The sequence below is a fragment of the Paenibacillus sp. RC21 genome, assembly GCF_044907935.1.
GTDB classification, from domain to species: Bacteria; Bacillota; Bacilli; order Paenibacillales; family Paenibacillaceae; genus Paenibacillus; species Paenibacillus terrae_A.
This window is the reverse complement of record NZ_JBIYCS010000010.1, coordinates 57,672-115,342: the sequence shown is the minus strand read 5'-3', so window position 1 is coordinate 115,342 and position 57,671 is coordinate 57,672. Positions and strand designations below refer to the sequence as shown.

Sequence of the window (57,671 nt, the reverse complement as noted above, 5' to 3'; positions counted from 1 at the left end):
ATAGCGGTAGAAGTCGTGGACATCTCATCATCTCCTATCTTGTGGGGTTCTCATGTGATCCGACCTAAGAACCTGCACCTCTGTAACGCCGAATGCCAAAATTCCATGCCAGTAAGCCCAAGGTTAGAAATACAGCTCCCATGACCGGAGTCAAAAGCGCCATATGCTGCATATCCTCCCGATGAAGGAACAGGGATGCCGGATATACGCCAACAAAAGCAAACGGCAGAATCCAGGTCAGCACGACTTGAATCGCACGGTTATAAATCGTCACCGGATAGCGTCCATAGCTCTGCATATTGTACATGAGTGGAATAATTCCTGTTGGCGCGTCCGAAAAGAACGAAATAGAAGTCAATATGGTATAGATTCCCGTATAAATCGCTACGGCACTTAGGCTCATGATGATTAGAGCCGGGATGAACCACCACGCCATATACAAGTCCATTTGCGCCCCGCTGATTCCCATAATAACCAGACCAATCGCCGATCCGACCAACGCGGGCGGGTCCACGTTTTCAAGGAAAATCTGGAACAGATTATGCGCAGGACGGGTCATAACCCGATCCAGCTCTCCTTTTACAATATAGCGCTCGCTAAAGTTCCACAAATTGACGAAGCAGCTGAATAGTCCATAAGGCACCATGAAAAAGCCATAGACGAATACGACTTCACTTTCGCTCCAGCCGCCCAAACTGTCGGTGTGCATAAAAATGACCAAAATAAAAATAAGATTGGAGGCCTGAAATAGCAGGTCCGAAACGACCTCCACCCAAAAATCAGCGCGGTAGGTTAGCCGCGATTTCATGTAATTCTTCAAATATTCGCTAATGAGTCCCAAATAGTACATCATCGGCCTACCCTCCTTGCACGAACAGACGTCTGCGCGCCAGTCGCCAAATGATGATCATCGGCACGAGCAGAACGACCAGCCAAATGATTTGGATCCCCAGCACATTCCAAATACCAACGCCTTTTACTCGTCCGGTAAATACGGAGCCGGGCAAATACGTAATCGCCTGAAATGGCAGCCACTGGGCGAAGGTCGCCAGCCAGCCCGGAAACAGGCTGATGGGCAGAATCAGGCCCGAGAACAGGTCCACTACCACCCGCTTCATTCGCATCATACCCTCGTTATTTTCAACAAAAAAGGCCGTCAGCCCCGTAATAATATTGATTTGGGTATTGATTAGAAAGCTGAAAAACAGCATCACAAGGAAACTGATCCATGCTACAGGGTCCGTCGGCAACGTCACTGGAAACAGCAGCATCGCAATCGCCATGCCCGGGATCATAAACAGCAGGAAACGGAACATCCCCTCGCCAAGCCCCTGCATGACTTTGACTAGCACATAGTTATACGGCCGGATCATCTGGATGGCAATGCTGCCATCACGAATCTCCGTCGAAATTTCACGGTCCAGATTGTTGAAATAAAAGGCCCTCGCCATCCACGATACCGCTACATAGGTCGTCATTTGGGCTGCGGTAAAGCCACCGATGCTGCCCGCATCTCCATAAATCGCTTTATACGTGAAATAATATACACCAATATTCATGGAATAAATTAATATGCCCGTATAATAGTTCACACGATAAGCGAGCATGGTGAGAAACCGGATACGAATAAAATCGGTATATACGCTAAGCATGGACTTTGGCCTCCACTGCCGGAAGCACGGGATTGCCCTTGCGTTCCGCCGAGCCGGATTGATAGATGCTACGCACAATATCATCGGTGTTCGTTTCAATGATTTTGATATCCGTAATGTCCGTACGCCCGACTACGCTGGCCAAGACATCCGATACGTTAATATGAAGCGGAATCCACACCTTGGCAGCCAAATCATTATCCGCCGTCCAAGCCAGCGGCATGTCCGCTGTCCACGCTTGTAATTGCTCAAGCCGGGTGGGCACGCCGAACTGAAACTGTACTTCCCGTCCTGTACCCCAACGTGCTTTCAAATCCTCCAGACCACCGTCATAGATGATGTTCCCGTCATCCAGCATTATGACGCGCGAGCACAGCGCTTCAATATCCTGCAAATCATGGGTCGTCAGCAAAATCGTCGTCCCGTAATCCCGGTTCATGTCCTTCAGGAACTCACGGATTTCAGACTTCACCATAATATCGAGTCCAATGGTCGGTTCATCCAGAAAAACGATGGACGGATTGTGCAGCAACGCGGCCACCAATTCACAGCGCATCCGCTGACCAAGACTAAGTTTGCGCACCGGACGGCTTAGCAGGTCCTGTAATTGGAGCCGCTCTACCAGCTCATCCAGCCTGCGTTTGAAGTCTATAGCCGGAACCTGATATACTTTGCGCAGCAGCTGAAAGGACTCAATCACGCCGATATCCCACCATAGCTGGCTGCGCTGTCCAAAAACAACGCCGATATTACTTACGAATTTCTCGCGTTCCTCGTAAGGAACATAGCCGCCCACTTTGAGATGTCCCGAGGTCGGCACGAGAATGCCAGTCAGCATCTTGATCGTGGTAGACTTTCCAGCTCCGTTTTCACCAATATAGCCACATATTTCTCCCTGAGGAATACCAAAGGAAATATCTTTGACCGCGGCCACCTCGTTGTATTCGCGGGCGAATAAATCAAGGAAGGCTCCTTTCAGGCCTTCGCGGTTTTTTTGCACTTTAAATGTTTTGCGCAGATCCTGCACATCAATTGCCAGCATGTCATACCTCACATTCAGGATTTTGAAAAATCCATAGTTAAATTGATTGTGCTCCAAAAAGAAATTATAATGTAATGAATTGAAAAGCGAAAGGGAGAGCATTCATGACAAGCAGAACCAAAAGGACGATATGGTCGGTTCTAGCCGTGATTATCGTCGCGATTGTCGGCTTTGCCGTGTATTATTTTTCATCCATTTATAATCAACTGGACAATCTGCATAAAGAGGGTGCAAACTCCCCATTCAAAAATGTAAAGCAGGTCGATCAGGTGCGCACACCAGACCCGCCCAAGTGGGAAGGTACGGATCCGGTCAACATTTTGCTGATGGGTGTCGATGGTCGTGGTATCCAAAAAGGGGAAGTCCCCCGTTCGGACAGCATGATGGTCGTATCGCTGGACCCCGTCAAGAAAAAGATTCACCTCTTCTCTATTTTGCGTGATACGTACGTGGATATTCCCGGCTACAATAAAAATCGGATTAACACCGCCATTACTCACGGCCCCAACACGGCCATGAAGGCGGCTGGTGACCTGCTGGGCATTCCGGTGCAATACTATGTGTATACCGATTTTCAAGGATTTATAAAGCTGGTGGACGCCGTGGGCGGCATTGATCTTGAAGTGGAGAAGGATATGCACTATACAAGCAATGCGGATAAGCATGAATACGATATTGACTTGAAAAAGGGCATGCAGCATCTGGGCGGCAAAGAGGCGCTTCAATACGTGCGGTTTCGCCACGACGCCATGTCGGACTTCTCCCGGTCGGGACGTCAGCGTGCATTTTTGGAGGCTATAGCACAGAAAATGCAGAGCACGACCTCCATTGCCAATTTGCCGAGCATTTTGCAGCAGGTAAACCCGTTTATTGATACGAATCTTAGTGTCAACGATATGTGGAGGCTGGCAAACGTCGGCTACCAAAGCAACTTTGCTGGCAGCGAGCAGGTTCCGCCGATGAAGCTGCTCGGGGAAGAAAATGTAGGCGGCGCGCAGGTTCTTACCGTCCGCGATCCGGAAGAATTGAAAAAGTACGTGCAGGATATATTCAACAATCCTCCTGTACAGACACAGGAACAAAATAAGGATAAAAACAAAACAAAGCAACCGGACAGTGCATCATCGTCCAAGACAGATAAGGCTTCTTTCACGGGTGGCAGCAAAACCAGCAGTGATGCTGCTGCCACACAATCGTCAACAAAGACAGGACAAAAAGAGCTATAATGATGTATGCAGGGGGCAGCCATGAACGCTGCCCTTTGGCGTGTGTATATCCTATTTTAATGAACGGAAAGGAAGTTTTGGATGATGAAACGGGAAACCTCCGAAGCATTATATAAAGAAGCACTGGAGCATATTGTTGGGGGAGTAAACAGTCCTTCACGCTCTTTCAAGGCTGTGGGCGGCGGTGCTCCGGTATTTATGAAACGCGCCAAAGGTGCTCATTTCTGGGACGAGGATGATAATCGGTACATTGATTATTTAGCGGCTTACGGCCCTATTATTACTGGACATGCCCACCCTCATATTACCAAGGCCATTAGTGAGGCGGCGGCGAACGGGGTATTGTACGGAACCTCAACGGTATTGGAAATCAAGCTCGCCAAGATGCTAAAGGAAGCCATTCCTTCCATGGACAAGGTCCGGTTTGTGAATTCCGGCACAGAAGCGGTCATGACGACGATCCGTGTTGCACGGGCCTATACGAAGCGAAACAAGATCATCAAATTTGCAGGCTGCTACCACGGTCACTCGGATCTGGTACTCGTAGCCGCAGGCTCTGGCCCGTCCACGCTGGGCATACCGGACAGCGCAGGAATTACGACCAACATTGCGAGCGAGGTGATTACCGTGCCTTTCAATGATCTGGACGCGTTGCGCCAAGCCTTGGAGCGTTGGAGCGACGATGTGGCAGCAGTCATGGTCGAGCCGATTGTCGGCAATTTCGGCATGGTAATGCCGCAGCCCGGTTTTCTGGAAGGGCTATGCTCAATGGCACGGGCGAACGGTTCACTCGTTATCTATGACGAGGTCATTACTGCGTTCCGCTTCCACTACGGCTCCACCCAAACGTACGCCGGGTTGGACAATCATGATGCGATTCAGCCGGATTTGACCGCGCTGGGTAAAATCATGGGCGGGGGCCTGCCGATCGGTGCCTACGGTGGCAGCAAGCATGTGATGGAGCAGGTTGCTCCACTCGGCCCGGCTTATCAGGCGGGCACCATGGCGGGCAACCCGGCTTCCATCTCGTCAGGCATTGCATGCCTTGAAGTCCTTCAAGGCGAAGGCGTGTATGAAGAGATGGAACGTCTCGCTGTGAGACTGACGGATGGTATCGCTTCCTCAGCCGCACGCCATGACGTGCCGTTGACGATTAACCGCATCCGTGGAGCATTCTCGACGCATTTCTGTGATCATCCGATCACGAACTACGATGAGGCGCAGGATACAGACGGCGAAGCGTTCGCTTCCTTCTTCCGTCATATGCTGGATCGCGGTATTCATCTGGCCCCATCGAAGTATGAAGCATGGTTCCTCACAACGGCACACACAGATGAAGACGTGGATGCTACGCTGGAAGCGGCGGACGATTCTTTCCGTGCGATGGCGCAGGGCAAGTAAGCAGATCGGTACGACATGATGGAATCTTGATAGGATAAGGGCCGGAAGCAGCTTTAAGGACTGGGATATCCCACCTTTGAGACTGCCTTCCGGCTTTTTTAATTTGCCAACTGTACCCGTACAGTTGTACGTTTTATGGATTGTATTAAATGACACCATCCGGGTATATTGGGAGGAGCAACATGTTGAAATCATTCAGCGCAGGCTAATTAAAAAAAATGCCTGAGCCATTCATTACGGAGGTTTATCATGCACAGTCGTTCCAAAACTGGAGCCGCCTATTTGGCTGCTCTCAGCTATGCCGCTATACTCGGTTTTTCATTTTTGTTTGTGAAGCTGACGGTCACGGAAGCCAGCCCGCTGGATGTAATCGCCCACCGCTTTGCTTTGTCTTTTATCGCTTTGACGGTTCCGGTAGTGTTGGGCTGGATCAAGATTAATATCACGCGGCGCGATATCCTGCGTATTTTACCGCTGGCGCTGCTCTCGCCTTTAGTGTATTTTCCACTGCAAGCCTTCGGACTGATGAGCACCTCTTCATCGGAAGGCGGCATTATTCAGGCAACCGTTCCCATCTTCACGCTGCTGCTGGCGTCCTATTTTATTAAAGAGCGGACTACGGTTGTCCAAAAGCTTTCCTTGCTGCTCTCTGTAGCAGGCGTTATTTTTATATTCGTGATGAAAAGCGGAGCGCCCATGGCCTCCAATAGCTTTGGTGGCATTCTTTTGCTCGTGCTCTCTGCTGTTTGCCTATCCGGCTATAACGTGCTGGCTCGTCCATTAACACAAAAATACAGTCCGATGGAGTTGACCTATGTTACTTCCATTTTGGGATGTTTCGTTTTTAACTTGGTGGCCCTGGGATATCATGCCATAGACGGCTCTATGAGCACTTATATCGCTCCCCTAGTAAAGCCTGATTACTGGCTGGCACTGGCTTATCTGAGCATTCTGTCTACCCTCGTCACCTCGCTGTTATCAAGCTTTGCCTTGAAGTGGATCGAAGCCTCGAAAATGAGTGTTATCGGTAATTTATCTACTCTCATTTCCATGATAGCAGGTGCTTATATTTTGAAGGAGCAGCTCGCATACTATCATATTGTCGGGGCAGTTATTATCATTATCGGGGTATTGGGCACCAATTTTGGAGGTCGGAGAAGCTTCGAGCCGCGAAAAGCGTCTGCTACAAAACCACTAAAAGTGGACTGAAAATGGATGTATATTTCACTTGTGGAATCTGTATAATTTTGATCGTTGACGCTTCTCTTGAACGATTTTGTCCTCGCAAAAAAGATATCCCCAGGCTGTCGTTTACTCCGGCTCGGGGATATCTTTTTTAGTTTATCTATTTCATTAGAATGATTCAAACCCATATTTCAGCCTTCAACCGGGTACGCCATGACACTCATTAGCGCCAGTTCCGGCTGTGTCGTGTCTAGTCTGCTATATTGTACAATCACCGGTACGTCGCTGGTGACCGTAATCGCATAGGGAATGCCTGCCGGAATCCGTTCGCCATCCCTCTCCAGCGAGGCCGTGCGGATATGGCGGGTTCGTCTGCCTTCTATCACCTCGACCAATCCTTCCAGCGGCTCACGGTCTTCAAAATAGATATCTATACTCAGCTTGGCCGCTAGAGTTCCACAGTTCAGCACACATATACTCTCATGACTAAGCAGCTCTCCCCGGCTTTTGGGTGGAATATATCCATCGGGAATCACCCAGAATAAGCTGCCCCGCGGCTGGTTTACTTTTTCCTGAGGAAGCTCAGTATTTCCCATGCTATCCGACTCCTTTCACATAAAATACTTGCGCATCCCTATGCTGTCCTCAAAAATAAATCGCTGGCAGTGAATCTGTCACAGTGTTTGATCCTGACGAGTCAGCCGCAAGCAACCTATCTTTCTACGCGAATGGATTCTCCTTGGTACGCAGCAGTTGAGCCAGAAAGGCGAGCGCCAGTCCCTGTCCCCAGCCCTGAATACGTTTGTATGGTACGTTGCGGTAGCCATCAATATCGTTCATTACGGCGGTTCCAGCGGATACACCCGTCACAGTGCCATCCTCCTTGATTCGGGAAAGGATACCGTCGATTGCCTTTTGCGTGTATTTGTTGAACAGTCGCCCCTGCATAAGCAAAGCCGTCGCAATGCCTGCAGAGCCTGAGGTTTCCAGATAGGAGGTTTCATCATTCAACACCGTATGCCACAGCCCTTCCGAGGATTGCAGCCGCACCAGCGCACTGAGCTGGTCACGCAGCGAACCGTCGATGATCATGTAGGATGGATGCTGCACCTCCACGAATTTCAGCGCTTTTGCCATTGTGAGTGCAGCCCACGAATTTCCCCGCGCCCAGTAAATACCTGACATCCGGCTTTGGTTCGCATGATCCCAGCCGTGATAATACAAATTCGTATCCGGGTCCTGCAAAAATTCCTCATGCCCGTGATATTGCCGGATACCATCCTCCCAATATTCTTTGTTACCCAGCAGATGACCGATGCGCAGCAAATAATAGCCTGCCATAAACATCGTATCCACCCACGCTTGCTGCGGAAATACGTCATGAAGTGAATTCACCGTATGCTGGAAAATGCCGTCGGCGAACCGCTCGGCTTTCTTCGCCAGAAATTCCGCCATTTCGGTGGCGATATCAAGGTACTTTTGCTCTCCTGTAGCCTGATACAGCGTCAGCAAGCAGTGTCCCACAGACACACCGTTCACCGAGAGCGGTGGAAGTCCATCTGCAATATTTTCATCGACCCATTCCTTTAATTTGGTCAAATACTCCTCGTTCCCTGTTGCTTCATAGGCTTCACACACACCGTAAAAAGCCACACCACCCGGCCAATCCCAGCTATAGTCCATTTGAAATGTGCGTTCTACCACCCGGTCGATCACCTGTTTAATTTGTTCCTCATCAAAAATCAATGCAGGCATTTCCTCGTCTCCCCCTTTGGTAATTTTCACGTTAACTTCCTCCTTGACACCTGTTCGAGAAAAACCCGTCCGTCTAACGTAAATACATGCGTAAGGGCTGTAAATCCAGCCCCTTCACAGCATCCGCCACCATATCTGCAATACAGACCGCGCCGTTCTCATGAAAATGTGTATTATCCTCCAAGCCACTGGAAAAGTTCATGTATTCACCAGGCAGCAGCCACATAAAAAGCTCTTTGCTTTCCTCAGGACCCAACCGCTCATATAACTCCTGCGTGCAGGCAGCCAAGTCAATCAGCGACACATCTGCTTCTTCCGCCAGCTCGCGAACCGCTGTCACATAGTCTCCATGCGTGTCGGATAACGTACCATCCCCGTTAAAATAGCAACGATGCACAGGCGTAACCAGCACTGGAGTAGCCCCACGGCTTCTGGCTCCGTCGATATAGAGGCGCAGGTGCTCCTTGTAGGTCGTAAAAGGATCAGTAGCCCGTTCCGGGTCCGACTTCTGATCATTATGGCCGAACTGGATGAACAGGAAGTCTCCTGCTTTCATTTCAGTCAAAATAACGTCCAGCCGTCCTTCGTCCACGAAGCTTTTGGAGCTTCTTCCCGATACGGCGTGATTATCCACGCAGACATCATGCTTGAACAGGGCTGGCAAAGCCTGGCCCCAGCCTGTATACGGATAGCCGGACGCGTCCTGATCCGTAACCGTGGAATCTCCGGCAAGGAACAGCCGGAGGGTCTGTGGCGCTGGCGCAATCTCCAGCGCATTGAGCCGCGGCGCGGTGCCAGATACGGCGAGGCGCAGCTTGCCGCCCCTGACGAGCACCGCAAACCGGGCCTCTGTGAACTGGCCCGGCAGCGTGTGTAATGGGGGCAGCACATGCTTGCCCTCGCCGGCTTTGAGCCGCGTGAGCGTCTCCGCGAGCGGATCGCCGAGCAGCACGGTGACGAGATACATCCCGTCCTCCGATACATCAGCGACAAACGCAGTCCCCAGCGGGATGCAAAAGCGGCTTCGCAGCCGTGCGAGCGTATCCTTGGGTGCGGTTACGCCGGATAATCGCCTTTCCCGACCATACACATGATCCACGTCCTCAAACCCGTAGCCCTGCTCAGCAGTATACGAGCAATCCGGGGGTACTCCTGTGTAGCCATCCGCAGGCTCGCCCGGACCAAAATCAAACTTCCACATTCCACTCACCTCTCCGCTATAACCCTTAACCCCACTTTATCCCTTCAAGCCGCTTGAGCTCATTCCTTGGACAATTTGCTTCTGGAAGGCGAAGAATACAGCGATAACCGGAACCAGGCTCAAAATGGACATCGCGAACATCCCACCCCAGTTGGAAGCCGATTCGCTATCAAGGAACATTTTAAGTGCCATAGATACGGTATATTTCTCCGGCGAATTCAGATACAGTACCGGACCCAGAAGATCCTCCCACTTCCAGTAGAAAGAGAAGATGGCCGCCGTAGCCAGCGAGGATTTGAGCAATGGCAAAATAATTCGGAAATACAGCCGGAATTTACCGCATCCGTCAATCGTCGCTGCTTCATCCAGCTCTATCGGAATCGTTCGGATAAACTGGACCATCAGGAAGATGAAGAACGGCATCCCGAAAAACGATGGCACGACCAGTGGCAAAATCGTATTGACCCAGCCGAGCTTGGTGAAAATAATGTATTGCGGTACCAGTACCACATCCCCTGGCAGCATAAGCGTCATCATCATCAGGGCAAACCAAAAGTTACGCCCCTTGAATTTCATACGTGCGAAGCCAAATGCGATTAATGAGGAGGAGAGCACCGCTCCTATCGTTGCAATCAAGACAATCGTGAACGAATTCAAGATGTACGTACCGAAGTTGTATCCACTTGTGCCCTTCCAGCCTGTCACATAGTTTTGCCAAATCCATTCTGTAGGGAACAAGGAACCTGCCGTGACGAATATCGTCCGACTCTCCTTGAACGAGCTGAACAGCATCCAGAATACGGGATACAGCATCAAGAGCGCCAGCGCAGCGACCAGAATGTGATAGATTGGCCATTTGAACGTTTTCCATGCCATCGGTATCAGCGCCCCTTTTCCGTTTCATAGAATACCCAGTATTTGGAGGTTATAAATAAAATTGCTGTCAGTATCGCGATCATAATGAGCATGACCCAAGCCATAGCCGCCGCATATCCCATGTTGCTAAACATAAACGCCTGTCGGAACAAATACAGCGAATGCAACATCGTTCCATCCATCGGACCGCCCTCGCCCTTGGAAATAACGTAGGCCGGAACAAAGGTCATAAAGGCGCTGATCGTCTGCATAATCAGGTTAAATAAAATAATCGGACTGAGCAGAGGCAGCGTAATACTGAAGAATTTTCGCACTGGCGAAGCGCCGTCCACGCTGGACGCCTCGTACATTTCAACCGAGATATTCTTCAAGCCGGCCAGAAAAATAAGCATGGAGGAGCCGAATTGCCATACGGACAAGGTGATCAGCATCGCAAGCGAAGCATTCGGATCACCAAACCATTTCACCGGAGTTGCCCCCAAGGCCAAAAGCAAGCTGTTTACAATGCCTTCATTGCTGAAAATGTTGCGCCACATGATGGACACCGCAACGCTGCCCCCGATAATGGACGGCAGATAGTACATTGTCCGATAGGTCCCGACCATACGCGATTTGGTATTCAAAATCATAGCCACAAACAGTGCGAAAATCAGTCGTAGCGGAACACCGACCAATACATACGTAAACGTAACCCTAATCGAATTCCAATATTTCGGGTCGGCTGTGAACATTTTTTCAAAGTTCCCCAGACCAATCCATTTGGGCGGGGTGAACAGGTTGTAGGATGTAAAGGACAGATACAACGAAATAAACATCGGAATTAATGTAAATGCCAGAAAGCCCACAATAAACGGGCTGATAAACGCATATCCGGTCATATTGGCTCTCAAGCTCTGATGATTTCGCAAGCTCATCAAGCCTCCCTTCTGTTGCATTTTGTTGATTAGCCAAACTTTTTATATTCATAATTCGTTGTTACATGTATTTCATCATGATATATAGAAGCAGCTTCTGCGGTTTGTTCGTCGTATTAACCGTGCGCAATCATGCTATCACTACGCACGGTTAACTTAACGAAACCGACCTTCGCCCCTATGTCAAAACGGTGTCAGACGCCTAAGGAATCCATTACGCTAATTACTGCTTGTTATTCGCAAGGATGGTATTCGCATCAGCCCGGAATTTAACCGCTGCATCCTCTGCCGTCATCTGCCCGAAATTGACCTGCTCAATATAATCGGTCAGGGTCGCAATCACTTCCGGTGATCCAACGGGCGGCGGTGGACTCATTGGAGAAGCCTTCGGCTCCATGGAAGCCACAAAATCAAACACCTGCTTCGTTGGCTCGCTCAGCTCTGCCGCTACAGCTTCCTTGATTTTGGCGGAAATCGGTACGCCCCGCTCACCTTTAATCAATTTATTCGCTTCTACATCATTCATCCAGAAATCAATAAACTTAGCGGCTTCATCCTTCACCTGTGAATGGGAAGCGACCGCCCAGTACATCGTAGGCTGCATGTATATACCTTTTTCCATATTCGGTCCAAACATTGGAGCCAACGCCATCGGGCGGTTAACAACCTGCTGTAAGCCTACATACTGATTGGACCATTGCCAAACGCCGATGCCCTTTTCTTTTACAATATCGGATTCTTCAATAATCCCCTTGGTCTGGTTCATGACTTCAGGAGACGGGGTTGCCTCCTTCTTAATCAGATCAGCCATACTGCTGAAGAAATCGACAAACAGCTTATCGTCGTCATACCCCAATCCTGTTCCTTCCGCATTGTAGAGAGACTTTCCATGTGTACGCAAATAGTAGTGGAAGAAAATATCGGCAACCATGGAGCTGTCAAAGTGTACTTTATTGGATGCTGCCTTCAAAGCCAGTTCTTTGTATTGATCCCATGTCCAGTTGTCAGGAATTTTGTCTATACCCGCCTTTTTGAGCAACGCCGGATCATACTGGAAGCCCAGCACATTGACACCTGTTGGAATACCATATTGCTTTCCGGCAATTACGCCGGTTTTGAGTACATTTTCGGTCACATCAGCAACCTGAATTTTTTGATTCAAGTAAGGCGCTAGATCCTCCAGTTGACCGTTTTTCGCATATTGGCTAATGTACGAAATGTCCATTTGTACGATATCCGGCAGCTGGTTTGCCGCAGCCTGCGGGGCGAGCTTTTTCCAATAGTCATCAAAAGAGGCATATTCCACATCAATCGTCACATTCGGATTTTTCTGCTTATACAGGTCAACGACCTTCTGCGTATATTCATGACGCGTATCCGATCCCCACCAAGCGATCCGCAACTTTACCTTCCCGTCTGTACTTGTGCCCGAATTGCCACCGCTGTTCGCTCCGCTGCATGCCGTCGTCAGCACGAGCAGCATAGCCATGACCAGAAACCATCCCTTTTTGCCCACTTATCTCTCCCCTTTTCGCTGTTCTAGAAAGGAGCCGTGTTACAAGTGACAACGTATTTACGCAAAATTGATAGCGTTTACATTTGCTCCTGTTGTTATTTTCCCAAAAGCAGAGAAGCATTGGAATACACAAATCAGATTTCCTGGGTTTAAAAAACAGAGGGGCTCCAGCGCTCATCCCCGTTCGTGTGACTTGATGTACTCTGATGGCGTCATACCCGCCCATTTTTTGAACACCTGGCTAAAATATTGGGCGTTCCCTCCGAAGCCGAACCATTCCGCCAGCTCAAACACCTTTACATCTCCCGTCTCCCGAATATGCTCAGCCGCACGTTCGATCCGATAGCGATTAACGTAATGTGAAAAGTTTTCACCCGTTACCTTTTTGAAAATTTTCCCCAGGTAGTCGGAATTCATGTACAGCATTTGCCCGGCCACTGCGTTCAGGGACAAATCGGATTTTCGATAGTTTTGCTCAATAATGGTGATCATTTTATCAACCGTAGAGGATTGACGGCTCACATTGCTCTTATAGTAGATTGCCGTCATTCGTCCGGCGGCCTCCTGCACAAAGGATTTGAGACAAGCAAGCGTTTTTTGCTCTGCCAGCACGGCCATTCGGCTCGTAAACTCGGAGCGCTCCTCTTCAGGGCATATACGGATCATGGCGGCATACAGCTGAAGCACATAGGAACGGGTCACCGAAATTTCCAGCTTCATACGGGACAGAATGCCAAACAGTCGATCCACTTCCTGTACAACCTCCTCCGTATTTCCAGCCTTGATCAGCAGACCAAACTTTTCCTCGTCCAGCTCCAAATCGGCCATCTCCCGTGGGTCCTCGGTCGCCAAATCTTCCTTCGTAATCAGACTGCCCTCCCCGGTATAGAAACGGTGATTCATACAATGCAGTGTCTCCCGGTACATCCCCCTCGAGTGCTCCATACTGTCAGACTCGCTAACCGCAACCGTTACCTCCAGCTTGTAAAAACGGCGAAACGTTGCACGTACCGCGTCAAGCTGCTCCATCAGCCTGGACGTATCGCCCCCGCTTTCCAGCACGATGAGCAGTTGGCCTTGCATGGTCGTTCCAAGCAGGACATCATCCATTAAATCCGCTGCAATATTTTGCAGCGCAAACAGATGCTCCGGCTCATGGGATTCCTCGACTCGCAGCAGTAGCATTCGAACCTGCTTATCTTGCAGCTCCAGACCGAATAACCGCTCATAAAAAGCGATATCCCGACTGCCGTAAGTTTTATAGGAAATAAACTCCTTCAAAAAATGCTCCTTCACATGCGGCAGCATACGCTGAAAATCAAGCTTCATCCGGTTCACAAACTGCTTGCGTTCCTCCTGTTCCTCCCGCTCCTGCCCCAACTCGGTCAACGCCTCATGGATTTGTCGCTCATTGCAGGGCTTTAATAAATAGTGCTTCACCCCGTATTGCATGGCCCGACAAGCATAGTCGAAATCTTTATAGCCGGACAACAGAATGAAACGAACATCCGGAAAATGCTCCGTCGTTTTGGCAACCAGGCCGATGCCATCCAATCCAGGCATAGAGATGTCGCTGATCACAAAATCAGGCGGACTGGCCTGAATCTGATCGTAGGCCTCAATCCCATTGCGTGCTGTACCCACCAGCTTTGTCCCTGCTTTGCTCCAATCTACCACCTGTGATATTCCTTCCAAAATCATACGCTCATCATCAACCAGCAGCACCTTGTACATGACCCTGTTCCCCTTTCACATATGGAATACAGACATGAATCGACGTTCCTGTTCCTGACTCACTGTGCAGTTCTATCCCCCATGGAGTACCAAATGTCAGGCTAATCCGTTCCTGAATATTGGTAAGGCCGATGCCCTGTCCACGGGTCGTGACCTGCGCGCTTCGCAGTTTTTCCAGAAAATCCTGCGTCATGCCCGGCCCGTCATCCTCCACCCGCAGGAAAAGCGCACCTTCCCTCACCCTGACAACAATAGAAATCCGACATGGCTCAATTTGCGGCTCCAGCGCATAATGAATTGCATTCTCCACCAAGGGCTGAAGCGTCAGCTTCGGAATCTGCGCATCCATCAGCTCCTCTGGCACATCCAGATGGAAAATAAGACGTTCATCGAAGCGTGTTTTTTGGATCGTTACATAACTTCGCACAATGTCCAACTCTTTCCGAAGTGGAATGAGCTGTTCCTCAAAACTGACCGCACTGCGCAACAGAAATGCAAGCGCCTCTACCATTTCTGAGATACGGTCCTGCTTATTCGCCTTGGCGAGCCAGTTCACAGACTCCAGCGTGTTATACAAAAAATGTGGATTAATTTGAGCCTGAAGCGCCTTTAATTCCGTCTCCCGTAGCAATAGCTGCTTCGCAACATTCTCATTAATCAGCTCACGGATACGGCGGATCATCTTCTTATAAGTCCGGTGCAGCAAGCCCACCTCATCCTGTGTGGAAAGCGGAACTGCGCCGAGTGCTTCCTCCTCCAGACGGTCGAGATCTCCTTTTTCAATTTTACGCATGTTCTGGATTAGTTGAACGATCGGCTTTGTAATACTGCCAGATAATCGGGCTCCCAGTGCCAATGCGATCAGAAGCATAATGACAAAAATAGCGCTTACAATTTCCTTGATTATAGTAATACTGCGAAACATATCATCAAAGGGGGTCATATGCAAATATGTCCAGCCCGTATAAGAGGATTTGATCTGGGCTGCGAAAAAGGTCCCGCCTGTGTAGGTCGCAATTCCGTAAGGCTGCTTCCGCGCAAGCTCGGCCTGCATATCACTCTCACTCAAAGGCGGTGTTTCGGGATAAATCATCTGCTTGCCATCTGTAATCATCAGTTGTCCGTCACGACCGGAGGTCTGCACACGATCCGCTACAATTCGGTCAATCCGCACACGAATCGCGAGCGTTCCGAGCCCATTTAACGTAAAATTGGTATCTGTAAAGGATTTGAATTGCCGCGCTGCCAGTAAGGAGGAGTGACCTGCCGCGTACCATGCGTTGGAACCGTCATATTCGGCTGCCAGCTCCGACAGGGTGGATCGAAGCTCTGAGGGAATACCCTCACGGTTGCCCGCACTCATGACCTGCCCCTCTTTGTCGATCACCATCATAGAATAGATATAGGTTTCAGAGCCTGCGAAGGCGACAAGCCTATTCGTTATTTTTTTACGCAGCACCATTTTGGTATACGGCGAGGTTTCTCTTTCCAATTGTAGCAAATAACGCTGAAGCTGTTCGTCTGTTGTCACCTTGAAAGTAACTTTTTCAACATCCTTCAGCTCATTTTCAATGCCGATTGAAGAAATGTTGAGTACTTCGGATGTCTTTTTATACATTTGATTATCATAAATATGAAATACGTATTTAAGTATGACTGCAACAACCGCAAAATTAACCAGCATGAGCACCGTAATCAGCAGTACCATTTTATGATGGATTCCGGCATTTTTGAAAGCGCTTTTAAAATAAGTGATCAGTGGATGTCGCCTCCTTCGCTCGTCCTGCGCGTTCCAGCATGGAATGGAGATTGCACGATAAAGCTGTACATCATACAAAATACCCCATGCCTTGGTCATTCGGCAAGAGGTATTTGTGTTCGCTCAGCGTTTGTCGGTTGGTTCCGATTTGTCCGCCTTGCTCATATATTCATCGTAACGGTCATCCAGTTCCCGTGCCATGCTGCGGTATTTACGCGTCTCTTCGACAATAGGGTCGATATGGGTTTGAATCCGCACCTCATATTTAGGAGTGAGCCGTTCGCGTTTTTTGGCCTCATTCTCACGAATTTCGCCTTCCGTCAGCAATTCACTGAGCTCGCGCTCCAAATCCTCGGATTGGCCCATCATCCTTCCTCCTTCAGGTATAAGCGATATAGGTGTATTATAACCCGGTTGCGTCTGCTTCTTTCAGTACTTGAATGAGTTGAGAATGAATAGCCGTATTAGTCGCTGCAATATGTCGCACACTAAGGTCATAAGGCCTGCCCAGCGTATCTGTGATCGTTCCTCCCGATTCCTGTACCAGCAAAGCGCCCGCTGCTACATCCCAGGCATTCAAACCGATTTCACAATAGGCTGACAGCCGTCCCGATGCCACATAAGCCAGATGCAGGGCTGCCGAGCCGAGTGCCCGAATGCCTCGTACCTGCGGTGTAAGTGCCTGTGCAATCTTCATATTCAGCGGCTGTGCAAAAGTGCGGTCCGGCGGGAAGCCGATGCACACCAGACTGTCTCCCAGTGTTTCTTCTCTGGATGCCCTCATCAGATTGCCATGTACATACGCGCCTTTACCTTTTTCAGCCACAAACATTTCGTCGCGGGACGGATCATAAATGACACCAACAATCACCTCTCCACAGTGGGCCAAAGCGATAGATACACTGTAGTACGGCAGGCTGTGTACAAAATTGGTTGTACCGTCTACTGGATCAATAATCCACAAATATTCCTCTTCACGAGCAGCCTCCAATGCACGGGCCGAAGCCTCGGCACCCGGCTCTACCCCCTCTTCGCCCAAAATGGCATGGTCGGGAAAATGCGTGAGAATCAGTCTGCGGATCATCTGCTCCGCACCTTTATCCACTTCGGTCACAAGGTCCGTCGGGGACTGCTTGGTGCTTAACTGCTCGACGGTCCCCAGTCTGCTTTTGATCCATTCCCCTGCTTTGGATGCCGCGTTAATGGCCACGGCGGTATAGCTTTTTCCTGATACAATATAGGGAACCTTTTCGTTTTCATGTTCATTCAACGTGTTCACTCTACTTTCTATATCATTGTTACGTGGTTTACGAAGCTGCATTACAGCACAGTCCTCTTAACCATCTCTGTTAAAGTACAATTTACTAGTTTACACAATCTAGTATACACAATATATTCCATAAAGTTTCTCTATTTGGGAACATTATCCGCAGAACCCTATTCTTTAAGGCGTAATTTCTACCGAAGCCCCATCTAGCACCTTTACTCCGTCACCTTCTCGTACACGCAGTTCCTTCATCAGCCCGAACAACGCTTCATCCTTGCGTTTGGCTTCCAGCATGACGTCAATCCGACCCGTATATCCGGCAATGTTACGCAAAAAAGTAAGCAGCGGCTCCACCTGAACACCGTCCGCATGACCGCGGGGGTCTTTTTCACTTTTGGGACTGGACGCATGGATTTTGGGTGGTAGTGGATTATCGGGAGAAGAACCCGTTTGAGCCAATTCCCCTTTCCATGTATCCAAAATGCCAGGCCACAGCTCCCACGGCTTCTCGCCCTCGTTATTTACCCATTGATGATGAATGTCGAGAACCATCGGCAGCCCCGTCCGCTTGCACGCTTCCAGCGTTTCCATCGCATTAAACGTTTTATCATCATTTTCCAGCGTCATTCGTTCCCTTAACGAAAGCTCCAGCGCACCTACTTGCTCTACAAAACGCTGACTCGACGTCACCTTGTCTCCATACGCGCCGCCGATATGAATGTTGTTCTTGGCATCCGCACCGAGTCCCATCGCCTCCAGCATCGCTTTATGATGCTTGAGATCGTTAATGGAGCTTTGCAGTACTTCCGGGCGGGGAGTGCTCAGCACTGTAAAATGATCCGGGTGAAACGAGACTCTCATCCCGTTCGCTTTGACAACATTCCCGACCTCTGCAAAATCAGCGGCAAGTGCCTGAAAGGGGTCCCAGCCACGCAAATCCTGATGAGTCGCCAGCGGAATCAGCTTGGATGAAAAACGGTAAACCTTGATATCGCTCGCCCGATTATGACGCAGCAACCGCAATGTATTATGCAGGTTTTCGGTTGCAATTCGTTCCAGCTTGCGGATCGCGGCCTCTCGATCTCCAATTTTGTTAAAGCTGGCCATCGTCATCGTTTTGGAGGGCGATGCATTTTGTACGGTGACTGACATGGCTACATAGCCGAACCTTACTATCATAGGGTGTCCTTCCTTTCAACAGATCGCAGTAGATGGCGAGGCCGCTTTCGTTCTGTAACCTCAATCCCTTTTCTACTGAATCATACCCGGAAAAGCCCCCTCTGATTCGGCGTTAATCTGTCCTTCACCTGTCTATTGCGCTCCAAAAAACATTTCATCCGCCAATGCGGTCTGAACTCTTGCTTCCTCTTCATTCAGCTTGCGAATGAGGATCATTTCAACCTCGGTCACTTCGTCGCCCTGAAAATTGATTTCGGCAATACAGCCGACAATCTGCACGATGGCTACTGCCACATTGTCCACGCTGTAAGCGATGACCTTCTGACCTGTGGGGAACACACGCAGGCCGGATTTAACCATTTTGCCGCGTCCGTATTCCAGCAGTTCGTACAATTCCTGTTCGCTCTTGAATTTGCACACAGAGTTAAATTCGGTTTGAAAGCCCATGTTTAGCCGCCACCTTTCGTGATTAAGGATTCTTGCAAATCCTAATTGTATACCATGTATATGAACAAAAAAGGGAGTGATCAGCTCCCCCTGGTTCGTTTTATGAGTTCTCGTAGTGCAGCGCAGACCTGCGTTCATAACGCTCCAGTGCCAGCGCAATCATGCGGTCCAGCAGGCTTTGATAGGATACGCCCGTTTCTCTCCACAGCAATGGATACATACTGAACGGCGTAAAGCCTGGCATCGTGTTTACTTCATTAATAAAAATATGTCCGTCCGAACGTCTGACGAAGAAATCGGCACGGGAAATCCCGCAGCCCTCCAGAGCGCGGAATGCTTGCAATGCGGCTTCACGGATACGATCCGCCACTTCCTCGTCCAACGGTGCCGGAATGAGCATTTCCGATTGGCCGTCCGTGTATTTGGCAGCATAATCGTAATAGTCGCTGGACGATACAATTTCGCCCGGTACCGAAGCAATAGGCTCGTCGTTTCCGAGTACGCTGACCTCGATCTCGCGGGCATCAACATACTCCTCCACAATGACCTTCAGATCAAATTGCAAAGCCAGCTCGACTGCCTTTTCCAGCTCTTCCCGGTTAGTGGCTTTGGAAATGCCGACACTTGATCCCAGATTCGCCGGCTTGACGAAGCACGGGTACCCTAACTCGGTTTCCATCTTGCGCACGAGGTCATGGCTGGTTTGCTCCCATTGTGTACTATTAAAATAACAGTATTTCACTTGGGGCAGTCCCGCATGCTCAAACAGCTTCTTCATGACGCCTTTGTCCATCCCTGCAGCAGAAGCCAGCACTCCCGCACCGACATATGGCATATCCGCCATTTCGAACAAGCCCTGAATCGTTCCGTCCTCACCAAAGGTGCCATGCAGCAGCGGGAACAGCACATCCAGCGTCTGCTCTCCGTACAGCTTGCCGAACAACATATCTAATGCCGCCTTCGTACTGCCCTCTGCACGCTCCAGCTTCAATTGCTCTACGGAAGCCAAAGGTGCGTCAAGCAGCGACCCTCTGCTCCAATCGCCAGCCTTCGTAATATAAAAAGGAATAATCTCATATTTCTCATAATCAAAAGCGTTCAGTACCGCATACGCCGTTTGCAGCGAAACCTCATGTTCGCCTGATTTGCCGCCGTACACCAGCCCTACGGTCAATTTTTGTTTTGCCATGCCTATCCTCCGCTTTCCTGCTTTCGTCATTGTGCCTGATTTGCGTCACTGTACCTGTTATAAACATTTCATTTAAAAATAGTCGGCGATGTGATAAAAGCGATACACCGTGTTGTCTGTCCACGCATACGAATTTTTGTAGTCCCAATAACGATGTCTGGAGCTTACCGTATGCGCATTGACAAGCGGCATGCCACCCGCATCAAAGGCCGTTACCACCGTGCTGTGCTGAAAGATGCCGTCACCATCCCAATCATAAAAAATGACATCTCCCAGCATAAGCTGCTCCGGACGGCTCACCTGCTCGGCGGTCAACCCCCACGAGCTGGAGCCCAAATACCGCTCCAGACTGTTGGAAACTGCCCAACTGTAGCTCCACAACTCACGTCCGGCGACCCGTCCTTTGTACCACCAGCCCGATTCTCTTTTACCAGTATAGTGGATCGGTGCTCCCCCTGCAAAGAGGCATTGCGAGATATAATTGGTGCAATCCACATCAAAACCTTCAAACTCCGGGTTGAAGCTATCCCACCACTGATCCGCATAGGCTGCCGCCTCTTCCCGGCGATATCGGCTGGGGCGTGCTGATGAGCCAAAGCCCAGTACACCTTGATTCAGCAGCGGCAGATTCCCTCCCTGATTAAACGAAGCCTGTTCAAACGGAACCTCTCCCCCCGCTGGCTTCCTTTCTGCCGGATCACGCTCGATTCTTGCTACCTGCCAGGCTTCCCCCTCACGCGTGAACGTCAGACGTTCCCGTTCAATCCGATCCTCCCGGTGAGTCATCCCGCCTTTTTCGTAAAAGAGCCGGACATGCAGTTGTACATCCACCACAGCCTCCTCTGGCGTATCCTGTACAATTCGCAGCGGCTTGGCGCGTGTTTCACTACGTAAGGGAGCGGCGTTCCGCTCGTTATACCACTGTTCCAATCTGGCCGTACGGGCCGCACGCTCCATCCGCTGGCCTACCTCCAGATATTCATCCGGCTGCGGAGCGCCGTTCACCTCACTCCGGTTATATTGGTTCACATAAGCAAAAAGGGCTTGCTTCCATTCCCGCTCCCCCATCCCTGTCCCTCCATTTCCGTCCCGCCATCCCTGTTTGGGAATAGCCGGAATACTGAATAACTTTCTTACTTCCCTCTATAGCCTGATATAGCTCTCTATCTATAAGTATGAATCTCTAAAGCTTGGTATGAACACGGAAACACGAGAAAGAGGAACGTTTTATTTTCCAGGCTTAGGCACATAAATTAGGCCAAAAAAACTTTACGGAATCGATTGAAAACGGTATACTTAATTCAGAAACATTATTTTGAAATTAGGTTTCATCTAATGAAACCATTGGAAATCTTCTTCTCCTCTATTATGAAAATAACGGTTATCCATAGGTTAATCAGTTATTCTTCAAATCAGCCATGCTGCTTTCATGAGAGCGTAACCAAATTAAACCAACTGTGCAAGACGTCGAAAAAACGACATCCCTATTTTCCCCAAGCATCCACTTCAAGGAGGTAATACTTATGTCAGGAAAAGATCAATTCTCCATTGCCCGCAGTCTCGAAGTTAACGGCAAGCCTTACCGTTATTACAGTCTCAAGGCACTGGAGGAACAAGGAAAAAACGGTATCGCCAAGCTGCCTTTCTCCATTAAAGTGTTGCTGGAAGCCGCTGTGCGCCAATTCGATGGACGCGCAATTACTGAGGAGCATGTGCAGCAGCTTACAGGCTGGGCTGAGGATCGTGACACCAACAAGGAAATTCCATTCATCCCTGCACGCATCGTGCTTCAGGATTTTACTGGCGTTCCGGTGGTTGTCGATTTGGCAGCCATGCGCGATACTGTGAAAAAAGCGGGCGGCGACCCGAAACAAATCAATCCGCTCGTACCCGTCGATCTTGTTATCGACCACTCGGTTATGGTCGATGCTTTCGGTACCAGCGAAGCGCTGGACTATAATATTAATGTAGAATTTGAGCGTAACGAGGAACGGTACCGTTTTCTGCGCTGGGCGCAAACGGCGTTCAACAACTTCCGTGCAGTGCCGCCGTCCACCGGTATCGTCCATCAGGTCAATCTGGAGTATCTGGCATCCGTGGCCGCCACCAAAACCATTGACGGCGAAACCGTCGTCTTCCCGGATTCCCTCGTCGGAACGGATTCCCATACGACGATGATTAACGGTCTGGGTGTTGTAGGCTGGGGCGTCGGCGGGATTGAGGCAGAGGCGGGTATGCTGGGGCAGCCGCTGTATTTTGTCACACCGGATGTTATCGGCTTCAAGCTGACAGGCAGTCTGACGGAAGGCTCTACCGCCACCGATCTGGCACTCACTGTAACCCAAATGCTGCGTAAAAAAGGCGTAGTCGGCAAATTCGTAGAATTTTACGGACCTGGCCTGGCTAACATCAGCTTGGCTGACCGTGCAACGGTTGCCAATATGGCACCGGAATACGGCGCAACGGTTGGCTTCTTCCCGGTTGATGCGGAAACGCTGGCCTACCTGCGCAGCACCGGACGTTCTGATGAGCAAGTGAGTCTTGTAGAGGAATATTACAAAGCGCAAGGCATGTTCCGCACATCCGATACGCCGGACCCTGTGTTCAGCGATACGATTGAACTGGATCTTGCTTCGGTTGTACCAAGTCTCGCGGGTCCCAAACGTCCACAAGACCGTGTTGAGCTTAGCCGCATGAAGGAAACCTTTGAAGGCATTATCCGTACCCCTGTGGACAAAGGCGGCTACGGACTGAGTGATGAAAAGATCGCGCAGAAGATTCCGCTGACCCATCCGGACGGCTCCACCAGCGAGCTGGGTACTGGCGCAGTCGTGATTGCGGCTATTACAAGCTGCACGAACACCTCCAACCCTAGCGTTATGCTGGGCGCAGGCTTGCTCGCCAAAAAGGCAGTACAACGCGGGCTCAAAAAGCCGGGCTATGTGAAAACCAGCTTGACGCCGGGCTCCCTTGTCGTGACGGAATACCTGCAAAAAGCAGGGCTAATCGGTCCGCTGGAAGCACTCGGCTTCCACGTGGCTGGCTACGGCTGCGCGACCTGCATCGGTAACTCCGGTCCGCTTCCTGACGAAGTGAGTCAGGCCATCACAGACAACGATCTGACGGTTGGTGCGGTCATTTCCGGTAACCGGAACTTTGAGGGCCGCGTGCATGCGCAGGTCAAAGCCAACTATCTCGGCTCACCGCCACTGGTTGTTGCTTATGCGCTGGCAGGTACGGTGAACATTGATTTGGTGAATGATCCGCTCGGTTACGATCAGGACAATCAGCCGGTCTACCTGAAAGACATCTGGCCAACCTCCGAGGAAATCAAGGAAGCGATCAGCCTGTCTCTCAGCCCGGATATGTTCCGTCGTAAATATGAGAATGTATTTACTGCCAACGAAAAATGGAACTCCATTCCGGTTCCTGAAGGCGAACTGTACGAATGGGATGAAAAATCAACTTATATTCAAAATCCACCATTCTTTGAAAAACTTCAAGATGGTGTGCAGGATATCAAGGAAATTCGTAATTCCCGTGTGCTTGCCCTGCTGAATGATTCGGTCACGACGGACCATATCTCACCAGCAGGCAACATCGCCCCTTCCAGCCCGGCAGGACTGTACTTGAAGGAGCATGGCGTGGAACGCAAGGACTTCAACTCCTACGGCTCCCGTCGGGGCAACCATGAGGTCATGATGCGTGGTACGTTCGCTAACATCCGTATCCGCAACAACGTAGCTCCCGGCACCGAGGGCGGCGTGACCAAATACTTGCCGACGGATGAGGAAATGTCCATCTACGATGCATCTATGAAATATCAGGCAGCCGATCAAAACCTGGTCGTTATTGCCGGCAAGGAATACGGTACAGGCAGCTCCCGTGACTGGGCAGCGAAGGGTACGCTTCTGCTGGGCGTCAAAGCCGTCATTGCAGAAAGCTTCGAGCGGATTCACCGCAGTAACCTGGTCGGCATGGGCGTGCTTCCACTGCAATTCCAGGAAGGCAACAGCTGGTCCAGCCTGGGTCTGAACGGCCGTGAAACGTTTGATATTCTCGGCATCGATAATGACGTGAAGCCGGGTCAAGAGCTTACGGTTGTTGCCAAACGTGAGGATGGCACGAAGTTCGAGTTCCCGGTAACTGCCCGTCTGGACAGCACCGTCGATATCGACTACTACCACAACGGCGGTATTCTGCAAACCGTATTACGTCAAATGATCGCAGACTAAGTTTTTGAACGTCAAATGTGAAGAACCCCCGATTGCAGCTCTATCTGCGAATCGGGGGTATTTTTTATCTATATAAAACAAAAAAGCCGATCCCTCAGGACCGACTTCCAACCATGTTACCCTATAACCTTCGTACTCGCCAATTACTTCGAAATATCCAAAAAACCCTCTCCGAACACGTCCCGCACGTCATGAATGGTGATAAACGCTGCTGTGTCGATAGCCTTCACAATCTTTTTAAGCGCCGACACCTCTTGCTTGCTGATGACAATATACAGAACTTCTTTCGGATTTTTCGTGTAGTACCCGTGGCCTGACAGGACTGTAACTCCTCGATCCATTTGGGTAATGACCATTTCTGCAATTTTATTTTGATGCTCCGAAATGATCATGACCGCTTTCTTCGGATTCAGACCTTCGATCATGAAATCCATAACCTTCGTACCGACGTACAAAATAACGATGGTCAGCATGAGCTTTTCCGGGCCAATAATAAAATAGGATGAAAATGCAACAATCAGATCAAAAAACAGCAAACCATAGCTGATATTCCAATCCAGATACTTGTTGGCGATCCGGGCCAAAATGACCGTTCCTGCTGTTGTACCGCCCACCCGCACGATCAAACCAATCCCGATCCCCACCAAAACCCCGGCAAATACGGCGTTAATCGTCGGCTCATGCGAATCAATCCGCCAGTTGGCCGTTAAATGTAAAAACAACGAGTTAAAAGCGACTGCAATCACGGTGTACAGGGTCGTTCTCTTGTCCAAAAATTTATACCCGACAATCAGCAGCAAGCCATTGATCACCAGATTGACGATCGAAGGGGACCACTGAAACAGGTAGTACAAAATAATCGTGACCCCTGTAACACCCCCCTCGCCAAACTCATTCGGGATAACAAACAGATTAACAGCCAGCGCGAAAAAAAACGCACCCAGAATAATAAATGCGATGTCTGCAATTCTTTTTTTCATATATGTCCTGGTCCTTTCTCAAACATTTCAACGGATGAATCGCCAGATGGATTGGCTGACTCTAGTAGCTAAAACACGCTTACAACCAGTTCATGGTATCCACTCCCAAACATAAAGTCAATACAACTTTGACACTTTAATTCGCCACCAGACTGACTTCATATTGACTTCAGGACTTTGCAAAATCCTCACTTATATAAGGATATTCGACAAAAAAACACGGTCCCGACTACTAAACTAAGAAAACGGGCCTCTGGCCCTTGTTCTGGACCTAGGCACATTTTCCCTCAGAATGACCATACACCTAATCCTCATTTTGGACACATATGACCATCTTCCTGTTTTATGTCAAAAGCGTTTTAATTTGAAAAAATGCGTTTATAATGATTGAAACATTACCAAGCAGTCTACCCGGTATTACGACATCAAGTACATACGAATAGTCCTATACAGACGTCCTAAGCAACTCAATCTGAATTTGACAAAATGGAATTGGAGGAACTACCTGCATGAATACAATGAATTTAACTGTACACACCTTGATGCCTTTCCATCAACAATACCAACGTGCCAACGCGGTGAGTATGCAGAAGAAAGAAGACAGCTCGGAGAAGAAGCTCAGCTTTCAGGACATTTTGAATGAGAAAATGGGTAAAAAATAAAGCCGCCCTTTATCCGGTTGCATGATCTCGCTTTACATAAGCTAAAAAGCCGTGGCCCCTACAATCTGTAGAGAACCACGGCTTTTGTTATTCATGCGTTCATAAGTTTAAGGATTTACTGCCCGTCATCCCGATACTGCTCTGCCTTCTCACGCATCCCGGCGGCTACCGCTTCTTCGGTGTTCAGCCCCTTATCCGCCGCATAGGCGCGAATGTCCTGCGTGATACGCATACTGCAAAACTTGGGACCGCACATCGAGCAAAAGTGTGCTTCCTTGGCTCCCTCTGCTGGCAGCGTCTCATCATGGTAGGACAGAGCCCGCTCAGGGTCGAGCGAAAGATTGAACTGATCGCGCCAGCGGAATTCAAAGCGTGCCTTGGACAAAGCATCGTCCCGCTGCTGCGCCCGTGGATGGCCTTTTGCCAGATCGGCAGCATGTGCCGCAATTTTGTAGGTAATGACACCCTCGCGGACATCATCCTTGTTCGGCAGGCCCAAATGCTCCTTCGGCGTAACATAGCATAGCATGGACGTCCCGAACCAACCGATCATTGCCGCCCCGATAGCCGAGGTAATATGATCATATCCGGGTGCAATATCCGTCGTGAGCGGTCCCAGTGTATAAAAGGGAGCTTCCTTGCAAATTTCCATTTGCAGTTCCACATTCTCCTTGATTTTGTGCATCGGGACATGTCCCGGTCCTTCAATCATGACCTGAACGTCGTGCCTCCAGGCAATTTGCGTTAACTCACCCAACGTATCCAGCTCAGCAAACTGTGCCTCATCATTCGCATCATAGATACTACCCGGACGCAGACCATCCCCGAGGGAAAAGGCCACATCGTAGGCTTTCATGATTTCGCATATTTCCTCAAAATGCGTGTACAAAAAGTTCTCCTGATGGTGCGCAAGGCACCATGCCGCCATAATCGACCCTCCACGGGACACAATTCCTGTCATTCTACTTGCCGTCATCGGAATATACCGCAGCAGCACGCCCGCATGAATGGTGAAATAGTCCACGCCCTGCTCCGCCTGCTCAATCAGCGTGTCACGATACAGCTCCCACGTTAGCGCCTCGGCTTCGCCGTTCACCTTTTCAAGCGCCTGATACAGTGGTACAGTCCCAATCGGCACAGGGGAGTTACGGATGATCCATTCACGTGTCGTATGGATGTTACGGCCTGTGGACAGGTCCATGACCGTATCCGAGCCCCAGCGTACAGCCCAGGTCATTTTCTCCACTTCCTCCTCGATGGAGGACGTAACCGCAGAATTACCAATGTTCGCATTAATCTTCACGTGAAAATGACGCCCAATCACCATCGGCTCACTTTCCGGGTGGTTGATATTTGAAGGCAAAATAGCTCGTCCAGCCGCCAACTCCTGTCGAACAAACTCAGGTTCCACCCCTTCGCGGATGGATGCAAATTCCATTTCGGGCGTAATGATCCCTTGCCGCGCATAATGCATTTGCGTTACACTACGCCCTTGCCGCGCACGGAGCGGACGGTTGGTTACGCCGGGAAATTCAGCCGTCTCCCGTTTGGAGCCGGGCTTCAACCCGTTATCCTCTGGCTTGACGGCACGCCCCTCGTAAGCCTCCACATCGCCCCGTTCCAGTGCCCAAGCCCGCCGTAATGGAGGCAAGCCCTGACGGATATCGACCTGATAGGCTTCGTCGGTCATGGGACCGCTCGTATCGTACACACGTAACGGCTCATGATGCTCCGTGCCCTGTGGCGTATGTGTGGGATGCAGGGCGATTTCACGCTCCGGTACGGCAATGTCCGGCCGCGAGCCTTGAATATATACCTTGCGGCTCCCCGGAAAGGGCTTCACCCCTCCTGTCTGTTCATCCACTGCGTTCCCTGCTGTTCCTTCTGTTTCTGTCGGTTTCATTGTCCATTCCTCCCGTTTCGATGAAATGACACACCGATCCGGAACCATCCCCAGGCTGGCTGATCTATGCAAAAAAGCCGGTTCCCCAGGGAACCGGCTAATCTAACGAAACAGCTATGCAGACGGCTACGCACGCGGAATCATACTCCGATGCATTGCCATAGACAGCGGCTACGTATACATTTCAATGGCCGATTACTTCCCTACGCTGGTATGATCCAGATCAGGTGCAAAGGGTCCGAAATCTAGTGCGATTCCATCTCAGCCCGGCATTACAGGCTCCCCCAGTAACTGTGATAATTCTATTCGCATGAGGCGGCTATAACTGACAACCCGCCATCCCCATCAGATTACTTCAAATTTACGGCTTTGGCAACCCTTCTCTGGTCCCTTTTTCCAAAGATTATGGAAGCATAAGCCCCATTTCCTTTGCCGCCTCGATCAAAATCGGTGCAAAATCATGCAGCGTCTCGGGCGCTAGTCGGCTGACCGGACCGGATACAGACAAGGCCGCAGCGACCTGTCCCTTCCGATTCACGATAGGCGCAGCCACAGCAGCAGCGCCCGGCTCCCGCTCCTCATAGCTGGTCGCATAGCCCTTCTCACGAATATCCTGCAATTGAGCCTTATAGACCTCCGGGTCTACCGAGGGCGGCCATTCATCCCCGCTTAGCAGGGCTTCCAGCTCCTGCTGCGGCATAAAGGCCGCCAGCACCTTGCTGGAGGCTCCTACAGCCAGCGGCATGCTTGCACCCACTGGCGCAACGCGGCGGATCGCCTGATTGCTCTGCACGGCCTGAATGCGGATACGCATACTGCCATCGCGCAGGTATAGGCTGACCGTTTCGCCCAGACGGTCACGCAATCCTTCCATCGCTGGCTGTAATAGAATCGCCGGCTCGTCGCTTTGCGACAGATGGGTGGATAGCTCCCATATCCGGATGCCGAGCCGGTATTTTTCCGTTGCGGGATTCCGAACGACAAAGCCCCGATCCTCCAGCGTGGTCAGCAGCCGATGAACGGTACTTTTATGTAAACCAATTTTGGAAGCAATCTCTGTTAGACCCAGATCGGAATCTCCAGTAAAACACATCAGTATATCAAGCGCACGCTCCACGGCGCGAACCGTTAATTTACGGTCTTCCATTGTGAACCGCTCCTCTTTGTTCCATATTCGTTTCACACCATGAAACATGGTTACATAAATTATATAGAATAGTCGCGGCTACTGTAAACCAATGTTTTTGTGACAGCCATATTACAGAACGAGAACAAACATCGACAAATCTTTGCATCATTTTTACTTTTCCGGTTCAGCCGTTGACTTTGGATAACACGCATCATACGATAATAGGTATCTATACGGACATAAACTATCATTTTCAAGTGGAATTGTACCTAGAATTCTATGAAACGGAGTTCATTTTTATATAAGGAGGCTCTTACATGATTTCGACATCCCAGCGCAGCTCTCAGCTACAGCATGCTGTCCATGAGCCGTCCACCCCACTGATCAACCCCCGGCTGCTGCGAATCAAGCATGTCGTTATTGCCTTGCTGCTGTCGGTCGTATTTTTTCTATTGTTTTGCTTTATTACCCTGCACGCCTATATCGCATGGGTACTGACGAATCCAACCGTCGCGCCACTGTACTCGAACCCGATGCAGGCCAAAGGAATGCCCTACGAGGATGTCAGCTTCCCCGCCAAGGACGGCAGCCGGATGGTGCAGGGCTGGTATATCCCGGCGGATCAATCGAAGAAAACGATTATTTTCAGCCACGGTTATGGGGCCAACCGCGAAGAAAGCTGGATTCCGATGTATGATCTGGCGCATTATGCCCACCGTTTGAATTTTAACGTTGTCATGTTCGATTACGGATTCGCATCACAAAATAGCAAAGCCGTCGCAACCGGAGGCAAAGCGGAATCCCAGCAGCTTCTCGGGGCGATCCAGCTTGCGAAGCAACGCGGTTCCTCGGAGATTATCGTATGGGGCTTCTCGATGGGGGCAGGAACTGCTCTTCAGGCGGGCTTGCAAACCAAAGATGTGGACGCCATGATTTTGGACAGCACCTTCCTCCTGGAGCCGGATACGCTGTACCATAACATTCATAATCAAATTGATCTGCCGCGCCATCCATCTCTGGAAATTCTGGAGCTGCTGTTTCCAGTCTTGAACGGTACCAGCCTGCATCAGATTCCATACCAAGAGGTCAAAGCGGAAAACTATCCGTTCCCGATCATGTTTGTACATGGGACGCAGGATGAAAAGGCTCCTTACCCGATTGCGGAAAAGCTCGCTGCCAATCAAACCAACCCGCTTTCCAGTGTATGGATTGTCAAAAACGGGCTGCATGAGCTTATTTTCAGGGAGCATCCACGTGAGTATTTGCGGCGGGTATCGACGTTTTTAAGCGGTGTACAAGAGCTGGAGGACAAGAAAACTATCGCTAATGCCAGTAAACAAACGACTACGAAGTAAGGGGTCTATTTTAGAAGCCATACTCCTTTCAACATAGAGAAGCCCGTCTGTGGACACTTAACCCGTGCCGCAGCGAGGCTTCTTTTTTTGCGTCCAACTATGTATTCATTGCCCCACATTACATGTCCGCGCCGGATCGGGGAGTTTATAGACATATTCCCGATGAGACGGCGAATATACTGGGTACGTATGCATCCGGGTCAGGTTCTTGGGACCAGCCCGGATAGCCATAGTGGGATACGGGAGGTAAAAACGATGCTGAGTACTTACGGGTCTTTCCTGCCCTTACGTGTGCTGGAGGAAATCCGGCATTGGAAACAGCAGGAAAGCTGGCATGTGGAAGTGATTAAGTCCGCTACAGAGGGCCTGGAGCCTGCCTACGTGCGGCTGCTGGATGACTGGAGGACGGTATTCGAACAGACGGAACGCACCGCTATAGAGCTGCTTGAAGAGCAGCGAAGCGCCCTTGATCCGGCAGATCAGGCGTGGCATCGTCAATGGGAGCGGTCGGCGGCGGCTGCACAAGCACAAGCCGGGCATCCGGGGCAATCGAGAGAATTGGGGTCAGGATCGGCACCAGAAGAGCTACAATCGATTGAGGCAACGGCAGGAGTGACATCAGATTCACAGCCTGTCTCACAAGAGCTGAATCGTCGTCTGGACGAATTGCTGCAAACCGCAAACCGCCAGTCACAAGAATATGTACGGCAGCTCAGTCTGCTGACCGAGCACAGCCATGCGTTACGACAACAGCCGAAATCCACCGGAATTGTACTGCATGCGGCATATGAGAGCCAGTATTTCCTGATCTCGACCAACCCCTTTCAGGAGCCCGGCTCCATTGCGCGGGCCACTGCGTTGTTTCATGTGGCGGCAGAGGGTGAGGATTACCCCGAGGATGCGCTGCGAGAGCGGCAGACAGGGCAGACAGGCGGCACGAGGTGGGAAGGACCGTGGGCGAACAAAGACAAAGGCGTCCAGTCAAGCCAGACAGAGCCTTCGGCTACGGAAAAAACTTCCCCCGGCAGGCCTGTTCCTATCGGAGGACATCGTTTGCCGCCGCTTCCATACCCCTATAATGCGCTTGAACCGTACATTGATGAGAAAACGATGCGTATCCACCATGACAAGCATCATCTAAGCTATGTGAATGATTTAAACAAAGCGGAGAAAAAGCTGGAGGAAGCCCGGAAAACGGGCGATTTTGACCTTGTGAAGCATTGGGAACGCGAGCTGGCGTTTAACGGTGCAGGCCATTATCTGCACACTCTTTTCTGGACGATTATGAGTCCTCAAGGCGGTGGAACACCAAGCGGGCCGCTGGCGGAGCAGATCAAAAAGGACTTTGGCAGCTATGAGGCATTCAAGAAGCAATTCAGCTCAGCAGCCGAGAAGGTCGAGGGCGGCGGCTGGGCTATCCTGACGTGGAGTCCACGTGCAGGACGGCTTGAAATTTTGCAGGCCGAAAAGCACCAGAACCTGACTCAATGGGAGTCCATTCCGTTGCTGGCGATAGATGTATGGGAGCATGCCTATTACTTAAAGCATCAGAACGAGCGCAACAAATACATTGAGGACTGGTGGCATGTCGTGAACTGGCCTGAGGTCGAAAAGCGCTACACCCAAGCCTCGAAGCTGAGATGGCAACCGTTCTAAGCTAAGACTCCTCTGTAGCCAGGAACATACTTCCCACTACACCTGCGAATCGTATCGCTCTCTGAGCGCTCTCATTTGCTCCATCAGTCCTTGCGGCTGCACCAATGAGTCATCAGCAGGCAAAATTGCCGCCCGACTTTCGACTACACGGCGCAGCGATGCCGTATACGCCTCAACCGACGGCACCCCGGCCAGCTCCGCCAGGCTGCGCATCGTTGCCGGATTCACCTGCGGATAATCCGGTTGCGCCACGCCTGGCGACGCAGCTCCGGCTGCCTCCGCATAGAACCGCTGCACCACCTGTGCGCGCTCCGCGCCACTGCCCTCAATCATCACAAAGGCCGTGATGATATAGGCCTTGGCCTGCCGCCGCTGCGCAATGCCGCAAAACTTGCGGCCTCGGACGCTGACATCATAATCGCCAGGACAGAAGGACCCGGCGATTTCCCCGGTCTGCGCCTCGGCGGACCACGGGGCCAGCGCATCGGCAATCAGCCCCGCCATAAGCCGAAAATCTTCATGCAGGCTGATCGCCCGCTGCGGATTCGGCAGGATCAGGGACAGGTTCAGTACCCCCCTGTCCAGCATGACAGCCGCTCCGCCCGAGGGACGCACGCATACCGAGGTTCCGGCGTTCCGCACACGCTCCATCGCCTGCGGCGCGTACGGAAGCCTGCGGTCCCGGTGGCCGATCACCAGCGCAGCCGGGTGCCGCCATAGATGCAAAACAGGCGCAGCTCCTTGCCCTACTTGCCGGCAGGCCAGTTCCTCCCACGCCAGTGGAGACAAAACATCCGTCTGAGTGGTCACGAGTGGCGCTTCAAACCATTGCAGATCAGGCAAAACCGTTGTTTTGTCTGCTGACATATGTACATTCTCCATACGCTATCCTCCTTCAAAGCAGTTAACGTCCACCTTTTCTCATGTTAGCAAAAAAGAGTGGCTACGCCTATGCGTAAACCACTCTTTTTTATTCATCACATCACCGTCACGCCTGTTCGGTCAATCCTTGAGCAGCGAGAGGAACTCTGCACGCTGCGCAGCATCATCACGAAACGTTCCGCGTACCGCAGATGTTACCGTTTTGCTGCCAGGCTTTTTGACGCCTCTTGCGCACATACACAAGTGCTCGCCTTCCACGACCACCATAACCCCGTGAGCGGAGACCGCTTCATTCAAAATATCTGCGATCTGTGCCGTAATGCGCTCCTGAACCTGCAAACGGCGCGTCACAGCCTCAACCAGACGGGCAAGCTTGCTTAGTCCTACAATTTTGCCGCTGGGTACATAGCCGATATGCACTTTTCCGAAGAAAGGAGCCATATGGTGCTCACACTGGCTGTAATAGACGATGTCCTTCACAATCACAAGCTCCTCGTGATTTTCGTCGAATGTTACACCCAGCGCATCCCGGGGATCAACCTCATAACCTGCAAATATCTCCTCATACATGCGCGCTACGCGTGCCGGTGTTTCCAGCAAGCCTTCACGCTTGGGGTCCTCACCGATCAGTTGTAGAATTTGCTCCACATGGTACTCGATTTTATCCCGGTTATCCGCAGCTTTGCGGTTAATATAATCTTTTACGCCAGCCACAGTAATCCTCCTCTGTGCAACCTCATGCGGCATTCGTGCTTATGTTGCTCATTATTTACGATGGCCCTGATTTTTACGCTGACCTGGCTGATTTTTGGAGAACTGCTGGTTCTTCATCATCTGCTGGGCTTTCTGCATTTGCTTCCCATTCAGGTTATAACCCATCTGCTTGGCCATTTTTTGCAGCGTCTCAGGATCGTTTTGCATCTTTTCAAGCTGTTTGCGAAGATAATAAGCACCGATGAAAAATCCCCCGACCAAACCAACAATCAGGGTAATGATCGGAATGACAATATTCCACACCACGAAGTCGTCACCTCTGTATATTTATATGAAACCTCTTGAATTATACACGAACCTATCATAGCAAAACATGGGACAGCTAGCAAATCACAATTTGCAAACGTTTGTCCTCATTCCTTCTCCAAATCCAGCAGCTTTATCTTGATCGGCAGGCCTCCGGCATATCCAACCAGACTCCCGTTTGCACCCGATACCCGGTGACATGGTATCAGAATGGGCAACGGATTTTTGTTGTTCGCTCCTCCGACCGCACGTACCGCCTTGGCTCTGCCAATTGACTCCGCGATATCCTTGTAGGACACGCTTTGACCATACGGAATATTTTGCAGCTCACGCCATACCTGCTCCTGAAAAGGGGTGCCCCTCAAATCATAGGCCACAGTGAAATCACGTCGTTTCCCGGCAAAATATTCACGCAGTTGGTCCGCAGCCTCGCGCAGCTTTTCCGGTTCCTGCACATAGACATACTCCCCGATCCATGTACGGGCCCATTGCTGAAGCAGTGCCTCCTTCGCATGAAAAACGCCAAAATCAATCCGGCATAGCCCCCGGTCCGTTGCACACAGCGTTAAAATGCCTATAGGTGTCTCCATTTCATCATAATAGATCGTAGTCGGCCCTTCTAAGACCTTTTGCTGTTCAGCCTGTTCTCGTTCCTCAAGTTTGGAATGCGCCTGCGCGACCATTTCGCGTACTTGCTCATGTTGTTCCTTCTCAGATGCTTGCTTGATCGCTGTCATTGCGTTTTCCCCTCCTATTCGGCCCAAAGCCCATGCCGCCGTGCCCCGAAGCTCAGGACGCGGATCATCCAGCAGAACCTCCGTCAGCTTGGGCACGGCGCTAATATCCTTGAAATTGCCGAGCGCAATAACCGCATTGCGCTGAATCGGCTTCTTTCCCCGCCAGGCTGCCGCACTTTGACCAAATCTCTCTTTAAATTCACGATTGCTCAAATCCAGTAACGGCAGCAGCAATGGCTTCACAATTTCGGGATCAGGTGTAAGCTCAGGATGATGATCCCAGTTGAGGCCCCGATTTTTCGGGCATACGATTTGGCAGGTATCACATCCGTACAACCGGTTCCCGATTTTCAGCATAAATTCCTCATCCAGAAAGCCTTTCGTTTGCGTCAAAAAGGACACACACCGCTGGGCATTGAGCTGCCCCGGCCCGACAAGCGCGCCCGTAGGGCACGCATCCAGGCATTTGGTACACTCCCCACAACCGTCCGTAACCGGCTCATCCGGCTGAAAAGGGATATTCGTCAGCAGCTCACCGAGATAAATCCATGATCCCAGTGTCGGTGAAATCATCATCGTGTTTTTTCCGCTAAACCCAATACCCGCCCGTTCCGCTACGGCCCGGTCCGACAGCTCCCCGGTATCCACCATGTTTTTCATAATCGCGTCAGGAACCCGTTCACCTATAAAAGCCTCCAGCTTTTCCATCGCCTCGCGCAGCACCAAGTGGTAGTCCTTACCCCAGGCGGAACGCGCCAAAATGCCACGGTACTTGCCTTTGTCCGACTTCGGCGGGTCCTTCATTTTGGAAGGATAAGCCACCGCAATGGCAATCAGGGATGCAGGCTGCGAACCGTACAGCTCCGGGTAGATCCGTTTATCAATGTCCGGCTCCTCAAAACCGGATTCATAGCCTTTGGCGCGATGCTCTTCCAATATTGCTTTCAGAGACAGAAAGGGATCGGCGGATGCGAACCCGATGGAGTCGATGCCCAGCCCCGGAGCCGCTTCGATAATCTCCTGCTTGAGCGATGCCCAAGTCAAAGCGGTTCCAGCAGCCGTTGGTGTCTGTCCGCGTTGCATCCGATACTCACCTCTCTTTCATATCACTTATATGAGGATTTCTGTAAAATCCCCATATCTCAAATTTCAACAGAATATAGCCGCAGATGCTACCGTAAATTTTTAACAGCGCTGGTCGCCAAGAAATCACAATGATTGTTCAGCTCGTTGTCACTGTGACCCTTGACCTTCACATACTCAACCTCATGCTTGCTCATCAGTTCCCACAGCTCTTCCCATAACTCCTTGTTTTCAACTGGCTGATTTTTACTGTTACGCCAGCCGTTACGAAGCCAATTCTTAATCCAGCCCTGTTTGAAGCAGTTTACGACATAGGCGGAGTCACTGTGTACCTTTACATGGCAAGGCTCCTTGAGCAGCTTGAGCGCTTCGATCACGGCCTTGATCTCCATGCGATTGTTTGTCGTCATTTTTTCGGCCCCGGACAACTCCTTGCGATGCTCTCCATATAGTAAAACGACGCCCCAGCCCCCAGGACCGGGATTTCCCGAACAAGCGCCGTCGGTATACACCATCACTTCTTTCATATTTCTCTTCCCTTCCTGATCGGTAACCGCCTGCCCGTCATGGTCCTGACGATTTGCACACGTTCCCCATTAATTTTCAGCATACAGACTATGGCTGCTCTACAGCCACTTCCACTCGGATAACGGCCAAAATACAACCTCCGCACGCCCCAGCAAATCCTGAGATTTAATGCTGCCAAAATATCGGCTATCCTTGCTGCCCGCGGCGTGTCGGTTATCGCCCATGACAAAAAAGTGCCCCGGCTCCACTGTAAAAGGACCGTAATCACCGTCCTCAATCTCAGAGTCGGTGTAAGGCTCGTTTTGCAGCTTACCGTTCACATATAGATGATTATGCTCAACCCGGATTACATCCCCCGGAGTGCCTATGACTCTTTTCACTAAAAATCTCGGACTGGACGGATTGGAGTCGGGATCTTGTAATATCACGATATCACCCCTGCCCGGATCATGAAAATTGTAAACCAGCTTGTTAACAAACAAATGCTGGCTTTCCATCAGCGTCGGCTGCATTGAATGTCCCCTGACCGTAGACAAATTAAACACGAACAGGTTCAGCAGCAGCAAGACAGTCATCGCGATCAGAAGAGTCACCAACCAATCGCGTATGTAACTCCAACGACCTGCATGTTTGGACGTTTCCGGCGAAGGAAGCGGGCCTGACGAAGGAGCCAGTGTGTCCATAATAAACCTCCTCAACCCTGTTATAAATAGAAAAGCATATCCCGTACCCGATTGCAACGGTTACTCAGATATGCTCTAAATGGAAATATTAGCTTTGAAAATATTCGATTCTCTTTATATCCATTGCCGATTAATGAGGAGCCAAAATGCTGAGCTGCTGAAAAGTCTGTAAAATCTGGCTTGCCCCATAGCCCATCGCTTCATACAAAGGCATGGCTGCGCTGTTATGCTTGTCTCCGGCTACCCAGATGCGGCTAACCTTACGTTGCTGAAAACGCTGCTCCATAGACTCGACAAGCGATTTGCCAATTCCCATCCGACGATGATCCGGATGAATAGCAATACGATAATAACAACCATGATTCTGATCAATCGTGCCGATTAGAGCGCCAACCAGCTCTTCATCTTCTTCCGCAACGACGATCAAACCGGAATCCCACGAAAGCTGACGGGCAAAAGCGCCCACCGTCTCTTTGTAGCACTCCTCAGACAAGGCAATCTGCATGAGTTCCATTACTGGATTCACATCACTCAATTGAAAGGAACGAACGTGCATAAGTAATATCTCCCTTTTCGTAAGCTTAATAAGACAAATTGAGACAGCACCGTCATTTTTACATAAATCCTTAAATTTCTTAGCATGGTGTTAATCACAAGGCATTATGATAAAAATACGATCTGCTATATATGAATTGAAGAACAGGAAAAGGGTATATGCCCTCAAGTTCGTCATATCCGCAGACATGACAAGATATAGCAGACGACAAAAAAGCCGAAATTTCTGCTTCCTTGAACATTAAACCACACTTTTAGATGGAATACATCCCTTTTTCTCATGTAAGCGCTGTATATGAAGCGTTTACATTTTAGGGCTGTATAATTTGCCTCTTATTACCTATACACCATGTATTCCAAGCGGGTTTTTGGACATGATAGCTACCAGGTCGTAATGCCCAGTTTGCTATTTTACAAACAAAAATGTTGATAAAATAGGCTGAATGCGGTTTAATATAACTGACGAGGGTATTATTACATAGGAATACCTTACCCAAACCATATAATCAGGAGGGATTTTACAATGGCATTTCAATTACCAGAACTTCCTTACGCGAAAGACGCACTGGAGCCGCACATTGATGCGCTGACAGTAGAAATTCACCATGATCGTCACCATAACACATATGTAACAAACCTGAACGCAGCTCTGGAAAGCGCTCCTGAACTGCAAAGCAAAAGCCTGGAGGATCTGATCTCCAATCTGGACAGCGTTCCTGAAAGCATCCGCACTGCGGTTCGCAATAACGGTGGCGGACACCACAACCACAGCCTGTTCTGGGAAGTTATTGGCCCTAACGGCGGCGGACAACCAACTGGCGCTATTGCTGAAGCAATCAGCAACGAGCTGGGCGGCTATGACAAATTCAAAGAAGATTTCACGAAAGCAGCTACAACACGCTTTGGTAGCGGTTGGGCTTGGCTGGTTGTCGGCAAAGACGGCAAACTGGCAATCACCAGCACTCCTAACCAAGACAGCCCACTCTCCGAAGGTCTGACTCCGGTACTTGGACTGGACGTTTGGGAGCATGCTTACTACCTGAAATATCAAAACAAACGCCCGGATTACATTGCAGCATTCTACAATGTTATCAACTGGGATGAAGTGAACAAACGTTACGCGGCTGCGAAGAAATAAGCCAGTAACAACATCTCTATCCTATAATAAAGGGCTGTCTCAAAAGTAGATTTTCTACGAGTGAGGCAGCCCTTTTCAATTTAAATTGGTGCACAAAAGATTCTGTCCATTTGAGCCCTACTGGAGCCGCCAAGTGAAGCTGAAAAAGGTTTGGCATTCCATGGTAAACTGGTGAAGACGTTTCTTAAATACAATCTCTGGAGGTTCATGGATGCAGACTTTTTTTCGTTACAACTGGATGATTCGGGAACAATGGTACCGCTGGTGTGAAGAGGTACCGCAGGAGGAACTTCTGAAAGAACGCGTTGGCGGGGTTGGCGGCATTCTGAAGACGTTGTTTCATGTCGTCGATGTAGAGTGGAGCTGGGTTCAAACGATTCAGGGGAAACCCGACTTTCAGGAGGATTTCTCGCGATATGATACGCTGGACAAGATTCGCGAGCTGGATGCGAAGTTTCGAATCGATGTCGAGCCGTTCGTGCTCTCCTGGCATGAAGGTCTGGAACGAAAAAGGTTTGAAGATCACCTCCCGGATGGCAGGATTGTGATTGATGCCTGGGGCGAGGTGATGCGCCATATCATTGCCCACCAAATCCACCATATTGGGCAGTTGTCCATATGGTCCCGGGAGCTCGGCAAGCCTCCAGTTTCGGCCAATGTAATCGGCAAAGGGCTGATTGAGAGTGATCGTGGTGTCGATTAGCTTTAACGGCGTAAATGTATATCCATATGAAGAAAGGCAGGGTGACCCTTAGTAGTTTTAGCACTGAAGGATAGCCCTGCCTTTATATATTTCACATTACGTAACCACAACTTGGCGCTGCACATTCATCTGATACTGCTTGGGCGTAATGCCATACTTCTTTTTAAAAAGACCGATAAAATAGGAAACGCTCTCATAATTTAAATCAAAAGCAACCTCCGTGACGTTTCGGCACTGGAGCCATTGCTTGGCAAGCTGCATTTTTTGATTCGTAATATAGTCGAGCGGAGTTAATCCTGTTATCTTTTTAAACTGATTCGTGAAATTGGCATGTGACATATTATAGTTATCCGCTAAATCCTTCACATGCCTGATCCCAGGCAACTGCTCCTGAATATCCCGGATCGCTCGAAACACAGGATGCCGATGGTTCGTAAGCAGATTCTGCTCAAGCACCTGCATCTGTAGCAGATGATAGGCCATTTCCTGAGCACTCAGATCAATCAGGAAATTTTTTCTTTCGGCGGGATGTGCCATATATTGCTTGATCCGCTCCATCGATGCGGTAAGTGAATCCGCCTTTTCGTTCAGCTCGCAGCGAACCACCGCATGAGTCGGGCAACTCTCCGGGACCTGAAATTCCTCCTCTACCACGTTTCTTAAACGTTCCATCAACTGATCGCTTAATTCAAAGACCAGTGCCTTGGTGTGTTCTTTGATTTTCATTTCAACGCTTGACTGGGGAGGAAGCAGGATAATCTCCTGAGAATCGTATTCAAAATGCTCCGTTTCATTAATTTTGACTTCTTTTCTCCCCTCCAAAATCGTACACAGCTTCGGGCATTCATATGAAGCATATTTCTCGTAATAATTTTCTGGAAGATCATAATACAAAATTCGGATCAGATCGGTTTCATATCCATATTGCAGTTCGCTATAACGATTAAAGTCGCCTAAAGTCTTGGAATTGTCCATCCGTTTCACCCTTCAGCATTTTGCATAATCTGATTGAAGGCCGCTCCCCGGATTTATGCAAAATGCTCCCTTTTAAAAATCACGATATTTTATAATAAAATGCGTTAGTTCCCGCCAATATAGGACAGTATGATAAGGATATAAGGATGGTTGCAAGATCCTTTAATTCCATCATTATACCTTGATTTACCTCAAAATAATAACAAAGGTGGATGCATATTTATGACGGGAACCTCCAAATTCATGATGCCGGGTATGAGTCTTATGGGCTCAGGCGCACTGGCGGATGCAGGTACAGAAATCGGAAAATTGGGCTTTAAAAATGCATTGATCGTAACCGATAAGCCTTTAGTTGATATCGGGATTGTGAAAAAAGTAACAAACATGTTGGACAGTCTAAACGTAAAATCCGTCGTATACAGCGGCACGCAGCCGAATCCCACGGTTTCCAATGTCAACGAGGGCTTGGCGCTGCTGAAACAATCCGGGTGTGATTTTATTATTTCGCTCGGAGGCGGGTCACCGCATGACTGTGCCAAGGGCATCGCACTTTTGGCCTCCAACGGCGGACAGATCGGCGACTACGAAGGCGTGGATAAATCCGCGAAGCCTTCCTTCCCTCTGATTGCCATTAACACCACGGCAGGAACAGCTAGTGAAATGACCATGTTTTGTATTATTACGGATGAAGAGCGTCATATCAAAATGGCGATTGTCGACAAGCACACGACACCACTCATTGCCGTCAATGATCCTGATCTGATGATGGCTATGCCCAAGTCATTAACTGCCGCAACAGGGATGGATGCGCTCACTCACTCTATTGAAGCTTATGTTTCCACGAATGCCACACCGATCACAGATGCTTGCGCGCTTAAAGCAATCGAGCTGATTCGGGATCATCTAGTCAAAGCCGTCGATGATGGAAACGATGTGGAAGCCCGTAGCCAAATGGCCTACGCCGAATTCCTCGCAGGGATGGCATTCAATAACGCCGGATTGGGCTTTGTTCACGCCATGGCACATCAACTGGGTGGCTTCTATAATCTGCCGCACGGGGTCTGTAACGCCATTTTACTGCCGCATGTAGAGCGCTACAACGCCAAGGCTTCCGCCGAACGGCTCACCGACATTGCCCGTACACTTGGCGAAAAAACGGACGGTGTTACACCAGAACAAGGTGCCAACCTCGCCTTGCGCGCCATTGAAAAGCTGGCTAAACGGGTCAACATCCCTTCCGGGCTGGAAGAACTCGGCGTCAAGCGTGAAGACTTCGCTGTTCTCGCCGCCAACGCACTCAAAGATGCCTGCGGTGTAACCAATCCGATTCAGCCTACACAGCAGGAAGTAATCGACATTTTTGAACAGGCGATGTAGATAAATCCTTCGCTGCACACTCAGCTACACCATGGATAGGCACTGCCTAAATGTATCGTTATTTAAATGAGATGTCGGACTGAATGAAAAAAGAACAAAAAAAAGCTGCCAGGACTTCTCCCGACAGCTTGGGGACCTACACCAAGGTCCCTTTTTGCTTTGCAAAATATTCGGTGATCAGATCGAGGAACACCTTGGGAAACGCCAAGGTGTCCATATCGGCCTCGCTGATCCAGCGGTACCCCGCAGGTGGCGCTGAGCGCTCCTCCTGCTCCGCCAGCGCAATCAGCGCACCCGGCTTCGCACCGTCGGTGCTGTAGCCTGCCCGCTGCTCAGCAGCCAGCGACTGTCCGCCCGCCTCCCCGGCAGGGCTGGCGACCTCTTCACACTGGAACACACGCAGGTTCCAGTGAATGTGACTGAACGTGTGCTCCGCCTCACGTACGAACCGCACCGGACGGGCAAGCACGCCCTCCGCCAGCAAATGAGCCGCCAGGTGATCCATGGCCGGCTCATCCGGCACCGGGCCGTTATAGCCCTCCGGCCCGACAAGCTCGTGCGGCAGCTCCCACATGCGGGCCAGCAGGCCCTTGGCCGGGCGCTGACGCACGAGCAGGCGGCCTGCATTCGCGCCGCCGCTGCCCTCGATGAGGGCGACGGAACGCGGCTCCAGCCGCGGCGGCTTCGCCTTCGTCTTGACCGGCAGCGTCTCCTCACGTCCTGCCAATCGGCCCGAGCAATGCTCCATGACCGGGCAGGTCAGGCAATGGGGCGACTTCGGCGTGCAGACCAGGGCACCCAGCTCCATCAACGCCTGATTGAAGTCGGAGGCTCTCCCTTCGGGGATCAGCTCCCTTACCAGACTTTCCATATGCGCTCGCGTGCTGCCCTTCATAATATCCTCTTCAATCAGGAAATAGCGCGACAGCACCCGCATCACATTACCGTCCACAGCAGGCTCCGGCCGATTGAAGGCGATGCTCATAATCGCTCCCGTCGTATATGGACCTACGCCTTTCAGAGCGGCGACAGCTTGCGTATCATCCGGCACCTCTCCGCCGTGAAGCTCAACCACTTGTTTCGCCGCCGTTTGCAAATTCCGGGCCCGTGAATAATATCCTAGCCCTTCCCACAACTTAAGTACATCCTCCTCAGGTGCTTCCGCCAGCGCCTCAATCGTCGGAAAGCGTGCAATAAAGCGGTTAAAATACGGAATCACCGTATCGACACGCGTCTGCTGAAGCATAATTTCCGAGATCCAGATGTAAAAAGGATTCCGGTGGCGGCGCCACGGCAAATCCCGCTTGCTTCGTGTATACCAATTCAGCAGTTCGAAGCTGAAATAACGTTTTTGTTCCAATGTATGGGTAGTCATCACATCACGTCTCCTTATATTCAACAATCACAAAAGCAGAGGCAATGTTGGGTTGATGTGTAATACTCAGGTGAATGCTGTAATCCGAGCCGCCCGCACCCGGCAGCCCCAGTCTGTCCCACGCAGGGGCAGACAAATAAACCGCTGGCTTGCCCCCAAGCTCCGGTAAAATATCCATATCGCCGAACCCGATGATCTGCCCGATTCCGCAGCCAAAGGCTTTCGTTATCGCTTCCTTCGCGGCAAAGCGCCCTGCTACAAACTCCGCCAGCCTGCCCCTTCGCTCCACAGCAAGGTCGCGTTCAGCCGGTGTCAACACCCGATTCAAAAACGCGTCTGCATATTTACCTGCCAATATGTCAGCCATCCGGCTTATTTCCAGCACATCATGTCCGATTCCGTAGATCATTTGGGTATTCCCCGTCCTTTTATACTTTACTGCCCCTATTGTAACAGCGTGTCCACATCATGGCGAGTCACAAAGCCGTAAAAGCAGCACCAAAATATGTTAAAATAAGAGAGGCTATTTGCGAATGTTGATTTAGCTTATATGCCCATTTAAAATTCCCGTAGAAAGGAAGGATAGAATGTCAGAATCACTCGTTATTGAAGCAGGTACGGAAGCAGGAACAGAAGCGGTAATCCGGGCTTCCTGGTTTCCCGCCAAAAATACAGCCAAAAGCTTGCTCGTCATCGCTCACGGCTATAAGGGCTTCAAGGATTGGGGCATGTTCCCCTATATAGCAGAAGCCTTGAGCACAGACAACCATGTCGTAACCTTCAACTTTTCACATAACGGCATAGGTGAGGATCTAACGAATTTTACCGAGCTGGAAAAGTTCGCACAGAACACCTACAGCCGGGAACAAGAGGATTTGGACGTATTGCTGACAAATCTGAGAGCACGCCACGAGTTCAGAGAACTGCCGTTGTTTCTGTTAGGACACAGCCGAGGTGCGGGAAGCTGTTTCATATATGCGCTGGATCATCCGGACGAGGTTTCAGGCGTCATTTCATGGAATGGCGTGACTGACCTGGACCTGTTCACCTTGCCGCAAAAAGAAGAAATGCGGACCAAGGGCCGCAGCTACGTACCAAACGCCAGAACAGGACAGCAGCTTCCGCTGGATCTTGTTATTTTGGAAGATCTGGAGCAAAATCGCCAACGCTTTGCCATCGTGGACAGGCTTAAAGACAGCCAACTGCCTGCCGTACTCATTCAAGGTACCGATGATTCCAAACGCCTGCGTGAAGGCTCTGCCCTGCTTACCTCAGTTCGTCCTGATATTGAATGGGTACAAATTCAAGGGGGCAATCATACCTTCAATACCGTTCACCCTTTCCAGGGAAGCAGCCTTCCGCTGGATCAGGCGATTACCGAAACCCGCCGCTTCATTGAATGGATTACCAATTAAGCTATACCCTGCCGTTAATACAAACGGCGATCCGCCGGGCGGATCGCCGCATTATTATTTTACAATTCCATAATTGTTCGCTGCTTAAATGCCTGGGATGCTTGTCCGCTTATGCGCTGTGCGTGTAAAGAAGCTTTCCAGCTTTTCACGTGCCGCCGGATCAATTTCCTTGCCTTCCAGATAGTCGCTGTTCGCTTCGTAAGAGATACCCAGTTCTTTTTCATCCGTCTGGCCTTCCCACAATCCCGCTGTAGGGGCTTTGTCCAGAATGGCCTGCGGAACTCCCAGATAACTGGCCAGCAAACGCACCTGACGTTTGTTCAGCGTGCTGAGCGGCGTAATATCAACGGCACCATCGCCCCATTTGGTATAAAAGCCTGTGATGGCTTCCGAGGCATGATCCGTACCCACAACGAGCAGATTCAGCTCATTCGCAAGCGCGTACTGAACCACCATACGTGTTCTCGCCTTCACATTCCCTCTCACTTGCGGAGTAATGGAACGCTCAAGACCGATATCCTTCAACGAATGCTCTACTTCCACGGCAACCTTGTCCACCGCTTCCTGAATGTTCGTTTCCCCAGCATATTTCAGGTCAAACGCTTTGGCTACCGCGTAGCTGTGCTCGATATCTTCCTGCTTGCCATACGGCTGAAATACTCCAAGCGTTTTGTACTCTTCGCCTTGCTCCTGCGTCAGCTCATCCGTAGCCTGTTTGCACAAGGCAGCCGCTACGGCACTGTCGATCCCGCCACTGATGGCGATCAGCAGACCCTTGCTTCCCGTTTTCGTGACATACGTCTTGAGGAAATCCACACGCTTGCGGACCTCAGCCTCTACGTTAATGGTAGGTTGTACTCCCAATTCAGCAATAATCTGTTCCTGCAAACTCATCAGATAAGCACCTCTTTTTTAGGAATTTCCTTCATAAGCCAACATGCAAAAGCCCCGGCAAGTTTCGCAAGCGAAAAATGCGGGGCCTAGCTTGAGCTGTTTTACCGGCAAAAACGGTCAAATGCACTGGTCAAATCAGCAGCGATTTGATCTGCCGAACGATCCTCCACCTGATGACGCTCGATGAAGTGAACCAGTTCGCCGTCCTTCAACAGCGCGATCGAAGGAGAAGATGGCGGATACGGTGCGAAAAATTCGCGTGCCTTCGCCGTTGCTTCCTTATCCTGACCAGCAAAAACCGTGTACAGATGATCCGGTGTAATATCATGCTTCAGCGCTTCGGCTACACCCGGACGGCATTGACCTGCGGCACAACCGCATACCGAGTTCACAACGACCAGCACTGTACCTTTGGCATCAGGCAGCTTGGCCTCCACATCTTCCGGAGTACGCAGCTCCTGAATTCCGAGACTTGTCAGTTCTTCGCGCATCGGCTGAACAGAATCTCTCATATATTGATCAAAAGACATCGACATATTCGTTCACTCCTTTTCGAAAAATCATGTATATTACGTTGCTTAATTTCAGCCTCTGCCGTGTTAAAGACATGGACGTCTAATCTTTATTATACAATCTTTTTCACGCAATTTGCAAAAATCCAGACATATATTTGTACAATTATTTCTGTATGGAATTCATGGAAGGTGATTCAGAATGATCCCTGTGAGTTGGAATGGTTCTGCGCAATCGAACTTTAAACTGCGTTCCCATTCCCTCCACCGAATCTACGGCAATCGTACCGTGATGACGCTCTACAATACTTTGGCATAATGCCAGGCCCAGACCTGTACCTTTCGTTTTGGTCGTGTAAAAAGGCTGGAACAGCTTTTCAAGCTGATTTTGCGGAATACCGGGACCCGTGTCCTTCACTTCCAGCTCCACAAAATCGCCCTCTTCATGCGTTGAAATCGTCAGCACACCTTTATCCCCCATAGCCTCCATCGCATTACGCGACAGATTGAGCAGCAATTGCTTCATTTCCTTAGAGTTCAAATGCAGCATTGCGACATGATCCTCCAGCTTCAGCTCGATCGTCTGTCCTCTCAGATTGGCATCTGCCCACAGCAGAGGAGTGAGTTCACGGATAATATCATGCAGATGGCATTGTTCCTTCTCGACAATTCGGTTCTGGGCAAGTGACAGAAAATCGTTAATAATTCCATTCGCCCGGTCCAGCTCCTCCATCACAATACGGTAGTAGTGACCGAGGGAGTCGGGACTCTTTTCGCGCATGAGCTGTAAAAATCCTCGCACAACCGCCATCGGATTGCGTATTTCATGAGTAATGCCCGCCGCCATCTGTCCGACCAGACTAAGCCTCTCGAAATTGCCCAACTCGCTGCGCAGTGTCTCCAGCTCTGTAATGTCCTGCAAGGCGATAATGACACCTGTCGTTTTGCTTACATGTTTATCACGAATGGGAAGGAAGCTTGAGAAAAACACTTTGGGAGGCACATTTATAAAATCAGCACCCGCCTCTCCTTCAAGGGCCCTCGCAACCCGCTCATTGACCACTGGTACAGTGTTAAAACCCAACAGCGATGTCAAAGGACGCCCCACCACCTCAGGGAGCGTAATAAACGGATCGACGTCCCGATAGAGTTCCAGCATCGTTTTGTTCATATGTATAACCCGTTCTTCGCTGTCCAGAGTGACTAGAGCTAACGGCATCAGATCCATAACTTGACGCAGCTTATCGGCTTCAATTAAATATTTGCTCGTAAACTCGGTCACATCCCGCCGCAACGCCAGCTTCTCGAAGGCATTTTGCATCAGACTGACGACCAAAAAGCTTGCCAGCACACCTGCTGCAATGTTCCAAAGTGTCGTAAGGAGATCAGGAACATATACCCAAACATCCTGTTTGCCCCACAATAGCGGGAATAACGCCTTTAACAGCATATCAGCCGCAACATAGGCAGAAATAAGAAGTTTTTTGTCCAACAATGTTCCTCTTTGAAAGAACTTGACGTACAGCAGCATAAAAGGAAAAAGAATAAAACCCGTACCCACATACATTGGCGACATTGCCGTAGACTGGGCTATAATCAGAACACTGACCAGCGCAGAAGCGGCAAGAATAAATGCGGTGCGCCGTCTGCCGTACATGATGCCAACAGCGAGAGGGATAATCCCCAGATTGGAAGGTAGGCCATAAGGAGACTGATATTGAAAGAGCGAACATAGCAATATGGCTGGCAAGCAACACCAAAAAAGGATCCTTTGATTAGATCCGGAAAGCAGATTGCCACCCCAAACCTTTTTCTTATCCCCATAATCCGTTAATATAGAGAAAAAACCCGCCGACATCACGGCAAGGAGAACTTGAAGCACACTTTCCTTCAACGCAATTAACAAGGACTTCTCCCCCTCATCATCTTTCCTTGACGCCGTTAGTTGAATTAAAGCACAGGCTACAATATATTACAATATATGTGTTAAAATCCCGGTATAGAACGACAAAATCTGCGAAACACAGATTGATAGGAAGTTGACGTCTTTACGTATTTTCGTGAAAAATAGAGATGATGACTGCTACTATCCATATATGGACAGAGATATTTTGGTTCATCTATATATTGCACTCTAGAGCAAATACAATTGAATACTCAAGCTTGTGATAGGGTATATCTTTATACAGAAATACAGCGATAATGTGTATCTGAGGTAACGGTATTACGATATGATGAAAATCCTGTTACCCCATTTTGAGTTTTCGAAAAATTTTTCAACAAAAAGGAAGAGGTTCATGACATACGACGTTATTGTAATTGGAGGCGGCTCAGCCGGATTAATGGCCGCTGCGGCAGCCAGCGGTGAGGGCGCCAAGGTGCTTTTACTCGAAAAAGGAAATAAGCTCGGACGAAAGCTGGGTATTTCCGGTGGAGGGCGCTGCAACGTCACGAATGCAAAAGAGCTGGACGAGTTGATCCGGCACATCCCCGGCAATGGACGTTTTCTGCACAGTGCGCTGGCGGCTTTTGGCAACCGGGATATTATCGCCTTTTTTGAACAACTGGGCATAGCCTTAAAGGAAGAAGACAACGGGCGTATGTTTCCGGTGACGGATAAGGCCAAAACAGTTGTCGATGCCTTGGTCAACAAGGTTCGTTCTCAAGGAGTGGACATTCGGACGGGTTGCCCCGTACAGGAGGTTCTTTACAAAGAAGGCCATACTGCGGGGGTAAGACTGCGTTCCGGGGAAACCCTTCGCAGCTGCAATGTTATTGTTGCGGTCGGTGGCAAATCTGTTCCGCATACAGGCTCGGAAGGTGACGGCTACGCATGGGCCGAGCAAGCAGGACATACGATCACCGAGCTGTATCCAACGGAGGTTCCATTAACGTCAGGTGAGACGTTTATCCAGACGAAGGAGCTACAGGGGCTATCCTTGCGCAACATCAGCCTGACCGTGTGGAATGCGAAGCAAAAAAAGGTCGTCGTCCACGAGGGAGACATGATTTTTACACACTTTGGCCTGTCGGGCCCCTCCGCCTTGCGATGCAGTCAGTTTGTCGTAAAAGGAATGAAAAAGGACAAGACCAGCACGGTACTGCTGACTCTGGATTTGCAGCCTCACAAGCATGCTGATGAAGTCTACCGCGAAACACTGGAGCTGGCGGCAGCCGATGCCAAAAAAGCAATTAAAAATGTGCTCAAGCCTTATTTGCCGGAGCGCCTGATTCCGCTGCTGCTCCAGCAAACCGAGCTGCGTGAGGATTTGACGTATGATCATATTCCGAAGCAGCAATGGCAGGAGCTAGCCCATCGAATCAAGGCATTTCCGATCCGCGTGAACGGTACGCTCTCTCTGAAGGAGGCGTTCGTTACCGGAGGCGGTGTGAATTTGAAGGAAATCAATCCGAAAACGATGGAGTCCAAGCTGATGCCGGGATTGTTTTTCTGCGGTGAGATTTTGGATATTCACGGGTACACGGGCGGCTATAATATTACGGCGGCGTTTACCACGGGGCATACGGCGGGAACACAGGCGGCTTTAAACGAAATGCTGTAGGAGTGTGGAGACGCTGCGCGTAGGCTTTGATCTTACGATCGCTGTTGCTTCTTCAGATTCAAATCCTCCGCTTCGCTGCATACCGCCACCGCATCCTCGTTTTTTGGGGGAGGTAGGAAAAGGAGATGAAAAAAGACTTAAATCAGTGGTGTTACTGATTCAAGTCTTTTTTTGGTTAATGGCGTAATGAACAAAATCCATGCCAGTTTCCTAAATCTCAATAATGATAGGTAAAATCATGGGTCTTCTCTTGGTCTGACTGTAAATAAATCGGCCAACATTGTCCTTTAACATCTGCTTAATCAGACCCCACTGACTCATTTCGATTTCTGTTAACTCGTTCACTGTTGACATGATTGTCTCGCGGATTTGGTTCATGAGGACTTCAGAATCCTTAACAAACACAAAGCCCCTTGAAATGACCTCTGGCATTGCGAGCATATGCTTCTCATTTTTGCTCAAAGTCGTAACAATAATCAGCATTCCGTCTGAAGAAAGTTTTTTCCGGTCTCGTAGCACAATATTACCCACATCACCTGTCATCAGCCCATCTACTAGACTGTTGCCAGATGGTACTTTGGGCCCCAGGGATGCCCTTCCTTCTTCAATCTGAATGGTGTCACCGTTATGAACAATAAACACATTTTCATTCGGAATCCCTACAGATTCCGCTAACAGACGATGCTGATACAGCATTCGGAATTCACCATGCACGGGAATCAAATACTGAGGTTTCATCAGGGTCAACATTAATTTCAGCTCTTCCTGGCTGCCATGACCGGATACATGCATCCCTGTTGAGCTACCTGATCCATAAATGACTTGGGCGCCCAGCACGTATAGGTTGTCAATCACTTGGGCAAGATTCCGCTCATTCCCCGGTATAGCTCCTGCGGCAATGATTACGGTATCCCCGGGCAAAATTTCAATTTTTCGATGCATCGAATTGGCTAGCCGGGACAGTGCAGCCATCGGCTCTCCCTGACTCCCGGTACATAAAACTGCGATTTTTTCTGCAGGAAACTTCTCTGTTTCCTCCGCCTCAATCAACAGATCTTCGGGCATGCTCAAAAAGCCTAGCTCCTTAGCCACAGACACAACATTTATCATGCTCCGGCCGAGCAAAACCAGTTTGCGACCCGTTTCCACAGCCGCGTCAATGACTTGCTGGACACGGTTAACATTGGAAGCGAACGTGGAAATAAATACTTGTTGTTTTGCCCTAGCAAACGCATCCAGAATATGCCCGCCAACCAAACGTTCTGAAGGAGTAAATCCCGGTCTTTCAGCATTGGTACTTTCGGAAAGAAGCACTTTAACTCCCTGTTTTCCAATTTCGGCCATTCGATGAAGATCCGGAAAGGGTCCGCTCACGGGAGACATATCGAATTTGAAATCCCCGGTATGAACCACATTTCCTTCCGGTGTCTGAAAAAAGACTCCCAAGCAATCAGGGATGCTGTGGACGGTGGTAAAAAAGGAGGCCTGGATCGTGCCAGCTTGAACGATTGAATTCGCATCTATAAGATGAAGCTCGGCATCACGTAAAAGGTTATGCTCCTTTAGCTTTATCTTAATCAATTCGATGGTGAGCTTTGTCCCATAAACGGGAATGTTGATCTGTTTCAGTAAATAAGGAATACCTCCGATGTGATCCTCATGCCCATGAGTCACGATGAGCGCTTTGACTTTATCTTTATTTTCCAGTAAATAGGTGAAATCTGGCACAATGAGGTCAATACCAGGCAAGTTCTCATCAGGAAACTTGGAGCCACAATCGATAACGACAATATCCTGATCGTATTGGATGAAATACATGTTTTTCCCGATTTCATTAACACCGCCTAGAGCAGCAATGAGTAATCTATTATCAGCATGCATCAATTTTATTTCCTCCTTAGGAAAATGCTATCCATATTATTCATTTTCCACGTAAACTTATGCACAAAAAGAAACCCTTGTCTCTAAAAGACAGGGGCTCTCACTTGATTTATTAAATACCCACCGCTGCCGAAATAGCAGCAAAAATAACAGCAACTAGCCACAGAATCGGGAATAGCTTGAAGATTACCTTTAGCCACTGTCCAAAGCTGATCCGGGCAATGGCCAATCCTGCCAGCAGTACGCCACCCGTCGGTGAAATGAGATTGGTTAACCCGTTACCGAATTGGTACGCTGTGACTACTGCTTCACGATTAATGCCTACAAGATCGCCAAGCGGTGCAAGTACAGGCATGGTTAGTGCAGCTTCCCCCGAAGAAGATGGGACCAGGAAAGTAATAATATTATGTGCAACCAACATAATGGTAGTGAACAAGTAACTTGGCAATCCTTCCAGGCTGCTTGCGAGTGAATTCAATACGGTATCGATGATCATACCCTGCTCGGCGATAATCAGAATTCCGCGGGCGAGACCTATGATCACTGCAGCGTAGATAAATTCTCCACACCCTTTTACAAAATTCTCAGCTATTTCCTTCTGGCTCATTTTGGTAACTATCCCGACAAAAATACCGAGTGCGAAGAAAAGGGCGCCGATTTCAGTCATATACCAGCCTTTGGCCAAAATTCCCCAGACAATCGCTCCAAGCGTTACAATAAATCCGCCTATAATTAATTTGTCCCGAAACGTGAAGACGACGTTCTCACCTGTGTTTTCTTTTATAAATTGCTCGCGGTTTATAATATCACTCTGAAACACTATGGATTTTTCCGGATTTCGCTTAACCCGGTGCGCATACCACATCGTAAAGGCAATAGAAATCGCAGTAAATACAAGCCATTCAATAAATCTCAGCCAGAGCTGAGGATTACCATCCACTCCTGCTATCCCCTGAGCAATCAGAACTGAAAATGGGTTTACAGTCGAACCCACATATCCTATCTGCGTTCCCAAAAATAGAATAAGGATAGCCGTCATAGAATCGAAGCCGAGGGCAAACATCAATGGAATAAAAATTGCATACAGCGGAATAATTTCTTCACTCATCCCAAAGGTGGAGCCTCCGAGACTGAAAATGACCATGGCAATGGGAATAAGCAGTATCCCCTTATGTTTCAGCCGTCCAGCAAGAACTGTCAAGGCACGATCGATGGCTCCTGTCTGCAAAATAATTCCGAAGGCACCACCCACAATAAGCACAAAGGAGACGACATCAGCGGCATTGATAATCCCCTCGATTGGAGCAGCGAGAATTTGGGGGAGTCCCTGCCTTAAATCACCCTTTTCACCAGTTTTGGGTACAGTATGATAAGTTCCCGAAACAATCGCCGTTTTGGTCACACCGTTCACTGTCACTTCATGACGCTCAAATTGTCCGCTCGGCACAATCCATGTCAATGCGGCGACTGTGATAATAATCAAAAATATTAATGTATAGCTATGGGGCAAGGATAATTTCCATTTCTTCTTCTCGATGTTCATGTTTATCCCTCATTCCAAGAATGGTTATAAGTAACCTTCCCTCCCATGATGGTCAGTATCACTTGGGCATCCCTGATATCACCAGCAGATGCATTCAGGAGGTTACGGTCAAAAACAGCAATGTCCGCATATTTCCCGGCCTCCAGCGTACCTGTATCCTCTTCCATATAACAATGTCTGGCTCCATTGATGGTCCATGCCTTTAAAACTTCAGATGGCGGCATCCCCCGATCAGAATACCAGCCTCCAGCAGGCGAACCGTCCGGAAATAACCGGTGAGAAGCTGAGTACAGTGAATCGGGAACACTGGTTATAAATAAGGGCAGATCAGTCCCAATCGTTATCGGCACATTAGCTTCCAGCATGGATTTATAATTATAAAAGCGGTGTTCATTCCCTTTGCCTGCTACAACAGACATATAAGCCTCTTCATAGGTAGGATTCAGTAGCAGGATTTGGGCGTAGACTTCGGCAAAAATTTCGTTTTCACCCATTCTGATCAGATCATCTGGATGAGGGTATTCAATATCACTAATAGAATGCCTGATATGGTTATTACCTTGTCGGTCACGGCATTTAATAATCATGGATACCGCTTGACGAATTGCTGCATCGCCTTCCGCGGTCAAGCAGCATTTGATCCCTTGACTGTCGGCTTCCAGCACAGATTCTTCAATCTTGTTGTAATCAACGGGCCTCAGCGTCGTTACTCCGGGCATATCTGCGTAGGGTTCCAGCATGTCTCCCGTATGATCTGCTACGACACCGTCAAGCATCAGCTTGTATCCTTGGAAACGAATAAGGTCTCCATTATAAAGGGCTTTATATTGGGTGCCCGTGGAAATATCCAGCGGTTCAACGACTGGTTCAAGCGCAAAATGAAATCTGAGCAGCAGTTCATCCTCATCTTGCAGTTCTTTGACAATAGGTAGCAACTCGCTATGTCTGTCAAAGCCAATATCTTTTATAGAAGTAACTCCCCGTGCGGCCAGCATCCGGCTAAACTCCATAAACTCTTGCTTAACAAGGCTGTGGTCCTGCATCATAGCCTGGTTAAGCAAAACGCGTGCTTCAGCACTGCATTGATCCGGCGAAAATTGATATTTATCCTGAGCCAATCGGTTCATCCAGCAGTAGCTTTTATTTAGATTAATAGCGATGACCGCCCGCTCGGGAAACAACTCGTCCAACAAGCTTTGCTCAGGCAGGCTGCCCCAATTTTCCTCGCTCCATCCGTAAGCGTTTACATCTTTTCCTGACGGAAGGTTACTTGCCTCCTGTAGCATTAACTTTACTGCTTCTTCTATCGAGGCTGTATGAGTCAGATCCACGCCCCGATGCATCGACATATATCCGGTAAAAAATACATGGTTGTCATGAACTCCTGGCATAACAAAGGCATCACCCAAATCATAGACAACCGTTTCCACTCCTATCCAAGCTTGTGCTTCTTCGGGACGTCCCACTGCTGCAATACGGTCTCCTCGCAGTGCAATAAACCCAGGTGAAGCTTCATCTTCCAAGCCATTAAAAATAGCATTTGACAGCAGGACCTTGTCCGCCAGTGCATCATTCTTCCGTTGCATATTTTCACCACCTTCATTATTTATTCACCAATATTATAACGTAATATAACGTTATAATATTGGTTCTGCTTCTCCCCACTGGATGGAAGCAGAAGCTGCGCCGTACCTGAACAGCCTTGCATTACAGGCGACGGATTTATATTGAGAATTGATAACGGTCTCCGATGATGTACTGCTTACCTACATGAACGGGGCTTCCATGCTGATCATAAATAATCGTATGCATGTAGAACAATGCTTGCCCGATGGCCGTCTCCAGCAGCTTTGCCTGGTATTCATCCGCCAAAGAGATTTGTAATATCGTCTCTCCCGGTTGATTAGGATCGATGCTGTATTTATCACGCAGCAGTTCGTACACAGACCCCTCCAGCTGCTCGTCCATTAGAAAAGCAAATCGGTCATAAGGATAAAAATTATTCTCCAGCATGAGCGGTTGATCACCGGCGTATCTTTTGCGCTGAATATATAGCACTTTTTCTCCTTGCTGCAGCTGCAGCTGAGGTGCAATTTCCTCATCTGCTTCCAGGATTTCACGTTCTGTGACCACACTGTGTGAAGAGAGCCCATTGGATTTGCAGGCAGCCGTAAAGCTGATTACATGTTCAATCTTCCGACCGATCTTGGGTACATTAACAAAGGTGCCTTTCCCTTGACGTTTGGTCAGATAACCTTCACGAACCAATTCGGCAATTGCCTTTCTTACGGTAATTCGACTTACATTATAGGTCTCGCTTAGCTCCGTTTCGGTCGGTATACGACCTCCCTGTGTGAATGTTCCATTATGAATAGCGGTTTTGACCGCTTTTTGTAATTGAATATATAATGGCTCTGCCTGTTCTGAATTCAGCATACGATACCCTCACTTGTCATATAACGTTATATCACTCCCACTAAGAGTATCAAATGTTACATATTTTTACAAGTGAAGATATTTGAAAATGATTAATAACGAACGCCGTATCCGAAAGAGCCTTCTACCAGACAGCTCTGAGCGGCAACCCTTGAGCCTTCGGCCATAGCGTCCTGAATGGCGCCGTTTTTCAAAAAGCTCAGTAAAAAGGCAGTAATATACGAGTCCCCTGCCCCCATTGTATCCACTGCGTCAACGGATTCAGGCATTTGGAAATAAAACCTTGTTCCATCATATGCAACAGATCTGTCTCCACCGCGTGTAGCAACCAGTATTTGTCCTTCTTTTTTTCGTTTAGAGCGGATATAATTTTGTGTCTCTTCGTCTGTCATATGGCTACAAGAGAAAAAAGCAAAATTAGCATGCGTAATATATTGTTCCACCTGTGTATCTGTAAAATCATCCGAGAAGTCAAAGGAAAGAGGAATTTCCAACGCCTCCAATTCAGGCAGCAAATGTCCCGTATGACTGTACAAGCCGGTGTGAATAAGATCGAACCCGCGAAGATAAGCCTTATCCTCTTCGCTCAGTTCCAGTGGATGGAGGCGGGTAACCCCTCCCTCATTGCTATCCAGAAAGACTCTGTCTCCCTCTTCCAATGTTACACGTGCACAGCCGTTCTCCCCGCTGTGATACCTGCACCGTGAGATGTCAATGTCTAGCTCACGGAGGATGTGTTCTACATGTCGTCCTTCGTTATCGTCCCCAAATACTCCTATAAAGGCAGCATCTACTCCCGCCCTTTTGGCAAACACACTGAAATTAAGCGCATTGCCGCCAGGGTACATCATGCGCAAATGAACATATTTATCTACCACATTATCGCCAATGCCTAGAACTTTCATGATGGTTTCCTCCTGTTGGTAAGTGCGCTTAGTAAGCTACCTTGCCCATATAACGGCGAGTTTCCAGTGGATGATTGCGTACATTAGCGAGTGCTTCACGATACACACATACAATGCTGTAAAATAAAACCGGATTAAAAAACTCTACGACCTCGTCAGGAATTGTTCCGATTCCAAGCTCCTTCGCATCGATCACTTCCACTTTCTCGGCATATTGGTTCAGGAAAGTCCGCGCCCGCTCATCCAATGCCCGTGTGCGTCCTTCATTGATCATCAGAATAAATGGAGTTTCCTTATCTGTAACTTCAAACGGGCCGTGGAAAAACTCACCGGAGTGGATTGAGGCCGCATGAAGCCATTGCATTTCCATCAGAGAGCAGATCGCAAATCCGTAGGCATGTCCATAAGAAGCTCCGCTGGTCAGGATATAGAAGAGTTCCTCATTGCGATACTTGTCGGCAAATACACTAGCACGTGGTTCAACTTGCTTTTTGGCCCGGTTTATAATCCCGTTGATTGCCCCCAGTCCGTTCTGGAAAGATTGGTAATGTGCGTAGCCTTCAGTGATATGAAGCAATTCAACAGTAAGCTCCATAATAATGGCCATAGGGTTATTTTTTACATCACTCTCTTCTCCCCATTCATAGAGGAAAACATAATCAGAGTAGTTGAGCAGTGTCGCTTCACTGTTGTGGGTTAAGCCGATCGTGTAAGCACCTTTCTCTTTAGCTGATTTAGCAGCCGCTACCGATTCTGGTGTATTTCCTCCGTGAGAGCAAACGATGACTACTGAGTTTTGACCTAGCCGTTTTGGCAGCGCATGCACAAATTCATTCGCCGTATACATCCCGGCTACCAGCTTCTTTGCTTCACTATCAAGAAAATATTTTGAAGGATACATATCGACTAATGACCCCCCGCAGGCTACCAAATAAACCTCGGAAATCTCTCCACTCATTTGTTCAAAAATCGTCTGAACTGTCTGATGTACATTCATTTTCATCTCTCCTTTTTATATAACGTTATATAACGTATTGTTTACGAGATAAATATAAGCGCTTTCATAAAAAGTGTCAAGCCCAATTATTCTGTGAAAAAAATTATTTTTATAACCTGTCATTAAAAAAAGCTCTAATCCTTTTGTGCACGGAATTAGAGCTCCTTTTTAGATTTAATTCATGGTACTCACACGCAAGGGCATAG

Annotated in this window: 52 protein-coding genes and 1 riboswitch (1 of these 53 only partly in view); of the genes, 12 read left to right on the top strand and 40 right to left on the bottom strand. The window is 49.4% G+C overall.

Features of this window, described 5'->3' with window-relative positions:
- The 4 genes in view from bcp to ABIA61_RS23895 are tightly spaced (at most 41 nt apart) and all read right to left on the bottom strand, a layout consistent with a single transcriptional unit that may run on beyond the window.
- Positions 1 to 23, bottom strand: the 5' end (the start) of a protein-coding gene (bcp, locus tag ABIA61_RS23910) for a thioredoxin-dependent thiol peroxidase (protein ID WP_283654661.1). It extends 454 nt beyond the left edge of the window; only the first 23 of its 477 coding nucleotides appear in the window; the start codon lies at positions 21 to 23; the stop codon falls past the left edge of the window.
- A gap of 41 nt (positions 24 to 64) precedes the next feature.
- Positions 65 to 853, bottom strand: a complete 789-nt coding sequence (locus ABIA61_RS23905; protein WP_283654660.1) for an ABC transporter permease — start codon at positions 851 to 853, stop codon at positions 65 to 67.
- Positions 854 to 857: 4 nt separating this feature from the next.
- A complete protein-coding gene (locus ABIA61_RS23900; protein ID WP_283654659.1) occupies positions 858 to 1,652 on the bottom strand; it encodes an ABC transporter permease in 795 nt (264 codons plus the stop codon).
- Positions 1,645 to 2,694: an ABC transporter ATP-binding protein gene (locus ABIA61_RS23895; RefSeq protein WP_283654658.1), complete on the bottom strand. Its 1,050-nt coding sequence runs from the start codon at positions 2,692 to 2,694 to the stop codon at positions 1,645 to 1,647. Before ABIA61_RS23895 ends, ABIA61_RS23900 begins: the two co-directional genes overlap by 8 nt.
- Positions 2,695 to 2,798: 104 nt before the next feature.
- Between ABIA61_RS23895 and ABIA61_RS23890 the strand changes: the two genes are divergently transcribed.
- From ABIA61_RS23890 to ABIA61_RS23880, 3 genes are all read left to right on the top strand, one after another.
- Positions 2,799 to 3,920 carry an LCP family protein gene (locus ABIA61_RS23890; protein WP_283654657.1) on the top strand — a complete coding sequence of 374 codons (1,122 nt, stop codon included), beginning with the start codon at positions 2,799 to 2,801 and terminating at the stop codon, positions 3,918 to 3,920.
- A gap of 84 nt (positions 3,921 to 4,004) precedes the next feature.
- A complete protein-coding gene (locus tag ABIA61_RS23885) occupies positions 4,005 to 5,321 on the top strand; it encodes a glutamate-1-semialdehyde 2,1-aminomutase (protein ID WP_283656190.1) in 1,317 nt (438 codons plus the stop codon).
- A gap of 249 nt (positions 5,322 to 5,570) precedes the next feature.
- A complete protein-coding gene (locus tag ABIA61_RS23880) occupies positions 5,571 to 6,530 on the top strand; it encodes a DMT family transporter (protein ID WP_283654656.1) in 960 nt (319 codons plus the stop codon).
- 167 nt (positions 6,531 to 6,697) lie between these two features.
- Here the strand turns inward: ABIA61_RS23880 and ABIA61_RS23875 are convergent, their stop codons facing one another.
- The 14 genes from ABIA61_RS23875 to ABIA61_RS23810 all read right to left on the bottom strand — a co-directional run bounded on the left by ABIA61_RS23875 (position 6,698) and on the right by ABIA61_RS23810 (position 21,411).
- Positions 6,698 to 7,102: a sensory rhodopsin transducer gene (locus tag ABIA61_RS23875; protein ID WP_283654655.1), complete on the bottom strand. Its 405-nt coding sequence runs from the start codon at positions 7,100 to 7,102 to the stop codon at positions 6,698 to 6,700.
- A gap of 124 nt (positions 7,103 to 7,226) precedes the next feature.
- On the bottom strand, positions 7,227 to 8,261 hold the full coding sequence (locus tag ABIA61_RS23870; RefSeq protein ID WP_283656189.1) for a glycoside hydrolase family 88/105 protein: 1,035 nt from the start codon (positions 8,259 to 8,261) through the stop codon (positions 7,227 to 7,229).
- Positions 8,262 to 8,334: 73 nt separating this feature from the next.
- Positions 8,335 to 9,462, bottom strand: a complete 1,128-nt coding sequence (locus ABIA61_RS23865) for a rhamnogalacturonan acetylesterase (RefSeq protein ID WP_283654654.1) — start codon at positions 9,460 to 9,462, stop codon at positions 8,335 to 8,337.
- Between the two features lie 36 nt (positions 9,463 to 9,498).
- The gene (locus ABIA61_RS23860) at positions 9,499 to 10,338 is read right to left on the bottom strand and encodes a carbohydrate ABC transporter permease (RefSeq protein WP_044646097.1); all 840 of its coding nucleotides are present in this window, start codon (positions 10,336 to 10,338) and stop codon (positions 9,499 to 9,501) included.
- A gap of 5 nt (positions 10,339 to 10,343) precedes the next feature.
- Entirely contained in the window at positions 10,344 to 11,252 is a 909-nt protein-coding gene (locus ABIA61_RS23855) for a carbohydrate ABC transporter permease (RefSeq protein WP_283654653.1), read from the bottom strand.
- Positions 11,253 to 11,475: 223 nt separating this feature from the next.
- Complete coding sequence (locus ABIA61_RS23850) at positions 11,476 to 12,768, bottom strand: ABC transporter substrate-binding protein (RefSeq protein WP_404581345.1); 1,293 nt, start codon at positions 12,766 to 12,768, stop codon at positions 11,476 to 11,478.
- 174 nt (positions 12,769 to 12,942) lie between these two features.
- On the bottom strand, positions 12,943 to 14,502 hold the full coding sequence (locus ABIA61_RS23845) for a response regulator transcription factor (protein WP_283654651.1): 1,560 nt from the start codon (positions 14,500 to 14,502) through the stop codon (positions 12,943 to 12,945).
- On the bottom strand, positions 14,480 to 16,210 hold the full coding sequence (locus ABIA61_RS23840; protein ID WP_404581351.1) for a sensor histidine kinase: 1,731 nt from the start codon (positions 16,208 to 16,210) through the stop codon (positions 14,480 to 14,482). The genes ABIA61_RS23845 and ABIA61_RS23840 overlap by 23 nt, the downstream gene beginning before the upstream one ends.
- A gap of 174 nt (positions 16,211 to 16,384) precedes the next feature.
- The gene (locus tag ABIA61_RS23835) at positions 16,385 to 16,627 is read right to left on the bottom strand and encodes a hypothetical protein (RefSeq protein WP_044646105.1); all 243 of its coding nucleotides are present in this window, start codon (positions 16,625 to 16,627) and stop codon (positions 16,385 to 16,387) included.
- 37 nt (positions 16,628 to 16,664) lie between these two features.
- Positions 16,665 to 17,582, bottom strand: a complete 918-nt coding sequence (locus ABIA61_RS23830) for an inositol monophosphatase family protein (RefSeq protein WP_283654650.1) — start codon at positions 17,580 to 17,582, stop codon at positions 16,665 to 16,667.
- A gap of 123 nt (positions 17,583 to 17,705) precedes the next feature.
- The gene (gene uvsE / locus ABIA61_RS23825) at positions 17,706 to 18,707 is read right to left on the bottom strand and encodes a UV DNA damage repair endonuclease UvsE (RefSeq protein WP_404581344.1); all 1,002 of its coding nucleotides are present in this window, start codon (positions 18,705 to 18,707) and stop codon (positions 17,706 to 17,708) included.
- A gap of 132 nt (positions 18,708 to 18,839) precedes the next feature.
- A complete protein-coding gene (locus ABIA61_RS23820; RefSeq protein ID WP_044646107.1) occupies positions 18,840 to 19,154 on the bottom strand; it encodes a hypothetical protein in 315 nt (104 codons plus the stop codon).
- A gap of 100 nt (positions 19,155 to 19,254) precedes the next feature.
- Positions 19,255 to 20,343 carry a D-alanine--D-alanine ligase gene (locus ABIA61_RS23815; RefSeq protein ID WP_404581343.1) on the bottom strand — a complete coding sequence of 363 codons (1,089 nt, stop codon included), beginning with the start codon at positions 20,341 to 20,343 and terminating at the stop codon, positions 19,255 to 19,257.
- Positions 20,344 to 20,415: 72 nt separating this feature from the next.
- Positions 20,416 to 21,411 carry an amidase domain-containing protein gene (locus tag ABIA61_RS23810; RefSeq protein WP_283654647.1) on the bottom strand — a complete coding sequence of 332 codons (996 nt, stop codon included), beginning with the start codon at positions 21,409 to 21,411 and terminating at the stop codon, positions 20,416 to 20,418.
- Positions 21,412 to 21,866: 455 nt separating this feature from the next.
- On the opposite strand from ABIA61_RS23810, the gene acnA reads away from it, so the two are divergent.
- The gene (gene acnA / locus ABIA61_RS23805; protein ID WP_404581341.1) at positions 21,867 to 24,578 is read left to right on the top strand and encodes an aconitate hydratase AcnA; all 2,712 of its coding nucleotides are present in this window, start codon (positions 21,867 to 21,869) and stop codon (positions 24,576 to 24,578) included.
- A 143-nt stretch (positions 24,579 to 24,721) separates the two neighbouring features.
- Here acnA and ABIA61_RS23800 read toward each other — a convergent pair whose 3' ends face one another.
- Positions 24,722 to 25,558 (bottom strand): YitT family protein, encoded by an 837-nt coding sequence (locus ABIA61_RS23800; RefSeq protein ID WP_044646111.1) that lies wholly within the window; start codon positions 25,556 to 25,558, stop codon positions 24,722 to 24,724.
- A 509-nt stretch (positions 25,559 to 26,067) separates the two neighbouring features.
- Between ABIA61_RS23800 and ABIA61_RS23795 the strand changes: the two genes are divergently transcribed.
- Positions 26,068 to 26,220: a hypothetical protein gene (locus ABIA61_RS23795; RefSeq protein ID WP_283654645.1), complete on the top strand. Its 153-nt coding sequence runs from the start codon at positions 26,068 to 26,070 to the stop codon at positions 26,218 to 26,220.
- 115 nt (positions 26,221 to 26,335) lie between these two features.
- Here ABIA61_RS23795 and thiC read toward each other — a convergent pair whose 3' ends face one another.
- Both thiC and ABIA61_RS23785 read right to left on the bottom strand, forming a co-directional pair.
- Positions 26,336 to 28,123: a phosphomethylpyrimidine synthase ThiC gene (gene thiC / locus ABIA61_RS23790; RefSeq protein WP_404581340.1), complete on the bottom strand. Its 1,788-nt coding sequence runs from the start codon at positions 28,121 to 28,123 to the stop codon at positions 26,336 to 26,338.
- A gap of 183 nt (positions 28,124 to 28,306) precedes the next feature.
- Positions 28,307 to 28,419, bottom strand: a riboswitch (TPP riboswitch).
- A gap of 107 nt (positions 28,420 to 28,526) precedes the next feature.
- On the bottom strand, positions 28,527 to 29,270 hold the full coding sequence (locus ABIA61_RS23785) for an IclR family transcriptional regulator (RefSeq protein WP_404519695.1): 744 nt from the start codon (positions 29,268 to 29,270) through the stop codon (positions 28,527 to 28,529).
- Between the two features lie 299 nt (positions 29,271 to 29,569).
- Here ABIA61_RS23785 and ABIA61_RS23780 point away from each other — a divergent pair, with 299 nt between their 5' ends.
- The gene (locus ABIA61_RS23780) at positions 29,570 to 30,607 is read left to right on the top strand and encodes an alpha/beta hydrolase (RefSeq protein WP_404519696.1); all 1,038 of its coding nucleotides are present in this window, start codon (positions 29,570 to 29,572) and stop codon (positions 30,605 to 30,607) included.
- 255 nt (positions 30,608 to 30,862) lie between these two features.
- On the top strand, positions 30,863 to 32,263 hold the full coding sequence (locus ABIA61_RS23775; RefSeq protein WP_404581339.1) for a Fe-Mn family superoxide dismutase: 1,401 nt from the start codon (positions 30,863 to 30,865) through the stop codon (positions 32,261 to 32,263).
- A 36-nt stretch (positions 32,264 to 32,299) separates the two neighbouring features.
- On the opposite strand, the gene ABIA61_RS23770 is transcribed toward ABIA61_RS23775, so the two are convergent.
- The 7 genes from ABIA61_RS23770 to ABIA61_RS23740 form a co-directional block, all read right to left on the bottom strand.
- Positions 32,300 to 33,145, bottom strand: a complete 846-nt coding sequence (locus tag ABIA61_RS23770) for a lipoate--protein ligase family protein (protein ID WP_404581338.1) — start codon at positions 33,143 to 33,145, stop codon at positions 32,300 to 32,302.
- 120 nt (positions 33,146 to 33,265) lie between these two features.
- The gene (gene folE / locus ABIA61_RS23765; RefSeq protein ID WP_137061546.1) at positions 33,266 to 33,859 is read right to left on the bottom strand and encodes a GTP cyclohydrolase I FolE; all 594 of its coding nucleotides are present in this window, start codon (positions 33,857 to 33,859) and stop codon (positions 33,266 to 33,268) included.
- 51 nt (positions 33,860 to 33,910) lie between these two features.
- The gene (locus ABIA61_RS23760; RefSeq protein WP_137061545.1) at positions 33,911 to 34,165 is read right to left on the bottom strand and encodes a YneF family protein; all 255 of its coding nucleotides are present in this window, start codon (positions 34,163 to 34,165) and stop codon (positions 33,911 to 33,913) included.
- 107 nt (positions 34,166 to 34,272) lie between these two features.
- A complete protein-coding gene (gene queG / locus ABIA61_RS23755) occupies positions 34,273 to 35,985 on the bottom strand; it encodes a tRNA epoxyqueuosine(34) reductase QueG (protein ID WP_283654640.1) in 1,713 nt (570 codons plus the stop codon).
- Between the two features lie 89 nt (positions 35,986 to 36,074).
- Positions 36,075 to 36,512, bottom strand: a complete 438-nt coding sequence (gene rnhA, locus ABIA61_RS23750) for a ribonuclease HI (protein ID WP_025681918.1) — start codon at positions 36,510 to 36,512, stop codon at positions 36,075 to 36,077.
- A gap of 99 nt (positions 36,513 to 36,611) precedes the next feature.
- A complete protein-coding gene (gene lepB, locus ABIA61_RS23745) occupies positions 36,612 to 37,196 on the bottom strand; it encodes a signal peptidase I (protein ID WP_283654639.1) in 585 nt (194 codons plus the stop codon).
- Positions 37,197 to 37,326: 130 nt separating this feature from the next.
- Positions 37,327 to 37,752 (bottom strand): GNAT family N-acetyltransferase, encoded by a 426-nt coding sequence (locus ABIA61_RS23740; RefSeq protein WP_283654638.1) that lies wholly within the window; start codon positions 37,750 to 37,752, stop codon positions 37,327 to 37,329.
- A 522-nt stretch (positions 37,753 to 38,274) separates the two neighbouring features.
- Between ABIA61_RS23740 and ABIA61_RS23735 the strand changes: the two genes are divergently transcribed.
- Both ABIA61_RS23735 and ABIA61_RS23730 read left to right on the top strand, forming a co-directional pair.
- Positions 38,275 to 38,889: a superoxide dismutase gene (locus ABIA61_RS23735; protein ID WP_023986992.1), complete on the top strand. Its 615-nt coding sequence runs from the start codon at positions 38,275 to 38,277 to the stop codon at positions 38,887 to 38,889.
- A gap of 211 nt (positions 38,890 to 39,100) precedes the next feature.
- Positions 39,101 to 39,592: a DinB family protein gene (locus tag ABIA61_RS23730; RefSeq protein WP_283654637.1), complete on the top strand. Its 492-nt coding sequence runs from the start codon at positions 39,101 to 39,103 to the stop codon at positions 39,590 to 39,592.
- A 96-nt stretch (positions 39,593 to 39,688) separates the two neighbouring features.
- Here the strand turns inward: ABIA61_RS23730 and ABIA61_RS23725 are convergent, their stop codons facing one another.
- Positions 39,689 to 40,567, bottom strand: coding sequence for an AraC family transcriptional regulator (locus ABIA61_RS23725; protein WP_283654636.1), 879 nt, complete (start codon positions 40,565 to 40,567; stop codon positions 39,689 to 39,691).
- A 222-nt stretch (positions 40,568 to 40,789) separates the two neighbouring features.
- Between ABIA61_RS23725 and yiaY the strand changes: the two genes are divergently transcribed.
- Positions 40,790 to 41,944: an L-threonine dehydrogenase gene (gene yiaY / locus ABIA61_RS23720; protein WP_404581337.1), complete on the top strand. Its 1,155-nt coding sequence runs from the start codon at positions 40,790 to 40,792 to the stop codon at positions 41,942 to 41,944.
- Between the two features lie 136 nt (positions 41,945 to 42,080).
- Here yiaY and mutY read toward each other — a convergent pair whose 3' ends face one another.
- Both mutY and acpS read right to left on the bottom strand, forming a co-directional pair.
- Entirely contained in the window at positions 42,081 to 43,319 is a 1,239-nt protein-coding gene (gene mutY / locus ABIA61_RS23715) for an A/G-specific adenine glycosylase (protein ID WP_283654634.1), read from the bottom strand.
- A 4-nt stretch (positions 43,320 to 43,323) separates the two neighbouring features.
- Complete coding sequence (gene acpS / locus ABIA61_RS23710) at positions 43,324 to 43,728, bottom strand: holo-ACP synthase (protein WP_283654633.1); 405 nt, start codon at positions 43,726 to 43,728, stop codon at positions 43,324 to 43,326.
- A gap of 178 nt (positions 43,729 to 43,906) precedes the next feature.
- Here acpS and ABIA61_RS23705 point away from each other — a divergent pair, with 178 nt between their 5' ends.
- Positions 43,907 to 44,734: an alpha/beta hydrolase family protein gene (locus tag ABIA61_RS23705; RefSeq protein WP_404519700.1), complete on the top strand. Its 828-nt coding sequence runs from the start codon at positions 43,907 to 43,909 to the stop codon at positions 44,732 to 44,734.
- Between the two features lie 84 nt (positions 44,735 to 44,818).
- Here the strand turns inward: ABIA61_RS23705 and nadE are convergent, their stop codons facing one another.
- The 3 genes from nadE to ABIA61_RS23690 all read right to left on the bottom strand — a co-directional run bounded on the left by nadE (position 44,819) and on the right by ABIA61_RS23690 (position 48,046).
- Positions 44,819 to 45,628 carry an ammonia-dependent NAD(+) synthetase gene (nadE, locus tag ABIA61_RS23700; RefSeq protein WP_044646127.1) on the bottom strand — a complete coding sequence of 270 codons (810 nt, stop codon included), beginning with the start codon at positions 45,626 to 45,628 and terminating at the stop codon, positions 44,819 to 44,821.
- Positions 45,629 to 45,729: 101 nt separating this feature from the next.
- A complete protein-coding gene (locus ABIA61_RS23695) occupies positions 45,730 to 46,164 on the bottom strand; it encodes a BrxA/BrxB family bacilliredoxin (RefSeq protein ID WP_044646128.1) in 435 nt (144 codons plus the stop codon).
- 142 nt (positions 46,165 to 46,306) lie between these two features.
- On the bottom strand, positions 46,307 to 48,046 hold the full coding sequence (locus ABIA61_RS23690) for a two-component system sensor histidine kinase NtrB (protein WP_283654630.1): 1,740 nt from the start codon (positions 48,044 to 48,046) through the stop codon (positions 46,307 to 46,309).
- A 391-nt stretch (positions 48,047 to 48,437) separates the two neighbouring features.
- On the opposite strand from ABIA61_RS23690, the gene ABIA61_RS23685 reads away from it, so the two are divergent.
- Positions 48,438 to 49,703 (top strand): BaiN/RdsA family NAD(P)/FAD-dependent oxidoreductase, encoded by a 1,266-nt coding sequence (locus tag ABIA61_RS23685; protein WP_283654629.1) that lies wholly within the window; start codon positions 48,438 to 48,440, stop codon positions 49,701 to 49,703.
- Between the two features lie 210 nt (positions 49,704 to 49,913).
- Here ABIA61_RS23685 and ABIA61_RS23680 read toward each other — a convergent pair whose 3' ends face one another.
- The 6 genes from ABIA61_RS23680 to ABIA61_RS23655 form a co-directional block, all read right to left on the bottom strand.
- On the bottom strand, positions 49,914 to 51,584 hold the full coding sequence (locus ABIA61_RS23680) for a ribonuclease J (protein ID WP_283656187.1): 1,671 nt from the start codon (positions 51,582 to 51,584) through the stop codon (positions 49,914 to 49,916).
- 112 nt (positions 51,585 to 51,696) lie between these two features.
- Positions 51,697 to 53,127 carry a YfcC family protein gene (locus tag ABIA61_RS23675; protein WP_283654628.1) on the bottom strand — a complete coding sequence of 477 codons (1,431 nt, stop codon included), beginning with the start codon at positions 53,125 to 53,127 and terminating at the stop codon, positions 51,697 to 51,699.
- Between the two features lie 2 nt (positions 53,128 to 53,129).
- A complete protein-coding gene (locus ABIA61_RS23670; RefSeq protein WP_283654627.1) occupies positions 53,130 to 54,713 on the bottom strand; it encodes an amidohydrolase in 1,584 nt (527 codons plus the stop codon).
- Positions 54,714 to 54,849: 136 nt separating this feature from the next.
- Positions 54,850 to 55,563 (bottom strand): GntR family transcriptional regulator, encoded by a 714-nt coding sequence (locus ABIA61_RS23665; protein WP_283654626.1) that lies wholly within the window; start codon positions 55,561 to 55,563, stop codon positions 54,850 to 54,852.
- Between the two features lie 92 nt (positions 55,564 to 55,655).
- Positions 55,656 to 56,468 carry a fructoselysine 6-kinase gene (locus tag ABIA61_RS23660; protein ID WP_283654625.1) on the bottom strand — a complete coding sequence of 271 codons (813 nt, stop codon included), beginning with the start codon at positions 56,466 to 56,468 and terminating at the stop codon, positions 55,656 to 55,658.
- A gap of 28 nt (positions 56,469 to 56,496) precedes the next feature.
- Entirely contained in the window at positions 56,497 to 57,465 is a 969-nt protein-coding gene (locus ABIA61_RS23655; RefSeq protein ID WP_283654624.1) for an SIS domain-containing protein, read from the bottom strand.
- Between the last annotated feature and the right edge of the window lie 206 nt (positions 57,466 to 57,671).

Coding starts and splice junctions, on each gene's coding strand:
- ABIA61_RS23905 (WP_283654660.1), bottom strand. CDS start 853: ATGATGTACTATTTGGGACTCATTAGCGAATATTTGAAGAATTACATG.
- ABIA61_RS23900 (WP_283654659.1), bottom strand. CDS start 1,652: ATGCTTAGCGTATATACCGATTTTATTCGTATCCGGTTTCTCACCATG.
- ABIA61_RS23895 (WP_283654658.1), bottom strand. CDS start 2,694: ATGCTGGCAATTGATGTGCAGGATCTGCGCAAAACATTTAAAGTGCAA.
- ABIA61_RS23890 (WP_283654657.1), top strand. CDS start 2,799: ATGACAAGCAGAACCAAAAGGACGATATGGTCGGTTCTAGCCGTGATT.
- ABIA61_RS23885 (WP_283656190.1), top strand. CDS start 4,005: ATGAAACGGGAAACCTCCGAAGCATTATATAAAGAAGCACTGGAGCAT.
- ABIA61_RS23880 (WP_283654656.1), top strand. CDS start 5,571: ATGCACAGTCGTTCCAAAACTGGAGCCGCCTATTTGGCTGCTCTCAGC.
- ABIA61_RS23875 (WP_283654655.1), bottom strand. CDS start 7,102: ATGGGAAATACTGAGCTTCCTCAGGAAAAAGTAAACCAGCCGCGGGGC.
- ABIA61_RS23870 (WP_283656189.1), bottom strand. CDS start 8,261: ATGCCTGCATTGATTTTTGATGAGGAACAAATTAAACAGGTGATCGAC.
- ABIA61_RS23865 (WP_283654654.1), bottom strand. CDS start 9,462: ATGTGGAAGTTTGATTTTGGTCCGGGCGAGCCTGCGGATGGCTACACA.
- ABIA61_RS23860 (WP_044646097.1), bottom strand. CDS start 10,338: ATGGCATGGAAAACGTTCAAATGGCCAATCTATCACATTCTGGTCGCT.
- ABIA61_RS23855 (WP_283654653.1), bottom strand. CDS start 11,252: ATGAGCTTGCGAAATCATCAGAGCTTGAGAGCCAATATGACCGGATAT.
- ABIA61_RS23845 (WP_283654651.1), bottom strand. CDS start 14,502: ATGTACAAGGTGCTGCTGGTTGATGATGAGCGTATGATTTTGGAAGGA.
- ABIA61_RS23840 (WP_404581351.1), bottom strand. CDS start 16,210: ATGGTACTGCTGATTACGGTGCTCATGCTGGTTAATTTTGCGGTTGTT.
- ABIA61_RS23835 (WP_044646105.1), bottom strand. CDS start 16,627: ATGGGCCAATCCGAGGATTTGGAGCGCGAGCTCAGTGAATTGCTGACG.
- ABIA61_RS23830 (WP_283654650.1), bottom strand. CDS start 17,582: ATGCAGCTTCGTAAACCACGTAACAATGATATAGAAAGTAGAGTGAAC.
- uvsE (WP_404581344.1), bottom strand. CDS start 18,707: ATGATAGTAAGGTTCGGCTATGTAGCCATGTCAGTCACCGTACAAAAT.
- ABIA61_RS23820 (WP_044646107.1), bottom strand. CDS start 19,154: ATGGGCTTTCAAACCGAATTTAACTCTGTGTGCAAATTCAAGAGCGAA.
- ABIA61_RS23815 (WP_404581343.1), bottom strand. CDS start 20,343: ATGGCAAAACAAAAATTGACCGTAGGGCTGGTGTACGGCGGCAAATCA.
- ABIA61_RS23810 (WP_283654647.1), bottom strand. CDS start 21,411: ATGGGGGAGCGGGAATGGAAGCAAGCCCTTTTTGCTTATGTGAACCAA.
- acnA (WP_404581341.1), top strand. CDS start 21,867: ATGTCAGGAAAAGATCAATTCTCCATTGCCCGCAGTCTCGAAGTTAAC.
- ABIA61_RS23800 (WP_044646111.1), bottom strand. CDS start 25,558: ATGAAAAAAAGAATTGCAGACATCGCATTTATTATTCTGGGTGCGTTT.
- ABIA61_RS23795 (WP_283654645.1), top strand. CDS start 26,068: ATGAATACAATGAATTTAACTGTACACACCTTGATGCCTTTCCATCAA.
- thiC (WP_404581340.1), bottom strand. CDS start 28,123: ATGAAACCGACAGAAACAGAAGGAACAGCAGGGAACGCAGTGGATGAA.
- ABIA61_RS23785 (WP_404519695.1), bottom strand. CDS start 29,270: ATGGAAGACCGTAAATTAACGGTTCGCGCCGTGGAGCGTGCGCTTGAT.
- ABIA61_RS23780 (WP_404519696.1), top strand. CDS start 29,570: ATGATTTCGACATCCCAGCGCAGCTCTCAGCTACAGCATGCTGTCCAT.
- ABIA61_RS23775 (WP_404581339.1), top strand. CDS start 30,863: ATGCTGAGTACTTACGGGTCTTTCCTGCCCTTACGTGTGCTGGAGGAA.
- ABIA61_RS23770 (WP_404581338.1), bottom strand. CDS start 33,145: ATGGAGAATGTACATATGTCAGCAGACAAAACAACGGTTTTGCCTGAT.
- queG (WP_283654640.1), bottom strand. CDS start 35,985: ATGCAACGCGGACAGACACCAACGGCTGCTGGAACCGCTTTGACTTGG.
- rnhA (WP_025681918.1), bottom strand. CDS start 36,512: ATGAAAGAAGTGATGGTGTATACCGACGGCGCTTGTTCGGGAAATCCC.
- lepB (WP_283654639.1), bottom strand. CDS start 37,196: ATGGACACACTGGCTCCTTCGTCAGGCCCGCTTCCTTCGCCGGAAACG.
- ABIA61_RS23740 (WP_283654638.1), bottom strand. CDS start 37,752: ATGCACGTTCGTTCCTTTCAATTGAGTGATGTGAATCCAGTAATGGAA.
- ABIA61_RS23735 (WP_023986992.1), top strand. CDS start 38,275: ATGGCATTTCAATTACCAGAACTTCCTTACGCGAAAGACGCACTGGAG.
- ABIA61_RS23730 (WP_283654637.1), top strand. CDS start 39,101: ATGCAGACTTTTTTTCGTTACAACTGGATGATTCGGGAACAATGGTAC.
- ABIA61_RS23725 (WP_283654636.1), bottom strand. CDS start 40,567: ATGGACAATTCCAAGACTTTAGGCGACTTTAATCGTTATAGCGAACTG.
- yiaY (WP_404581337.1), top strand. CDS start 40,790: ATGACGGGAACCTCCAAATTCATGATGCCGGGTATGAGTCTTATGGGC.
- mutY (WP_283654634.1), bottom strand. CDS start 43,319: ATGACTACCCATACATTGGAACAAAAACGTTATTTCAGCTTCGAACTG.
- acpS (WP_283654633.1), bottom strand. CDS start 43,728: ATGATCTACGGAATCGGACATGATGTGCTGGAAATAAGCCGGATGGCT.
- ABIA61_RS23705 (WP_404519700.1), top strand. CDS start 43,907: ATGTCAGAATCACTCGTTATTGAAGCAGGTACGGAAGCAGGAACAGAA.
- nadE (WP_044646127.1), bottom strand. CDS start 45,628: ATGAGTTTGCAGGAACAGATTATTGCTGAATTGGGAGTACAACCTACC.
- ABIA61_RS23695 (WP_044646128.1), bottom strand. CDS start 46,164: ATGTCGATGTCTTTTGATCAATATATGAGAGATTCTGTTCAGCCGATG.
- ABIA61_RS23685 (WP_283654629.1), top strand. CDS start 48,438: ATGACATACGACGTTATTGTAATTGGAGGCGGCTCAGCCGGATTAATG.
- ABIA61_RS23680 (WP_283656187.1), bottom strand. CDS start 51,584: ATGCATGCTGATAATAGATTACTCATTGCTGCTCTAGGCGGTGTTAAT.
- ABIA61_RS23675 (WP_283654628.1), bottom strand. CDS start 53,127: ATGAACATCGAGAAGAAGAAATGGAAATTATCCTTGCCCCATAGCTAT.
- ABIA61_RS23670 (WP_283654627.1), bottom strand. CDS start 54,713: ATGCAACGGAAGAATGATGCACTGGCGGACAAGGTCCTGCTGTCAAAT.
- ABIA61_RS23665 (WP_283654626.1), bottom strand. CDS start 55,563: ATGCTGAATTCAGAACAGGCAGAGCCATTATATATTCAATTACAAAAA.
- ABIA61_RS23660 (WP_283654625.1), bottom strand. CDS start 56,468: ATGAAAGTTCTAGGCATTGGCGATAATGTGGTAGATAAATATGTTCAT.
- ABIA61_RS23655 (WP_283654624.1), bottom strand. CDS start 57,465: ATGAATGTACATCAGACAGTTCAGACGATTTTTGAACAAATGAGTGGA.